Source organism: Curtobacterium sp. VKM Ac-2884 (assembly GCF_015350945.1).
Taxonomy (GTDB): Bacteria; Actinomycetota; Actinomycetes; order Actinomycetales; family Microbacteriaceae; genus Curtobacterium.
In genome coordinates this window covers 792,493-847,079 of sequence record NZ_JADKSA010000001.1, presented here as the reverse complement: position 1 = coordinate 847,079, position 54,587 = coordinate 792,493, and the positions used below count along the sequence as shown (strand labels likewise).

59 protein-coding genes and 2 pseudogenes (2 of these 61 only partly in view) are annotated in these 54,587 nt (G+C 69.3%); 27 read left to right on the top strand and 34 right to left on the bottom strand.

Annotated features, from left to right (window positions below):
• On the bottom strand, positions 1-491 hold the start of the coding sequence (locus tag ITJ60_RS04205) for an LLM class flavin-dependent oxidoreductase (RefSeq protein WP_194647028.1). 526 nt of this gene lie to the left of the window's left edge; the window shows 491 of its 1,017 coding nt (coding positions 1-491); it begins with the start codon at positions 489-491; its stop codon lies beyond the left edge, outside the window.
• A gap of 87 nt (positions 492-578) precedes the next feature.
• Here ITJ60_RS04205 and ITJ60_RS04200 point away from each other — a divergent pair, with 87 nt between their 5' ends.
• Both ITJ60_RS04200 and ITJ60_RS04195 read left to right on the top strand, forming a co-directional pair.
• Positions 579-3,197, top strand: coding sequence for a DEAD/DEAH box helicase (locus ITJ60_RS04200; protein WP_194647027.1), 2,619 nt, complete (start codon positions 579-581; stop codon positions 3,195-3,197).
• Positions 3,197-3,697 carry a GNAT family N-acetyltransferase gene (locus ITJ60_RS04195; protein WP_194647026.1) on the top strand — a complete coding sequence of 167 codons (501 nt, stop codon included), beginning with the start codon at positions 3,197-3,199 and terminating at the stop codon, positions 3,695-3,697. Before ITJ60_RS04200 ends, ITJ60_RS04195 begins: the two co-directional genes overlap by 1 nt.
• 31 nt (positions 3,698-3,728) lie before the next feature.
• Here ITJ60_RS04195 and ITJ60_RS04190 read toward each other — a convergent pair whose 3' ends face one another.
• The 3 genes from ITJ60_RS04190 to ITJ60_RS04180 all read right to left on the bottom strand — a co-directional run bounded on the left by ITJ60_RS04190 (position 3,729) and on the right by ITJ60_RS04180 (position 6,398).
• Positions 3,729-4,766 (bottom strand): NAD-dependent epimerase/dehydratase family protein, encoded by a 1,038-nt coding sequence (locus tag ITJ60_RS04190; protein ID WP_194647025.1) that lies wholly within the window; start codon positions 4,764-4,766, stop codon positions 3,729-3,731.
• A gap of 209 nt (positions 4,767-4,975) precedes the next feature.
• A complete protein-coding gene (locus ITJ60_RS04185; protein WP_123294960.1) occupies positions 4,976-5,497 on the bottom strand; it encodes a ribonuclease H family protein in 522 nt (173 codons plus the stop codon).
• A gap of 70 nt (positions 5,498-5,567) precedes the next feature.
• Positions 5,568-6,398: a LysM peptidoglycan-binding domain-containing protein gene (locus ITJ60_RS04180; RefSeq protein ID WP_194647024.1), complete on the bottom strand. Its 831-nt coding sequence runs from the start codon at positions 6,396-6,398 to the stop codon at positions 5,568-5,570.
• Positions 6,399-6,503: 105 nt separating this feature from the next.
• Here ITJ60_RS04180 and ITJ60_RS04175 point away from each other — a divergent pair, with 105 nt between their 5' ends.
• Positions 6,504-6,755 (top strand): hypothetical protein, encoded by a 252-nt coding sequence (locus tag ITJ60_RS04175; RefSeq protein WP_123294958.1) that lies wholly within the window; start codon positions 6,504-6,506, stop codon positions 6,753-6,755.
• Here the strand turns inward: ITJ60_RS04175 and ITJ60_RS04170 are convergent.
• The 3 genes from ITJ60_RS04170 to ITJ60_RS04160 form a co-directional block, all read right to left on the bottom strand.
• On the bottom strand, positions 6,752-7,324 hold the full coding sequence (locus ITJ60_RS04170; RefSeq protein WP_194647023.1) for a hypothetical protein: 573 nt from the start codon (positions 7,322-7,324) through the stop codon (positions 6,752-6,754). The genes ITJ60_RS04175 and ITJ60_RS04170 overlap by 4 nt on opposite strands.
• 68 nt (positions 7,325-7,392) lie before the next feature.
• On the bottom strand, positions 7,393-8,211 hold the full coding sequence (locus ITJ60_RS04165; RefSeq protein ID WP_194647022.1) for an aldo/keto reductase: 819 nt from the start codon (positions 8,209-8,211) through the stop codon (positions 7,393-7,395).
• A gap of 209 nt (positions 8,212-8,420) precedes the next feature.
• Positions 8,421-9,626, bottom strand: a complete 1,206-nt coding sequence (locus ITJ60_RS04160) for an MFS transporter (protein ID WP_123673613.1) — start codon at positions 9,624-9,626, stop codon at positions 8,421-8,423.
• Between the two features lie 333 nt (positions 9,627-9,959).
• On the opposite strand from ITJ60_RS04160, the gene nrdH reads away from it, so the two are divergent.
• From nrdH to ITJ60_RS04135, 5 genes are all read left to right on the top strand, one after another.
• Positions 9,960-10,193 (top strand): glutaredoxin-like protein NrdH, encoded by a 234-nt coding sequence (nrdH, locus tag ITJ60_RS04155; RefSeq protein WP_017886897.1) that lies wholly within the window; start codon positions 9,960-9,962, stop codon positions 10,191-10,193.
• Between the two features lie 110 nt (positions 10,194-10,303).
• The gene (nrdI, locus tag ITJ60_RS04150) at positions 10,304-10,720 is read left to right on the top strand and encodes a class Ib ribonucleoside-diphosphate reductase assembly flavoprotein NrdI (RefSeq protein ID WP_194647021.1); all 417 of its coding nucleotides are present in this window, start codon (positions 10,304-10,306) and stop codon (positions 10,718-10,720) included.
• A gap of 17 nt (positions 10,721-10,737) precedes the next feature.
• Positions 10,738-12,843, top strand: coding sequence for a class 1b ribonucleoside-diphosphate reductase subunit alpha (nrdE, locus tag ITJ60_RS04145; protein WP_194647020.1), 2,106 nt, complete (start codon positions 10,738-10,740; stop codon positions 12,841-12,843).
• A 94-nt stretch (positions 12,844-12,937) separates the two neighbouring features.
• Positions 12,938-13,939 carry a class 1b ribonucleoside-diphosphate reductase subunit beta gene (gene nrdF / locus ITJ60_RS04140; RefSeq protein ID WP_111086559.1) on the top strand — a complete coding sequence of 334 codons (1,002 nt, stop codon included), beginning with the start codon at positions 12,938-12,940 and terminating at the stop codon, positions 13,937-13,939.
• Between the two features lie 263 nt (positions 13,940-14,202).
• Positions 14,203-15,039, top strand: coding sequence for an AbiV family abortive infection protein (locus tag ITJ60_RS04135; protein ID WP_228509703.1), 837 nt, complete (start codon positions 14,203-14,205; stop codon positions 15,037-15,039).
• Positions 15,040-15,382: 343 nt separating this feature from the next.
• On the opposite strand, the gene ITJ60_RS04130 is transcribed toward ITJ60_RS04135, so the two are convergent.
• Positions 15,383-16,651: a hypothetical protein gene (locus tag ITJ60_RS04130; RefSeq protein WP_194647018.1), complete on the bottom strand. Its 1,269-nt coding sequence runs from the start codon at positions 16,649-16,651 to the stop codon at positions 15,383-15,385.
• Positions 16,652-16,746: 95 nt separating this feature from the next.
• Between ITJ60_RS04130 and ITJ60_RS04125 the strand changes: the two genes are divergently transcribed.
• Positions 16,747-16,935 carry a hypothetical protein gene (locus ITJ60_RS04125; RefSeq protein ID WP_194647017.1) on the top strand — a complete coding sequence of 63 codons (189 nt, stop codon included), beginning with the start codon at positions 16,747-16,749 and terminating at the stop codon, positions 16,933-16,935.
• Positions 16,936-17,993: 1,058 nt separating this feature from the next.
• Here ITJ60_RS04125 and ITJ60_RS04120 read toward each other — a convergent pair.
• The 3 genes from ITJ60_RS04120 to ITJ60_RS04110 form a co-directional block, all read right to left on the bottom strand.
• Entirely contained in the window at positions 17,994-18,368 is a 375-nt protein-coding gene (locus tag ITJ60_RS04120; protein ID WP_123939369.1) for an HIT family protein, read from the bottom strand.
• A gap of 152 nt (positions 18,369-18,520) precedes the next feature.
• The gene (locus ITJ60_RS04115) at positions 18,521-18,946 is read right to left on the bottom strand and encodes a hypothetical protein (protein WP_194647016.1); all 426 of its coding nucleotides are present in this window, start codon (positions 18,944-18,946) and stop codon (positions 18,521-18,523) included.
• Between the two features lie 130 nt (positions 18,947-19,076).
• Complete coding sequence (locus ITJ60_RS04110; protein WP_194647015.1) at positions 19,077-19,430, bottom strand: SdpI family protein; 354 nt, start codon at positions 19,428-19,430, stop codon at positions 19,077-19,079.
• A gap of 105 nt (positions 19,431-19,535) precedes the next feature.
• On the opposite strand from ITJ60_RS04110, the gene ITJ60_RS04105 reads away from it, so the two are divergent.
• Both ITJ60_RS04105 and ITJ60_RS04100 read left to right on the top strand, forming a co-directional pair.
• Positions 19,536-19,775, top strand: a complete 240-nt coding sequence (locus ITJ60_RS04105; RefSeq protein ID WP_194647014.1) for a PLDc N-terminal domain-containing protein — start codon at positions 19,536-19,538, stop codon at positions 19,773-19,775.
• Between the two features lie 23 nt (positions 19,776-19,798).
• Positions 19,799-20,731 (top strand): serine hydrolase domain-containing protein, encoded by a 933-nt coding sequence (locus ITJ60_RS04100; RefSeq protein ID WP_323749092.1) that lies wholly within the window; start codon positions 19,799-19,801, stop codon positions 20,729-20,731.
• A gap of 629 nt (positions 20,732-21,360) precedes the next feature.
• Here the strand turns inward: ITJ60_RS04100 and ITJ60_RS04090 are convergent.
• On the bottom strand, positions 21,361-22,410 hold the full coding sequence (locus ITJ60_RS04090) for a methionine synthase (RefSeq protein WP_194647011.1): 1,050 nt from the start codon (positions 22,408-22,410) through the stop codon (positions 21,361-21,363).
• A gap of 32 nt (positions 22,411-22,442) precedes the next feature.
• Positions 22,443-23,402, bottom strand: a complete 960-nt coding sequence (locus ITJ60_RS04085) for a putative oxygenase MesX (RefSeq protein WP_194647010.1) — start codon at positions 23,400-23,402, stop codon at positions 22,443-22,445.
• A gap of 119 nt (positions 23,403-23,521) precedes the next feature.
• Between ITJ60_RS04085 and ITJ60_RS04080 the strand changes: the two genes are divergently transcribed.
• Entirely contained in the window at positions 23,522-24,463 is a 942-nt protein-coding gene (locus ITJ60_RS04080) for a LysR family transcriptional regulator (RefSeq protein WP_194647009.1), read from the top strand.
• Between the two features lie 93 nt (positions 24,464-24,556).
• Here the strand turns inward: ITJ60_RS04080 and ITJ60_RS04075 are convergent, their stop codons facing one another.
• Positions 24,557-26,050: a family 20 glycosylhydrolase gene (locus ITJ60_RS04075; protein WP_194647008.1), complete on the bottom strand. Its 1,494-nt coding sequence runs from the start codon at positions 26,048-26,050 to the stop codon at positions 24,557-24,559.
• An 89-nt stretch (positions 26,051-26,139) separates the two neighbouring features.
• Between ITJ60_RS04075 and ITJ60_RS19245 the strand changes: the two genes are divergently transcribed.
• The gene (locus tag ITJ60_RS19245; protein WP_194647007.1) at positions 26,140-27,321 is read left to right on the top strand and encodes a GDSL-type esterase/lipase family protein; all 1,182 of its coding nucleotides are present in this window, start codon (positions 26,140-26,142) and stop codon (positions 27,319-27,321) included.
• Positions 27,322-27,342: 21 nt separating this feature from the next.
• On the opposite strand, the gene ITJ60_RS04065 is transcribed toward ITJ60_RS19245, so the two are convergent.
• The 4 genes from ITJ60_RS04065 to ITJ60_RS04050 are packed head-to-tail and all read right to left on the bottom strand — an operon-like array spanning position 27,343 to position 32,055.
• Positions 27,343-28,809, bottom strand: coding sequence for an SDR family NAD(P)-dependent oxidoreductase (locus ITJ60_RS04065; protein ID WP_194647006.1), 1,467 nt, complete (start codon positions 28,807-28,809; stop codon positions 27,343-27,345).
• An 18-nt stretch (positions 28,810-28,827) separates the two neighbouring features.
• Positions 28,828-29,901, bottom strand: coding sequence for a threonine aldolase family protein (locus tag ITJ60_RS04060; RefSeq protein WP_123341210.1), 1,074 nt, complete (start codon positions 29,899-29,901; stop codon positions 28,828-28,830).
• Positions 29,902-29,905: 4 nt separating this feature from the next.
• Entirely contained in the window at positions 29,906-30,577 is a 672-nt protein-coding gene (locus tag ITJ60_RS04055) for an SDR family oxidoreductase (protein WP_323749091.1), read from the bottom strand.
• The gene (locus tag ITJ60_RS04050) at positions 30,574-32,055 is read right to left on the bottom strand and encodes a DUF6421 family protein (RefSeq protein WP_194647005.1); all 1,482 of its coding nucleotides are present in this window, start codon (positions 32,053-32,055) and stop codon (positions 30,574-30,576) included. The genes ITJ60_RS04055 and ITJ60_RS04050 overlap by 4 nt, the downstream gene beginning before the upstream one ends.
• A 223-nt stretch (positions 32,056-32,278) precedes the next feature.
• On the opposite strand from ITJ60_RS04050, the gene ITJ60_RS04045 reads away from it, so the two are divergent.
• Complete coding sequence (locus tag ITJ60_RS04045) at positions 32,279-32,854, top strand: TetR family transcriptional regulator (protein WP_194647004.1); 576 nt, start codon at positions 32,279-32,281, stop codon at positions 32,852-32,854.
• A gap of 32 nt (positions 32,855-32,886) precedes the next feature.
• Positions 32,887-33,108 (top strand): hypothetical protein, encoded by a 222-nt coding sequence (locus ITJ60_RS04040; protein ID WP_194647003.1) that lies wholly within the window; start codon positions 32,887-32,889, stop codon positions 33,106-33,108.
• A gap of 46 nt (positions 33,109-33,154) precedes the next feature.
• Here the strand turns inward: ITJ60_RS04040 and ITJ60_RS04035 are convergent, their stop codons facing one another.
• Positions 33,155-33,799, bottom strand: coding sequence for a GntR family transcriptional regulator (locus ITJ60_RS04035; protein WP_194647002.1), 645 nt, complete (start codon positions 33,797-33,799; stop codon positions 33,155-33,157).
• 120 nt (positions 33,800-33,919) lie between these two features.
• On the opposite strand from ITJ60_RS04035, the gene ITJ60_RS04030 reads away from it, so the two are divergent.
• The 4 genes from ITJ60_RS04030 to ITJ60_RS04015 all read left to right on the top strand — a co-directional run bounded on the left by ITJ60_RS04030 (position 33,920) and on the right by ITJ60_RS04015 (position 37,645).
• Positions 33,920-34,627, top strand: a complete 708-nt coding sequence (locus ITJ60_RS04030; protein ID WP_123291728.1) for a DUF969 domain-containing protein — start codon at positions 33,920-33,922, stop codon at positions 34,625-34,627.
• On the top strand, positions 34,624-35,694 hold the full coding sequence (locus tag ITJ60_RS04025) for a DUF979 domain-containing protein (protein WP_123341202.1): 1,071 nt from the start codon (positions 34,624-34,626) through the stop codon (positions 35,692-35,694). Before ITJ60_RS04030 ends, ITJ60_RS04025 begins: the two co-directional genes overlap by 4 nt.
• On the top strand, positions 35,681-36,736 hold the full coding sequence (locus ITJ60_RS04020) for a DUF2891 family protein (protein WP_228509702.1): 1,056 nt from the start codon (positions 35,681-35,683) through the stop codon (positions 36,734-36,736). The genes ITJ60_RS04025 and ITJ60_RS04020 overlap by 14 nt, the downstream gene beginning before the upstream one ends.
• 150 nt (positions 36,737-36,886) lie before the next feature.
• Complete coding sequence (locus ITJ60_RS04015) at positions 36,887-37,645, top strand: glycoside hydrolase family 16 protein (protein ID WP_194647001.1); 759 nt, start codon at positions 36,887-36,889, stop codon at positions 37,643-37,645.
• A gap of 11 nt (positions 37,646-37,656) precedes the next feature.
• Here ITJ60_RS04015 and ITJ60_RS04010 read toward each other — a convergent pair whose 3' ends face one another.
• The 4 genes from ITJ60_RS04010 to ITJ60_RS03995 form a co-directional block, all read right to left on the bottom strand.
• Positions 37,657-37,959 (bottom strand): putative quinol monooxygenase, encoded by a 303-nt coding sequence (locus tag ITJ60_RS04010; protein ID WP_111086660.1) that lies wholly within the window; start codon positions 37,957-37,959, stop codon positions 37,657-37,659.
• Between the two features lie 65 nt (positions 37,960-38,024).
• Positions 38,025-38,924, bottom strand: coding sequence for a biotin-dependent carboxyltransferase family protein (locus tag ITJ60_RS04005; RefSeq protein ID WP_194647000.1), 900 nt, complete (start codon positions 38,922-38,924; stop codon positions 38,025-38,027).
• Entirely contained in the window at positions 38,921-39,553 is a 633-nt protein-coding gene (locus tag ITJ60_RS04000) for a 5-oxoprolinase subunit B family protein (protein WP_194646999.1), read from the bottom strand. Before ITJ60_RS04000 ends, ITJ60_RS04005 begins: the two co-directional genes overlap by 4 nt.
• Positions 39,550-40,311: a LamB/YcsF family protein gene (locus ITJ60_RS03995; RefSeq protein WP_194646998.1), complete on the bottom strand. Its 762-nt coding sequence runs from the start codon at positions 40,309-40,311 to the stop codon at positions 39,550-39,552. The genes ITJ60_RS04000 and ITJ60_RS03995 overlap by 4 nt, the downstream gene beginning before the upstream one ends.
• A 172-nt stretch (positions 40,312-40,483) precedes the next feature.
• Here ITJ60_RS03995 and ITJ60_RS03990 point away from each other — a divergent pair, with 172 nt between their 5' ends.
• The gene (locus ITJ60_RS03990) at positions 40,484-40,666 is read left to right on the top strand and encodes a hypothetical protein (RefSeq protein ID WP_123673659.1); all 183 of its coding nucleotides are present in this window, start codon (positions 40,484-40,486) and stop codon (positions 40,664-40,666) included.
• A gap of 132 nt (positions 40,667-40,798) precedes the next feature.
• Here the strand turns inward: ITJ60_RS03990 and ITJ60_RS03985 are convergent, their stop codons facing one another.
• Positions 40,799-41,383 (bottom strand): TetR/AcrR family transcriptional regulator, encoded by a 585-nt coding sequence (locus tag ITJ60_RS03985; RefSeq protein ID WP_194646997.1) that lies wholly within the window; start codon positions 41,381-41,383, stop codon positions 40,799-40,801.
• Between the two features lie 132 nt (positions 41,384-41,515).
• On the opposite strand from ITJ60_RS03985, the gene ITJ60_RS03980 reads away from it, so the two are divergent.
• The 3 genes from ITJ60_RS03980 to ITJ60_RS03970 all read left to right on the top strand — a co-directional run bounded on the left by ITJ60_RS03980 (position 41,516) and on the right by ITJ60_RS03970 (position 44,954).
• Positions 41,516-42,880 (top strand): MFS transporter, encoded by a 1,365-nt coding sequence (locus ITJ60_RS03980; protein ID WP_194646996.1) that lies wholly within the window; start codon positions 41,516-41,518, stop codon positions 42,878-42,880.
• 92 nt (positions 42,881-42,972) lie between these two features.
• On the top strand, positions 42,973-43,806 hold the full coding sequence (locus ITJ60_RS03975; protein WP_194646995.1) for a sugar phosphate isomerase/epimerase family protein: 834 nt from the start codon (positions 42,973-42,975) through the stop codon (positions 43,804-43,806).
• Positions 43,803-44,954, top strand: coding sequence for a Gfo/Idh/MocA family protein (locus ITJ60_RS03970; RefSeq protein WP_123939342.1), 1,152 nt, complete (start codon positions 43,803-43,805; stop codon positions 44,952-44,954). The genes ITJ60_RS03975 and ITJ60_RS03970 overlap by 4 nt, the downstream gene beginning before the upstream one ends.
• 101 nt (positions 44,955-45,055) lie before the next feature.
• Here the strand turns inward: ITJ60_RS03970 and ITJ60_RS19445 are convergent.
• The 4 genes and pseudogenes from ITJ60_RS19445 to ITJ60_RS03955 all read right to left on the bottom strand — a co-directional run.
• Positions 45,056-45,178: pseudogene (locus ITJ60_RS19445) on the bottom strand (DivIVA domain-containing protein); the annotation flags it as partial.
• A gap of 39 nt (positions 45,179-45,217) precedes the next feature.
• Positions 45,218-45,310 (bottom strand): annotated as a pseudogene (locus ITJ60_RS19440) (DivIVA domain-containing protein); the annotation flags it as partial.
• A gap of 93 nt (positions 45,311-45,403) precedes the next feature.
• On the bottom strand, positions 45,404-45,748 hold the full coding sequence (locus ITJ60_RS03960) for a hypothetical protein (RefSeq protein ID WP_194646993.1): 345 nt from the start codon (positions 45,746-45,748) through the stop codon (positions 45,404-45,406).
• Positions 45,749-45,894: 146 nt separating this feature from the next.
• Positions 45,895-46,716, bottom strand: coding sequence for an alpha/beta hydrolase (locus ITJ60_RS03955; protein ID WP_194646992.1), 822 nt, complete (start codon positions 46,714-46,716; stop codon positions 45,895-45,897).
• A gap of 64 nt (positions 46,717-46,780) precedes the next feature.
• On the opposite strand from ITJ60_RS03955, the gene ITJ60_RS03950 reads away from it, so the two are divergent.
• Complete coding sequence (locus tag ITJ60_RS03950) at positions 46,781-47,371, top strand: LppP/LprE family lipoprotein (protein WP_194646991.1); 591 nt, start codon at positions 46,781-46,783, stop codon at positions 47,369-47,371.
• Here ITJ60_RS03950 and ITJ60_RS03945 read toward each other — a convergent pair.
• The gene (locus tag ITJ60_RS03945) at positions 47,362-48,027 is read right to left on the bottom strand and encodes a hypothetical protein (protein ID WP_194646990.1); all 666 of its coding nucleotides are present in this window, start codon (positions 48,025-48,027) and stop codon (positions 47,362-47,364) included. The two genes, ITJ60_RS03950 and ITJ60_RS03945, sit on opposite strands and share 10 nt — an antisense overlap.
• A gap of 57 nt (positions 48,028-48,084) precedes the next feature.
• Between ITJ60_RS03945 and ITJ60_RS03940 the strand changes: the two genes are divergently transcribed.
• The 3 genes from ITJ60_RS03940 to ITJ60_RS03930 all read left to right on the top strand — a co-directional run bounded on the left by ITJ60_RS03940 (position 48,085) and on the right by ITJ60_RS03930 (position 50,051).
• Complete coding sequence (locus tag ITJ60_RS03940; protein WP_194646989.1) at positions 48,085-49,116, top strand: YeiH family protein; 1,032 nt, start codon at positions 48,085-48,087, stop codon at positions 49,114-49,116.
• Positions 49,117-49,209: 93 nt separating this feature from the next.
• Complete coding sequence (locus ITJ60_RS03935) at positions 49,210-49,821, top strand: hypothetical protein (RefSeq protein WP_194646988.1); 612 nt, start codon at positions 49,210-49,212, stop codon at positions 49,819-49,821.
• Positions 49,821-50,051 carry a helix-turn-helix domain-containing protein gene (locus tag ITJ60_RS03930; RefSeq protein ID WP_123341187.1) on the top strand — a complete coding sequence of 77 codons (231 nt, stop codon included), beginning with the start codon at positions 49,821-49,823 and terminating at the stop codon, positions 50,049-50,051. The genes ITJ60_RS03935 and ITJ60_RS03930 overlap by 1 nt, the downstream gene beginning before the upstream one ends.
• A gap of 15 nt (positions 50,052-50,066) precedes the next feature.
• On the opposite strand, the gene ITJ60_RS03925 is transcribed toward ITJ60_RS03930, so the two are convergent.
• The 5 genes in view from ITJ60_RS03925 to ITJ60_RS03905 are tightly spaced (at most 46 nt apart) and all read right to left on the bottom strand, a layout consistent with a single transcriptional unit that may run on beyond the window.
• Positions 50,067-50,885 (bottom strand): GntR family transcriptional regulator, encoded by an 819-nt coding sequence (locus ITJ60_RS03925; protein ID WP_194646987.1) that lies wholly within the window; start codon positions 50,883-50,885, stop codon positions 50,067-50,069.
• Positions 50,882-51,538, bottom strand: coding sequence for a TetR/AcrR family transcriptional regulator (locus tag ITJ60_RS03920; RefSeq protein WP_194646986.1), 657 nt, complete (start codon positions 51,536-51,538; stop codon positions 50,882-50,884). Before ITJ60_RS03920 ends, ITJ60_RS03925 begins: the two co-directional genes overlap by 4 nt.
• Positions 51,535-52,158, bottom strand: a complete 624-nt coding sequence (locus ITJ60_RS03915) for an isochorismatase family protein (protein ID WP_194646985.1) — start codon at positions 52,156-52,158, stop codon at positions 51,535-51,537. The genes ITJ60_RS03920 and ITJ60_RS03915 overlap by 4 nt, the downstream gene beginning before the upstream one ends.
• 46 nt (positions 52,159-52,204) lie before the next feature.
• Entirely contained in the window at positions 52,205-53,662 is a 1,458-nt protein-coding gene (locus ITJ60_RS03910) for an MFS transporter (protein WP_194646984.1), read from the bottom strand.
• A gap of 43 nt (positions 53,663-53,705) precedes the next feature.
• Positions 53,706-54,587 carry the 3' portion of an amidase gene (locus ITJ60_RS03905; RefSeq protein WP_194646983.1) on the bottom strand. Its footprint extends 786 nt past the window's final position, so the window shows 882 of its 1,668 coding nt (coding positions 787-1,668); its start codon lies beyond the right edge, outside the window — the gene reads right to left on this strand; its stop codon occupies positions 53,706-53,708.

The window sequence follows — 54,587 nt, the reverse complement described above, 5'->3', positions numbered from 1 at the left end:
GTCAGGTCCGCACCGGCCGGGATGCTCTCGTAGCCGGAGCCGGCGCTGCCGAGTGCGTCGCCGTCGAGCACCTCGAGCAGTCGGGCAGCCCGGGCCTCGGCCTCGTCGCGGAACGAGCGGTCGACGGCGCCGAACACCGGGTCGAGGATCGGCCCGTACCCGGCGATGCCCGTGCTGATGCCGAGCTGCACACGCCCGCCGCTCAGCAGGTCGACCGTGCTGGCGTCCTCGGCGAGGCGCACCGGGTCCTCGTAGCGCATGCCGAGCACCGCGGTGCCGAACGCGATGGTGCTGGTTCGCTGGGCCGCGGCGGCGAAGAACGTCATCGGGCTCGTCAGGAAGGGCTCGAAGTGGCGGCCACGGACCCAGCCCGTGCCGTAGCCGAGGGTCTCGGCCGTCTCGAACAGCCGGAGACCGTCCTGCAGGGCGCTCGCCGCACCCGCAGTGCCGCCGTGGTTCGGGACGAAGGTGAGGAAGCCGAGTTCGCGCATGACGCGAGTCTATGCGCGCGTATGGAGCCGGGCCTCCCGGTCGTCCGTACCGACCACCTCGTCACCGCAGCCTGGGAGGATGGGGCCATGACCGACGTCACCACCGTGCCCCCGCTCGTCGCCGCGATCCCGGCGGCGGTGGACGGCGTCGTCGACGCCGACGAGGTCTACGAGGCCTTCGCGGCCTGGGCCGAGGAAGGCGGCCGGCCGCTGTACCCGGCACAGGACGAAGCGGTCATCGAGCTCGTCTCCGGCGCGAACGTCGTGCTGAGCACCCCGACCGGCACCGGCAAGTCGCTCGTCGCGGCCGGCGCGCACTTCGCCGCGCTCGCCGAGGGCAAGCGGAGCTACTACACGGCACCGATCAAGGCGCTCGTCTCCGAGAAGTTCTTCCAGCTGGTCGAGCTGTTCGGCGCGCAGAACGTCGGCATGGTCACCGGCGACTCCAGCGTGAACGGCGATGCCCCCATCGTCTGCTGCACGGCCGAGATCCTGGCGAACCTGGCCCTGCGCGAGGGACCTGACGCCGACGTCGACGTCGTCGTCATGGACGAGTTCCACTTCTACGGCGACCCCGACCGCGGCTGGGCCTGGCAGGTGCCGCTGCTCGTGCTCGAACGTGCGCAGTTCCTGCTGATGTCGGCCACCCTCGGCGACGTCACGACCATCGCCGACGACCTGTCCCGACGCACCGGCCGACCCACCGCCCGCGTGACCGGGGTCAGCCGACCGGTGCCGCTCGAGTACGAGTACGTGATGACGCCCGTGCAGGAGACCGTCGAACGGCTGCTGGAGGAGGGCAAGGCGCCGATCTACATCGTGCACTTCGCCCAGGCGGCTGCGCTCGAACGGGCGCAGTCGCTGATGTCGGCGAAGGTCGCTGATCGGGCGCGTCGTGACCAGATCGCGGAAGCGATCGCGGGCTTCCGGTTCAGCGCCGGCTTCGGACAGACCCTGTCCCGCCTGATCCGCGCCGGCATCGGCGTGCACCACGCCGGCATGCTGCCCAAGTACCGACGGCTCGTCGAGCAGCTCGCACAGCGTGGACTGCTGCCCGTCATCTGCGGCACCGACACCCTGGGCGTCGGCATCAACGTGCCGATCCGGTCCGTGCTGTTCACCGGACTGACGAAGTTCGACGGCACGAAGATGCGGCAGCTGTCCGCACGCGAGTTCCACCAGATCGCCGGTCGTGCCGGACGCGCCGGGTACGACACCGAGGGTGACGTCGTCGCCGAGGCCCCCGAGCACGACATCGAGAACGCCCGTGCGGTCGCCAAGGCCGGGGACGACCAGAAGAAGAAGAGCAAGATCAAGCGGAAGAAGGCACCGGAGGGGTTCGTGTCCTGGGGGCAGGCCTCGTTCGACCGGCTCATCGGTGCCGAACCGGAACCGATGGTGTCACGCATGCGCATCACGCACGCGATGGTGCTGTCGGTGGTGGCCCGCGGCGGTTCGGCGTTCGACGAGGTGCGCTCGCTGGTGTTCGACAACCACGAACCGCGCGCCCGCCAGCTCGCGATGGCCCGGCGTGCGCTCGTCATCGCCCGGACGCTCATCAACGCGCAGGTCATCGAGCGGGTGCCGGGGCCTCCGGTCTCCTACCGGCTCACGGTGGACCTGCAGTCGAACTTCGCCCTCAACCAGCCCCTGTCGCCGTTCGCGCTCGCCGCGTTCGAGCTGCTCGACCCGTCGTCGCCGACGTACGCCCTGGACATGGTCTCGATCGTCGAGGCGACACTGGACGACCCGCGAGCGATCCTGTCGCAGCAGCAGTTCAAGGAGCGCGGCGAAGAGGTCGCCCGCATGAAGCGCGAGGGCATCGAGTACGAGGAGCGGATGGAGCTGCTCGAGGAGGTCACCTGGCCTCGCCCGCTGTCCGAGCTGTTGGAGGCGGCGTACGAGGCGTACGCGGCGGAACAGCCCTGGGTCCTCGACTTCCAGCTCTCGCCCAAGGCCGTCGTCCGCGACATGTACGAACGCGCGATGACCTTCGGCGATTTCGTGCGGTTCTACCAGCTCACCCGGTCCGAGGGGCTCGTGCTCCGGTACCTGTCCGACGCCTACCGGACCATGCGGCAGACCATCACCGAGGAACAGCGGAACCAGGAGCTCGACGACCTGATCGAGTGGCTCGGCGAGGTCGTGCGGCAGACCGACTCCTCGCTCGTCGACGAGTGGGAGGCGCTGCTCAACGGTGACGTGCTGCTCGCCCTGGCCGAAGAACAGGAGATCGCGCCGCCACAGCCGGCACGGCTCACCGGCAACGTGCGGGCCTTCACCGTGCTCGTGCGGAACGCGCTGTTCCAGCGGGTGCTGCTCGCCGCACGCGACGACGTCGACGGACTCGGGGCGCTCGACGCGGCAGCCGGGTTCGACGGTGACGCGTGGGACGCGGTGCTCGAGGAGTACTACGAGGAGCACGACACCATCGGCACCGATGCCGAGGCGCGGTCGATGTCCTACCTGGTGCTCGACCAGGCGGGGGCGACGGGGGCGACGGGTGCTGGGGCGACGGGTGCGGGAGCGGCGGGCGTGGCGCGCGTGTGGCGCGCTCGGCAGATCTTCGCTGACCCGTCGGGCGACAAGGACTTCGGGTTCTCGGCGACGATCGACCTCGACGCCTCGGACGAAGCCGGCGAGGCCGTGGTCCGGGTCACCGAGATCGGTCGGTTCGACGGGTGGGCCGACGTGGACGTGGACTGATGGCGGCCTTCGTGGTGCGAGCGCTCGGTGCGGACGACGTCGACGCGCTGCAGGTGCTGCTCGAGACCGTGCCGGACTACGCCGAGCGGATCACCGGCTACCCGCCGGGGCCGTCCGACGGGCTGAGCGCACTGGTGTCGGTGCCGGACGGCTTCGACCCGGCGGGCAAGCACGGGATCGGGCTGTGGGACGGCGACTCGCTCGTGGCGTTCGCGGACGTGCTGCTCGGGTACCCGGCACCGACCACGGCGTACATCGGACTGCTCGTCGTCCGCGGCGATCGGCAGGGTTCCGGCCTCGGACGGGTCCTGCACGAGGCCGTCGTGTCCCTGGCAGCCGACGCCCGCGCCGACCGATTGCGACTGGGGATCGTGGCGACGAACGCGGTCGGTGCCGAGCCGTTCTGGCGGGCGCTCGGGTACGCGCCGACGGGGGAGCGGAAGCCGTACCGGTACGACGGGCTCGAGAGCACGGTGGCGTTGTGGGAGCGGGCGGTCTGATCTTCGTTGGTCAGGGGTGGACCAGGGTTGGTCAGGGGTGGACCAGGTCCTTCGCCACCAGGCTCCGGGCCGCCGCCACGATCGCCTCGTGCGGATCACGAGGTGTCCAGCCGAGCACGGTGCGGGCGCGCTCGTTCGAGGTGCGCTTGGCGTAGCCGAGGTCGGGCACCATCGCGCGGAACTGCGGCTGCGTCTCGGCCGCGGTCCGCACGACGTCGTCGGGCAGCGTCTGCGTCGGGACCGCCTCGGCGTCATCACCGAGGTGCTCGCGCAGGGTGGCGGCGATCTCGGCCAGCTCGAGCGCCGGGCCGTTCGACAACAGGAACCGCTTGCCCGCTGCATCCGGGGCGGTCGTCGCGGTGACGTGTGCGGCAGCGACGTCACGCACGTCGACGATGGGGATGAACAGCCGCGGGGTCGCGGGCATCGCTCCGGAGAGCATGGACTGCAGGATGTGGTTCGCACCGGACACCGCGTGCCCCATCGCCGGACCCATCACCGCGACCGGCATCGTCGTGACGAGCTCCGGCGCACCGGGCTCGGACGCGACGAAGTCCCACGCGGCGCGTTCGGCGAGGGTCTTGCTCGTGCCGTAGGCGTCGACCCCGGGGCCGTCGAGCACCGTCCAGTCGGCCTCGGTGAACACGTGGTCGGAGTGCGGGTGGCCCCAGCTGACCGCGTGGAAGGCCGAGGTCAGCACCACGCGATCGACTCCGGCCGCGTGTGCGGCGCGCAGCACTCGCAGCGTCCCCTCCACCGCCGGACGGATCACGGTGTCCTCGTCCTCGACGTGGCCCGGCAGCACCGGCGAGGCGACGTGGTGCACGACGTCGATGTCCGCGACCGCCTGGGCCCATCCGTCATCGGACGTCAGGTCGGCGGCGACGAACTCCAGCCGGTCGTCGGCGGTGAGGCCGGCCTCGGCGAGGACCGCACGGACCTCGGGTGCACGGTCGAGGGACCGGATCGTGGTGCGGACGCGGTGCCCGGCGTCGAGCAACTGCAGGATCAGGTGGCCGGCGATGAAACCGGAGCCGCCGGTGACCAGGACGTGTTCGGTGTTCTCCATGCGCCCAGCATCGTCTCGAGGTCGGATGCGGACCAGAGCCTCGGTGTTCCTGGGTCTCCCAGACCCAGGCTGACCGAACTCGTCGGACGCGCTGGCCCGAGACTCGTGCGCGCCGCCGCGAGACTCGTGGTGAGCGACGGTTCTCGGGCGAGCGGCCGCGAGATCAGTCGCTCAGGCCGAGACTCGGCCACCGGCCAGGCGTCGCCGGGTCAGAAGAGCGTGGCCGGCGGGGTCGCCTCGGGCAGTGCGGACGGCTCGGTGACCTCGACGCCGGGCCAGCCCGGACCGTGCGGCACGTCGGTGTGGTTCTGGTAGGCGGTGGCCGCACCACGGGCACGGACGTCGGCGGCCTCGTTCATCTCGTGGCCGACGTGCCCGCGGACCCACTCGAACGTGACCTTGCGACCCTGCAGCTCGGCGTCGAGCTCCTTGATGATCTCGACGTTCATGACCGGCTTGCCGTCGGCCTTGCGCCAGTTCTTCCGCTTCCACCCGGCGAGCCACTCGGTGCAGGCCTTGATGGCGTACTGGCTGTCGCACAGGATGTGCAGCGGCTCGCCGGAGTCCTTCGTCGCGCGGAGCAACTGCAGGACGGCCGTGAGCTCGCCGATGTTGTTCGTCGCCCGGGGCCAGCCACCGGCGGCCCAGCGGTCGTCGTCGACGTACCAGGCCCAGCCGGCGGGGCCGGGGTTGCCGAGGGCTGAGCCGTCTGCTGCGGCGACGATCGTCACGAGGGGACCTCCTGGTCGGGGCTGGTGCCCGTCGAGCGTAACGGACGGTCGAGTGCCGTCCGCGCCGAGGTCAGCGGCGCGCAGGGTCGAGGTTCAGCGTGCTGCCCTCGAGCAGCCAGTCGTCGGCGCGGGTCTCCGTGTACGGGTTGAGCCACTGCACCTCGGCCGGCGTGATGCCGAACCGCTGCGCGACCGTGGTCAGCTCGTCGCCGTGCGCCACCAGGTAGTCAGCCGGTCGTCCGTCGGCGTCCGTGACGATGCCGTACGCCCCCGGTCGGTCCTTGCCGACGGTGATGCGCAGGTCCGGGTAGGGGTTCGGGATCTTCCAGTCCAGGGCGCCGGCGGCCAGCACCGATCCGACCCACGGACGCTTCGACGGGTCTTCGTCCGGCACCGAGGCAGGGACGAGGACGACACTCTGCAAGTAGTCCGGTCGTGCACCGGCGTCGTGCATGACCACCGTCTTCGGCGGCCCGGAGGCGGCGGTCCACTCGGTCGTGTCCCGCGCCGACGCGTCACCGCCGTCGAGCGGGCTGGCGGTCCGGTGCCGGAACTGCAGGCTCATCTGCTGCGGGGTGGTCGTGCGGTAGCCGGACAGCTGCGCGGTGAACGTACCCGTGTCGTTCGCCACGATGCGCACGTGGATGCTCGTGTCACCGCTCGGGGACGTGACGTCGGTCTCCGCCGCGACCGTGCCCGTGGGCAGGGCCTGCTCGACCTCATCCGTGTCCCCGTCGACCTGCTCGGTCGTGAGCGTCGGATCGGGGATCGGCTCCGCAGTGCGCTCGGTGGCCTGTCGGGTCGGCTTCGGCAGGGTGTCGTCCCCGCCGAACGCCGTGCAGCCCGTCAGCAGCAGCCCCACCATCGCCGTACCGATGACCGCGCTCGCCGCGGTCCGCATCCGTGTCATCGTTCCCCCACGGCAGGGAGCGTACCGCCGGGGTCCGGCCCGATCGACCGCCGTGACCGAACTGGTACTCGGGGCACACGGACTACCGTCCGGGTCATGAGCGACAGCATCCCGGAGACGCCGGATCCCGACTCGACCGACACTGCGTACAGCCCGTCGAGCGAGCGGGAGACCGAGGCGTCGCAGACCGACCAGCGCAGCGACGCCGAACTCGAGGCGGACGGCATCGACACGTCCAAGATCACCGCCGCACCGGGAACGGGCGGCGCGGACGACGCCGGCGACGTGGAGCCTGCGCCGGGCGACCTGCACCTGCCGTGGCAGTCGGAGGAGGACCGCCGGGGCTAGCGCGCCACGCGGTCGAGTTCGCGGACGAGTTCCTCGCCGTCGCGGACGTCCCAGAAGGCGAACACCTGCGGTCCGAACAGCCCGTCGAGTCCGGTGTTCGCGTAGATCTTGGCGGTCGCTCCGCCGGCGAAGAACGCCGCCACTCCGCTCGGATCGCCGGTGTTCCACTCCACTGAACAGTGCCGTCGGCCCCCGGTCCAGGTGACGGTGCGATCGGTGCGTCCGACCGGGACCTCGCGGGTGGTGTTCGGGCCGATGATCAGTGCGCGGCGGTCGGTGACGGCGTACACGGTCGTGCGCTTGCGGTGTGCCTTCACGAAGAAGCGGCCGACCACCAGGTGTACGCCGACGATCGAGAACACGATCGGGATGATCGCTCCCACGCCGAGGGAGCCGGTCCGCACGACGTCGAGGACCGCGAACGCGACGAAGCCGGTCCACAGCAGGGAGAACGGGATGAGGAAGCCGTCCCGCCCCGTGAAGAGCTTCGCCGGGTCGCTCGTGCCGGCCCAGTAGAGGTGCTCATCGGGTCCGAGGTGCGCACGGGCGGTCTGCTGAGGATCGTTCACCCCGAAGAACCTACGCCGTCACGAGGGTGCCACGTCACGACGGCGCTACCGTCACAAGGGCACCACCGTCACGACACCGCGTCGGGGTGCGAGCCCGTCCGCTGCCCGGACTCGAGCGTGGCGATCGCCGCGAGCTCGTCGTCGCTGAGCACGAAGCCGTCGACGTCGAGGTTCGACCGGATCCGCGACGGCGTCACCGACTTCGGCAGCACCACGACCCCTTGCTGCACGTTCCACCGGACGAGGACCTGCGCGACGCTCACCCCGTGTGCGTCAGCGATGCCGGTGAGGATCGGTTCGTCGATCAGCCGACCGCGACCGAGCGGCGACCAGGCTCCGGTGACGATGTCGTGCTGCTGGTGGAACTCCATGAGCTCGCGCTGCGGGAGCCACGGGTGCCGCTCGACCTGGTTGAGCGCCGGGACCTCGCCCGTCCCGTCGATGAGTCGCTGCAGGTGCGGCACCTGGAAGTTCGAGACCCCGATGCTCCGTGCCCGGCCGGAGTCGCGCAGTTCGACGAGCGCGCGCCAGGTGTCGACGTAGCGGTCGTTCGCCGCGGCCGGCCAGTGGATCAGGTACAGGTCGACCGCGTCGAGCCCCAGCCGCTCGAGGCTGCCGTCGAAGGCACGCAAGGTCGCGTCGCGACCCTGGTGGTCGTTCCACACCTTGGTCGTCACGAAGACGTCGTCACGGTCGAGCCCGGAGGCCCGGACCGCCTTGCCGACGCCGGTCTCGTTGCCGTACATCTCGGCCGTGTCGACGTGCCGGTAGCCGGCGTCGAGCGCGAGACCGACCGCCGTCTCGGCCTCGGAGTCGTCGACCTTGTAGACGCCGAACCCGATCGCGGGGATCGCGGAGCCGTCACGCAGGGGAAGTGAACTGACCATGCACCCATCCTGCCGGTGCGTGGCGGGCGCGCGCCGGGCCTCCCGGCCATCTGTGGAGAACCGTGTACCGGCCGCGACGGCAAATGCAATCGGGCGTACCTGGTCAGAACTTCCGACCAGGTACGCCCGATTCGGCCAGGTACGCCCGATTCGGCCAGGTACGCCCGATTCGGCCAGGTACGCCGAAAGCCCGCGCCGCGCGCCCGCGCTCAGGTCGGCAGGACCACCGGCTCGGTGTCGGGGATGGGGCTGGCGTCACGGCCGCGCAGGTCGGGCAGCCAGCGCTTGGCCCCGAGCGCGACGACGACGCCCACCCCGGCCATGACCGCACCGACCGTGAAGCCGCCCACCGGGCCACTGCTGTCGATCAGGAAGCCGGCGACCGCGGACCCGCCGGCGGCACCGATGAGCTGACCGGTGCCCATCCAGCCGTAGGCCTCGGCGGTGTCGGAGAACTTGACGGTGGCGGAGACCGAGCCGAACATCACCGCGAGTGCCGGCGCGATGCCGATGCCCGCGATCACGAGGGCGATGCAGAGCCACCAGAAGTTCGTGCCGCCCAGGGCGAGCGCGAGACCGACGAAGACGATCGCCATGCGCGTCCACAGGGTGTTGGGGGAGATCGGACGGTGGCCGAAGGCCAGGCCGCCGAACAGGGACCCGACCGCGAAGACGGCCAGGACGATGCCGGCGTTCGGGCTGCCCTCGCCGAAGACGCTGGTGACGCTGGCCTCGACCGCCGCGCACGCCCCGATCAGCAGCAGACCGGTCAGGGTGGCGACGACGACCGACGGGCGCTTCAGCACCACGCCGAACGCGCGCTTCGAGCGGGGGATGCGGACGCGACCGAGCTCGGGTGAGGCGATGAACCAGATGCCGCCGACCACCAGGAAGACCATGGCGACGACGATCGCCTCGACTGTGCCGACCTGGGTCGCGACGAAGGTGGTGATGACCGGTCCGGCGACCCAGATCAGTTCTTGGGCGCTGGCATCGAGTGAGAACAGGGGGGTGAGCTGCGACGAGGTCACCATCTTGGGGTAGATGGTGCGCACCGCCGGCTGCACGGGCGGGACCGCGAGGCCGCCGAGGAACCCGACCACCACGTAGCCCCAGAGCGGCATGAGCACGAACCCGATGACCCCCATGCTCACGAGCGCGACGATGCTCGTCAGGATGAGGACGGGGCGCATGCCCCAGCTGCCCATCCAGCGGCTCGTGAGCGGGCCCGCCAGCGCCTGCCCGACACTCGTCGTCGCGAGCACCAGGCCGGCGGCGCCGTAGGAGTGGAAGACGTGCTCGACGTGCAGCAGGTAGGCCAGCGAGAGCATCCCGAACGGGAAGCGCGCGGTGAGCTGTGCAGCGATGACACGACCCACGCCGGGGGTCTTCAGGAGGGGGCCGTACGTGCTCACGAGACGAGTGTACGGACCGGACGGATCGGGGTGTCACCCGTCCGGGGGAGGTGTGGAGGAGGTCCTCGTCGACACCGTTCTCAGACACGCCGACGGGAGGTGTCGAGAACTTCCGTCCACAGCTTGTGGAGAGTGTCGGTGGTGGGTGCGAGAGTGGCGGAAAACCGGGCCTCCGGGAATCCACAGTCTGTGGATCGGGTTGTGGAAACTACAGGCGTGTAACACTTTCTCTTGTGGTCGACGGGTCCGCCGGGCACAACATGTAGTAGCGTCGTCCTCAGCACCGCACACGAACTTCGGACCTGGAATCAGGCCCAGAAACCAGGGGAGAACATGGCCGTCACCGTCTACACCAAGCCGTCCTGCGTCCAGTGCACAGCGACGTACCGGGCCCTCGACAACAAGGGCATCGAGTACGAAGTGCACGACGTCTCCACCGACGAGGCAGCCCTCGAGCACGTCAAGAGCCTGGGCTACATGCAGGCCCCCGTCGTCGTCACGGACGACGACCACTGGTCGGGCTTCCGCCCCGACAAGATCGCGACGCTCAGCGCCGAACTGGCGTAGTCGTCTCCCGTCCTGTGGGCGGTCACCCCGGACCCGCTCAGGAGGCCCGGATCACCGCCCACAGGACACCCCCGGTCCGTCTGTCCGCACCTTCCACCGAGGAGCGCGCCATGAGCCGATTGGTCTACTTCTCGAGCGTTTCCGGGTACACCGCGCGCTTCGTCGAGAAGCTCGGCCGTGACGCGGACCGGATCCCGCTCTACCCGAGCGAACCCTTCCTCCACGTGGACGAGCCCTACGTCCTGTTCCTGCCCACCTACGGTGGCGGCAACGGCGATGGTGCGGTCCCCAAGCAGGTCATCAAGTTCCTCAACGACGCGCACAACCGCTCCCTCATCCGCGGTGTGGTCGTCGGCGGCAACACGAACTTCGGCGAGGCCTACGGCCTGGCGGGGGACGTCATCGCGCGCAAGTGCAACGTCCCCGTTCTCTACAGATTCGAACTCTTCGGGACCCCTGACGACGTGTCGGCGGTCAACACAGGATTGGATGCATTTTGGACGCAGCAGTTGCAGACGTCGATCTGACGTCGCCGCAGACGGGAATGGACTACCACTCCCTCAACGCGATGCTCAACCTCTACGACGCGGACGGCAACATCCAGTTCGACAAGGACCGGGAAGCCGCGAAGCAGTTCTTCCTGCAGCACGTCAACCAGAACACCGTCTTCTTCCACAACCTGAAGGAGCGGCTCGACTACCTGGTCGAGAACGAGTACTACGAGCGCGAGACGATCGACATGTACTCGCTGGACTTCATCCAGCGACTCAACGACCTGGCGTACTCGAAGAAGTTCCGGTTCCAGACGTTCCTCGGCGCGTTCAAGTACTACACGAGCTACACGCTCAAGACGTTCGACGGCAAGCGCTACCTCGAGCGCTTCGAGGACCGCGTCGTCATGACCGCCCTCGGCCTGGCACAGGGCAACGAGCAGCTCGCGATCGACCTCGTCGAGGAGATCGTCGCCGGCCGCTTCCAGCCCGCCACCCCGACGTTCCTCAACACGGCGAAGGCCCAGCGCGGCGAACTCGTCTCCTGCTTCCTGCTCCGCATCGAAGACAACATGGAGTCGATCTCGCGCGGGATCAACTCGTCGCTGCAGCTCTCGAAGCGCGGCGGCGGCGTGGCCCTGCTGCTCTCCAACATCCGCGAGGCCGGCGCCCCGATCAAGCAGATCGAGAACCAGTCCTCGGGCATCATCCCCGTGATGAAGCTGCTGGAAGACTCCTTCTCCTACGCGAACCAGCTCGGTGCGCGTCAGGGCGCCGGCGCGGTCTACCTCAGCGCCCACCACCCGGACATCATGAAGTTCCTCGACACCAAGCGCGAGAACGCCGACGAGAAGATCCGCATCAAGACGCTGTCCCTCGGCGTCGTCGTGCCGGACATCACGTTCGAGCTCGCGAAGAACAACGAGGACATGTACCTGTTCTCGCCGTACGACGTCGAGAAGGTCTACGGCGTCCCCTTCGGCGACGTCCCGATCTCCGAGAACTACCGCGCGATGGTCGACGACTCGCGCATCAAGAAGACGAAGATCAAGGCGCGTGACTTCTTCACGACCATCGCCGAGATCCAGTTCGAGTCCGGCTACCCGTACATCGTGTTCGAGGACACGGTGAACAAGGCCAACCCGATCAAGGGTCGGATCAACATGTCCAACCTGTGCTCGGAGATCCTGCAGGTCAACACCCCGACGACCTTCAACGAGGACCTGTCCTACAAGGAGATCGGCAAGGACATCTCCTGCAACCTCGGCTCGCTGAACATCGCGCTGACGATGGACTCGCCGGACTTCGGCAAGACCATCGAGACGGCCATCCGCGGCCTGACCTCGGTCTCGCAGATGTCGCACATCGCCTCGGTGCGTTCCGTCGAGGACGGCAACGACAAGTCGCACGCCATCGGCCTCGGCCAGATGAACCTGCACGGCTACCTCGCTCGTGAGCGCGTCTACTACGGCTCCGAAGAGGGCATCGACTTCACGAACATCTACTTCTACACGGTGCTGTTCCACGCCCTTCGTGCGTCGAACAAGATCGCGATCGAGACCGGCGAGACCTTCGACGGGTTCCGCGACTCGAAGTACGCGTCGGGTGAGTTCTTCGACAAGTACACCGACCAGGCGTGGACCCCCGCGACCGCTCGTGTCGCCTCGCTGTTCGACAACGCGAACATCACGATCCCGACGCAGGAGGACTGGAAGGCGCTGAAGGCGTCCGTCCAGGAGCACGGCATCTACAACCAGAACCTGCAGGCCGTCCCGCCGACCGGTTCGATCTCGTACATCAACCACTCGACGTCGTCGATCCACCCGATCGCGTCGAAGATCGAGATCCGCAAGGAAGGCAAGCTCGGCCGCGTCTACTACCCGGCGCCGTTCATGACGAACGACAACCTGGACTACTACCAGGACGCGTACGAGATCGGTGCCGAGAAGATCATCGACACGTACGCCGCGGCGACGCAGCACGTGGACCAGGGCCTGTCCCTGACGCTGTTCTTCAAGGACACCGCCACCACGCGTGACATCAACAAGGCCCAGATCTACGCATGGCGCAAGGGCATCAAGACGATCTACTACATCCGTCTGCGCCAGCTCGCCCTCGAGGGCACCGAGGTCGAGGGCTGCGTCAGCTGCATGCTGTAGAGCTGCCGCTCTCTTCCTGGAGGCGCGGGGCGGGCCCCGCCCTGCGCCTCCAGTCCGTCATCAGATCACCATCTCGAATCCGGAAGACAATCCCATGACCCTCACCGACCCGGTCCACGCCACGGGCAAGTCCATCCCGCTGATCAGTTCGGTCAGTGCCATCAACTGGAACCGCATCCAGGACGACAAGGACGTCGAGGTCTGGAACCGGCTGGTCAACAACTTCTGGCTCCCCGAGAAGGTGCCGCTGTCGAACGACGTGCAGTCGTGGAACACGCTGACGCCGGCAGAGCAGCAGCTCACCATGCGGGTCTTCACCGGCCTGACGCTGCTCGACACCATCCAGGGCACCGTCGGCGCGATCAGCCTCATCCCCGACGCGATCACCCCGCACGAAGAAGCCGTCTACACGAACATCGCGTTCATGGAGTCGGTCCACGCGAAGAGCTACTCGTCGATCTTCTCGACGCTGGCCTCGACGCCCGAGATCGACGACGCCTTCCGCTGGTCCACCGAGAACGTGAACCTGCAGAAGAAGGCCCAGATCGTCCTCGACTACTACACCGGTGACGACCCCCTGAAGCGCAAGGTCGCCTCGACGCTGCTCGAGTCGTTCCTGTTCTACTCCGGCTTCTACCTGCCGATGTACTGGTCCTCGCGCGCCAAGCTCACCAACACCGCTGACCTGATCCGCCTGATCATCCGCGACGAAGCCGTCCACGGTTACTACATCGGGTACAAGTTCCAGAAGGGCCTCGAAGGCGCTTCCGAAGAGCGCAAGCAGGAGATCAAGGACTACACGTTCAACCTGCTGTTCGAGCTCTACGAGAACGAGGTGCAGTACACGCAGGACCTCTACGACCAGGTCGGGCTCACCGAGGACGTCAAGAAGTTCCTGCACTACAACGCCAACAAGGCGCTGATGAACCTGGGCTACGAGCCGATGTTCCCCAAGGAGACGACGGACGTGAACCCGGCGATCCTGTCGGCGCTCTCGCCCAACGCGGACGAGAACCACGACTTCTTCTCGGGGTCGGGGTCGTCGTACGTCATCGGCAAGGCGGAGAAGACCGAGGATGAGGACTGGGACTTCTAGGTTCCGCTCGACCGGGGAACGCCCCGCTGGCTTCGGCTGGCGGGGCGTTCTTGTGTCCGTATGTCGCCCCCGTCAACGAAGTGGAGCGCGGACGGGCTATGTGAGACAGAACTCATCTACCTGCTGAAGCGTGGAGCGGTTTGTCCGGTGGCCGACCGGCTATCGGACGTTTGCATCGGCGCCTACGCCCGTCGTGCTGGCCGGTCCGCTCGCGGACCGGCGATCTAGTGCGCGGCGTCGCATCCGCACTGCAAACTTGGGTCATGGCAGTGCGGAGGCTTCCGGACCTTACTCCGGCACAGGTGGTACGGCTACAAGATGCTTTGCTCGAGAACGCGAACACGCTGCTGACGACGGCCCTCGCTGTGCTGGAGCTTGATCATGCATCTCTCGCACGATCGCTCGCGATTCTGGGCCTGGAGGAATCGGGGAAGGCAATCGCCATCCATAAGCGCCGCGTCGAGATGGGACTCAGTGCCGACGGCGAGACGTTCAGGTGCGAGCGGCTGGACGAGCTTTGGGCTAGCCACGAGAAAAAGCTTGCGGCGGTCCACGACTTCCTTGTCGAGGAGCCCTATTGGTTCGACTCCGAAGCTCCCGACCCAGACATGAACGCCTCCCTGCTCGGCACCATCAACTCGTGGGCACGTCGTCATGACCACTCAAAGCAACGCGGCTTCTACGTCGACCTCGGGAGGACCGGCGAGGTGATGGCTCCACCTGACGTCGCAGATGAGGCTGCCCTGCGCGAGGTCATCGCTCGTGTTCATCAAGTTGGCTGGCAGCTTCGCTTGGGCGAGCACATCGAGGGCAAGCGACAGGACGAAAGGGAGGCCGGCCTGCCCCCGATGACCGACGAGGAACTAGGTTGGTTCGATTCTTTGGAGCTTCCCGATGCCGGTGCTCGTAAGTTTCAAGATGAGCTGATTCGAGGGATGAAAGAGGGGACACCGGGCGAGGTACTGCCTAACGCGGGCTACAGGTTCAACCCTCCAGGAGCCGACCGGAGTCCATTCCGCAACGTCGGCAAGCCCGGCTACGAAGCCGAGGACCGCGAACTCATGCGCCTTGCTCGGGAGATCGACCAGCAGGACGGCTAATAAGGCGAGCGCCTTGCGAGCGTCGCAATGAATCGACGCGTCTAGTCAGGGGCGCGACTCCCGGATCGGGCAGCCGAGGCAAGCGCATCAGTTCCCATGGCGGCCGTGATCGATCCGGCGCCGTTGCCCGAGGAACAGCGCAGCATGCACCCTTCGGACACCGTAGGTGCCGCGGGATCGAGCATGCCCGTTCCGGACCTGATCGATCAGGTGCGCACTTTCAAGGTCCCGATGCGACATCCGATGGGTCACTACGTCCTTCTTAGCCGCTTCGAAGTGCGCGGCACTCTGGTCGGGGATCTGATGCACTGTGACCAGGACGACAATCGTGCGCATCGATCGTTCATGCGCGGTCTGGATCGTCGCGTGAGGCGTCCAGGACGAGCCGCATCGAGGCGATTCGATGCGATTCGTAGCGCGTGTGATGTTCGATCGCGGAATACCAAGTGTGGCCGATCTCGACGAGGTCCAGGAAGGCGGCGGCAGCGTTAAGCGCACCGTCGGAGGGACCTTGCAGGAGGACCGGGACAATCCAGTCAACAGAGATTGCGCTGGTCAGGTCGTATGCGGTCCCTCCCAACGCGTACACCCCGACGAGTTCCGCGCCCGACATCGTCGACGGACCCCCAAAAAGGGTCCGCAGCTGGTCAGATTTCAGCTCACCGGCCCGAAGACCTGCTTGGAGCGCGATGTACACTTCCGACGTCAGTGGATCGAGCGGATAGGCCTTGTTCTCTGCGGCTGTTCGAATGCCCTTGAGCAATGCGTTTCGCTCGGCGTCGTCCGCGACGAGTCGCTTGGCGTCGTCCGGAGCGAGGGCGACGAGCTGTGACCACGAGTACTCCGCCGATGCACCTGCTCGCTGAAGTTCCAGCAGAGTCGCTGCGTCGGATTGACGAGCTGCTCGCATCAGTTCTGCGACGGGCACTCCTGGTCGCTCGTCGCGGAAGCGCCGCCAAATCGCACTGACGTTCTCCAAGTTCCGTCTGTGCATCCGTGCGAACTCACGCCACGTATAGGGCTTCTCCACTGCGTCGTCCCGGGCAATGACATCGAACGAGACGGGCGCTTCGGAACTCAGGGGATCGACGGCACCCATCGCCGCTAGCACTTTTGACAACCCGAGGTACATCGTTATCGCGTGGTCCACCTCTGCGAAGCGGCGGAGGTGTACCTGCGTCAGTTCGCGACTGTCGAGAGGGAAGCCGCGCGACGTGACGTAGTCCGCCTGCGCACCTTGACGTTGATCCGAGTGGATGATGCCATTCCGGAGGTACTTGATCGCCAGGTAGTCCTGGAAGACGGAGGTGTCCACCGATGACACGCTCCGACGTTGGACGAACTCCATGAGCGCAGCGACCTTGGTGGAATTGTCGACCTGGCCCCCTAGGTAGGTGCTCAGATCCTCGTCCTCGGTCCGCCGGAACTCCTCCATGATGCCGTTCTCTACGTTCCCGACGAGCATCACCGCGTACAGGCGGGCAAGTGTCGCGTCTAGGAATCTCGGCATGAAGTTCTCGAGCGGGTGCCGCAGCAGGATGCGTCGGAGCGACGCCAGGAACAGCATGTCGTCGGAGTACGAATCTGTGAACTCCGGTATACGATCACTCATGTGAGCCATCCTCGCAGGTTTGCGAACCGTTTGATGCCGAGCGGACGCAGGGCCTTCAAAGAGGACCCTTCCGATGCCGGATCGACGAAGGGCGCATGCTTCCCGGCCTCGCCGCCCGAGCTCAGCTTCAAGTCGACCGGCTACGCACCGTCGTGTTCTTCCTCCTGTTGCTCACCGACGATCTGATCCGAGCGTGTTTGATCCTGCTGCTATTAGTACCTGGGCTCGCGACCGCATGGGATTACGAAGTGCTGGTCGATGGGGAAGTGGACCCGTCGCTGTAGTCGATTCCCTACCGGTCGCGGTCGCGGTCGCGGCGGGCTTAGCCTGCAAAGGTGGCAGCGGGGGTAACAGGGCCGGAGCAGCGCTTGCGCGTGCGAGCGGGGCTCGTGATGGCGGCGGTGCCCGCGTGGCTGCCTCCGGCCGCCGTTGGCATCGTTCGTCTGAACTGGCAAATGGTTCCTGCACGTGTGCCGGTGCATTGGTCGGGAGCGGGACCTGACCAGTGGGCCTCTGTCGGGTTGGCGTTCTGGTCGTGCATCGTGCCTGGGATCGTCGGAGCCGTGGTGTGCAGCCTGTTGGTGGTGCCGCTGTCGTCGGATGTTTCGCATCTGGGCGCGGCACTTACGATGGGCGCGCTTTCCGCGGCGACTGGGGCCGTCGCGTTCTTGTGGCTCGCCATGGCGCTGACCGCTGCGGGGATCGGGGCTCCATTCTTGGTAGTCCTCGCCCAAGTCGGATGGGGCTTGCTCGTGTTCGGAATCGCGCTGCTCACGAACGCGCCACCTGTCCGGTAGCCGATCCCTCAACGGGCGTGAGCGAGTCAGCTCATGGTTATGAGCGACACGCAGCGACGAGCCGGACGAAGTACTCGCATCGCGCTGGTTGCTGCACTCGTCGCGGGCATCGCCTGCTTAGTCGTCGGGTTCGCCGAAATCCTGTCGCCGACCGGTTCGAGTTGGCTTGCCGTTCTGATGTTCGTCCTGGCAGCTTCGGCTGGATGGCGCGTGACGATCTACTTGCGGCTGCCCAGGCGGTCTCAGTAGGGGATCGTCTAACGGACGTCGGTGTCCTCTGGCGCATCTCTGCGACGGCGGATAGCTCGGAGAACCGCTCTCCAGCTGGCGAGGTACACCACGAGGCCGATTGCTATTGCGATCGTTTGCGGGGCGCCGACGAGCACGAGTACCAGCGCTGCGAGGAGCGCTGCCAGAAGAGCGCCGACGAGAAGTAGGGTCTGGAAGTTGCGCAGCCGCCGCTCGGCTCTGGTCGCTCGCATGTTTCGAATCTAACGAAAGCGTCCGTCAGCCGATCCGCCTCAGGACGCCCCACGAGCGTTCATTCAGTAGTACCCGCGGCCCAGGACAGCGTGACGAACTCCGCCCGCCGGCGACATCACATCCCCGTCGAAGCGAGGCATGACGTGCATGTGAGCGTGGAAGATGGTCTGGCCCGCCGCCACACCGTCGTTGAATCCGACGTTGTAGCCAGTAGGACTGTGACTCTCATCGAGTTGGTGCTTCACAACGGCCACCAGCTCGGTCATGGCGACAACCTCCTCGGCAGTCGCGTCGAACCAGCTCGCCATCGCGCGCTTCGGGATGACGAGAGAATGCCCCGGCGACACCGGGTGCGCGTCACGGATCGCGAAGACCAGAGCGTTCTCGGCGATCCAATCGTCACGCGGGACCTGCTCGAACACCGACGTCTTTGGCATGCCCCTACTCAACCGTGTTCGCACGTCTCATTCAACGATCGTCTGTTGAGACGCCAGAGCACGCTTGGCTCAAGACTTCTTTTGGCACGGGGCGAGGTCCGCTTGCAGGGAGCACGGAATCTCAGCGAATGCCGCCCCCTCCGGGGGCACCGTTAGGCCGGCGGCGTCGTCCCTGCGCCCTCGGTGTCGTCCGCGCCTGCCGGCCCTGTTCCTGCCTGATCGAGGTTTTCGTGCGGGTCGCCCATGTCCCCGGTCGCTGCGCCAGCGGCAGACAGCCCGAAGTGTTTGCGGACGGCGTTCTCCTCGGCGAGGGACAAGGTGTGTCCGGGCCCGAGGGACGGCGCGCCCTTGATCGCGTCCTTCGTGTACCCGACGTGCAGATCCGTGCCGTCGAAGGTGGCGTCCTCGACCGGGACGAGCGCCTGGTGCCTCCCGAGCATTCCCGTAGCGACGCTGACGTAGGCAGCGCTTCCGTCCTCGTCGGAGGGGAACACTTGCGTCACCTTGCCTACCATCGCGCCGTCGCGATCCCGGACCGTCGCGCTCTCGACCTGATGGATGAGGCTCTTGGAGATCATGGCCGTAGTCAACGCCGTGCGCCTGACGCTTCGCGGCAACGCGTGTTTGGACAGGAGGCGCGGTGCCAGCTGGAACCGCGCCTCTCGTCCGGCGCGTGGCCCGCATACGCCGGGAGAGACGACTTCGCGATCAGTCCTCGAGTGAGGCTCGGCGGATGGCACGGTGCGCCACTCGAATCGACAGAAGTGCGCCGCTGACGAGCGCTCCTGCGGCCACGAGGACCGAGATCGGATGGCGGAGCGGCGCAAGACCGATGCTGACCATGCACCAAGCCACGGTGATCGTCCCGCTGATGACGGTGGGACGCAGTGCCGCATGATGCCCGATGCGCCAGGCCGCATCGCTGGACATGGTGATCCGAGTCCGGACGCCGGCGAGATCGTTCCGAGCCAGCGACCCGTTCGCGGCTCTCCAGGTCAGCCAGGTCAGGAGTACGGCGCTACCGACCTCGAGAGCCAGCGCGAACACCATTGCCTCATCCATGACTTCGACGCTACTGTGCTGATGTATGAACGGCAATGTTTCGCGTGTTGTGTTGTCGCCGAGGAGAGGAACGGACAGAATGTCGAATCCGACGGAGGACTGGGCGTGAGCCCTCTCGTCCCGACAGCGTTGGATGGCGCCGCGATGAGCGTCTGCATCTTCGGGCTGTTGCTCGCCCTTGCAGCTCTCGCGTCGCTGATCAGAGCCGCGTCACCGACGGGATGGCATTTGCTCGCCTGGGCTCTCGTCGTCCTCTTCGTCCCCTTCGTCGGTCCGGTGTCGTGGTTCGCCGTTCGACTCCGCGGGCGGCGACAGAGGTTCCGGTACCTCGATGACGATGCCTGATTCTCACCGGATGGTGAGTGGTGATGTCCCGAGCCGCCAGCGCCGAGTCCGGTCGCGGCGGAACGGCGCCGCAGGCCCCCTGGCGACCCTTCTGCGGAGGAAAGGAACCGATGCGGACCCCGCGTGAGTCCCGAGGGCTTTGGCGTGCGAGTCTTCGCTCAGGTGATGGCTGGCGAGCCGTCCGAGCAGCCCGTGGGCCGTACGCAACCGCTTCGATGCTCGAGTGGGGGAGCATCACGAAGGGACTCGTCGGCACGACGGCCTGGCTCACACTCGAGGTCCAGCGGCCGGTCGCGCACTACCTCCCCGCGATCCCCGATTCCGAGATGACGGTTGCTGACCTCGTCCACCACACCTCGGGCTTGCCGCGGCTACCAGCCGTGATGCCCGACCGCCTGTTCGGTGACCCATACCGAAAGGCTGCAGGGGTTTCTCTGGACCTTGCAGCTGCGGTACCGGCCACGCCCCGAGGCCAGTTCGTGTACTCGAACCTGGGATACGCCCTCCTCGGTGCGGTACTCGACGAGGTGCACGGCGACTGGTTCACCGCTGTGCGCCAGCACGTCCTCGAGCCGGCGGGGATCAGCTCTGCCACGCTCGAGCCTCTTCCAACAGACCGGGTGGTGGCGAAGCTCTTCGGTCGCACGATTCAGCCGTGGGCGCTCGGGGAGTCGTCGTTCGCGGCGGCGGGCGGCGTCTGGTCCACGTTCGACGATCTCTGTCGCTACGCGGATTGGGCGCTCGAACCGGGCGCTGGAGCCTCCCGCACGGTGAGCTGGCAGCGGGAAGGGGCATCGATCTGGATCAACGGAGAGGTGCGAGCGGCAGGAGCGGTCATCGCCAACGCGGCAGGGATCACCGCGGTGGTGCACACGCTCGCGAAGGCCCCACGCGCGGCCGACGCGATCGCCACGGCGCTCATCGAGCGGCAAGTGCGGGAGACATGCAACGGCTGATGAACGTACCGACGGCCAGCGCCCGCGGCCGACGCGGGCGAGAGGGGATCCTCGCTGCCGTCGCTGCTGCGTTCCCTGTCGTCGTCGAGGTTGCGGTCACCAGCGTCTGGTGGGATCGGTTACCCGAACGGATCGCGACGTCGTTCGGTCCGGACGGAAGTCCGAGCGGGTACGGAACACCGTTGAGAACCGCGATCCTGCTCGCGGCGATACAGGCGCTGTTCCTCGTGGCGGCTGTCGGGTCCGCCTTCGCTCGAGACCGGCGCAGAGGTCGCATCTCGTGTGCGGTCACCGCAGGGTTCGTCGCGGCTCTCGCGATGAGCTGGCTGATCATCGTGGGGTTGGCGTCTTCGACGTTGAGTCCTACTGCTTGGTGGCTTCTCGCGGCAGCGCCCTCGTGGGCCGTTGTTCCGTGGTGGCTGCTTCCCCCGCCGAGGGGCAGAAAGCGGATCGCTGAGGCCGTGACCGGGGTCGAGGGGCAGTAGAGGGCGCGGGTGTTGCCAACGCAACCTGTCAGCCGGACGGAAGCCGCGCCTCCCGGCCGGATCGAGAGCCGCGCACGCGGCGGACGCAACACGAACGGCGGCCCTCCTCCTTCTGGAAGAGAGCCGCCGTGCGGCTGACAGCGCCTAGCGTCCTGAAGGGACGGCCGCGCCGACGAGCTCTGCCCGCACCAAGTCCGCACCAGCGGACAGCGCACTGAGCTTCGCGAGCGCGGCGTTCCGCGCCAACGGCGCCATCCCGCAGTTCGAACTCGGGATGAGCTTGTCCGCATCGACGAACTCGAGCGCCCGCCGCAGCACTTCTGCGACCTCCTCCGGGGTCTCCACGACCTCGGTCGCGACGTCGATCGCCCCGAGCATGACCTTCTTCCCGCGGATGAGTTCGACGAGCTCGAGCGGCACGTGTGAGTGGATGCACTCCAGCGAGACGATGTCGATGGATGACTGCTGCAGGAGCGGGAACGACTGCTCGTACTGGCGCCACTCGGCCCCGAGCGTCTCCTTCCACTTGTTGTTCGCCTCGATGCCGTAGCCGTAACAGATGTGCACGGCGGTCTCGGCGCGCAGACCCTCGGTCGCGCGTTCCAGCGCGGCCACGCCCCAGTCCTGCACCTCGTCGTGGAAGACGGTGAAGGCGGGCTCGTCGAACTGGATGATGTCGACACCGGCGGCTTCGAGCTCGCGCGCTTCCTGGTTCAGGATAGTGGCGAACTCCCACGCCAGCTTCTCGCGGCTCTTGTAGTGCTGGTCGGAGAGCGTGTCGATCATCGTCATCGGGCCGGGGAGCGCCCACTTGATCGGACGGTCGGTCTGGGCGCGCAGGAAGCGAGCGTCGTCCACGAACACGGGCGCCCGGCGGCTCACGGCACCGACCACGGTCGGGACGGCCGCGTCGTACCGGTCACGGATCCGGACGGTCTCCTTGCGCTCGAGGTCGACACCGTCCAGGTGCTCGATGAACGTCGTGACGAAGTGCTGGCGGGTCTGCTCGCCGTCGCTGACGATGTCGATGCCGCGCCGTTCCTGCTCGTGGACGGCGGAGCGGAGTGCATCCTGCTTGCCCTCGGTGAGTGCTGCGCCCTGCAGGTTCCAGGGGGACCAGAGCTTTTCGGGCTCGGCGAGCCAGGACGGCTTCGGCAGGCTGCCGACGATCGAGGTAGGGAGGAGGGACGTCATGCGGGTGCGGGTCCTGTCAGGAGGGAACGAGGTCAGAGGGAAACGGCGGCGTCGGCAGCGAAGCGCGAGAGGAGCGCGTGGTGCGGCGTCACGAGGTGCTCCTCGGTCCACCGGCCCTGGGTGATCCCGAGGCGGCTGCGCTCCTCACGGTCGTAGGTGACCGGGGTGGGCGTGAAGTCGGTGTGGTCGAGGGTGGGGCGGTAGGTGCTGCCGGCCGGGGTGTTCGCGGCGTAGATCTCCGGGCGGTAGATCTTCTGGAACGTCTCCATGGTGGCGATCGTGCCGATGAGCTGGAGGTCCGTGTAGTCCCCGGTCAGGTCGCCGCGCGTGTAGAACGCGAGCGGGGCCGACGCTCCGGCGGGCTGGAAGTACCGGACCCGCATGCCCATCCGACCGAAGTAGTCGTCGGTGAGCGATGAGTGCTCGTGCTCGTACTCGGCGCCGAGGACGGGGTGGTCGTACCCGGTCTGGCGGTAGGTCTGGCTCGTCGAGACGCTGATGCAGACGACCGGCTCGGCACCGAACCCGTCGCGGAACGCGGACGACTCCAGGAAGCGCTGGAAGAGGGCCCCGTGCAGCGCCCCGAAGTCAGACGGCAAGCCCGGCGATGACGGCAGCAGCACCGAGAAGTCGTAGTCGCGCAGGTACGACGAGAAGTTGTTGCCGAGGATGCCGTGGTGGTGCTCGCCGGTGTGCTGGTCGACGATCGTGACGTCGAGCATCTCGAGCAGCGGGAACTCGGCGTCCGATCCACCGTCGGAGAACTGCAGTGCGGCCGAGACGATGTCGAGCTGCAAGCGGTAGCGATCACCGGCAGCCAAGAGCTCGTTCGCGCGCCCGTCGATCATCGCCAGCGCAGCACGGACGTTCTCCTGCCGGCGCTCGCCGCGCGCCAGGTTGGCGAAGTTCGTGGTCAGCCGGGAGCTGTCGGCGGGGGAGTAGTCCTCGTCGAAGCGGGTCCTGGTGATGCTGAAGGTGAGGTCGTTCGCCATGGTCGGCAATCTGTTCGTCGAGCACCCGGAGGTGCTGGGGAAGGGGTTCCTCGATGATGGCGGCAATCTGGAGCCATCAGGTAATACCGAGACGCTATGCACCGGTATAGCCTGCGCCTATGGCCCGAGTCTCGAACGACATCACCCTCCAGCAACTCCGGTACTTCATCGAGGTCGCGACCGAGGGTTCGATCAGCGCGGCGGCGGATCTGCTCTACGTGTCGCAGCCGACCATGTCCGCGGCGATGAAGGACCTCGAGACGCGCATCGGACGCCCGCTGTTCACCCGGTCGGCTCGGGGGGTCGTGCTCACGGTCGACGGCGTCGAGTTCCTGGGGTACGCCCGGCAGGTCGTCGAGCAGGTGTCCCTGCTCGAGCAGCGGTACGTCGGTGGGCAGCCGTCGCGTCGCCTGTTGGGGGTGTCCGCACAGCACTACTCGTTCGCCGTGGAGGCCTTCGTCCGCATGGTCGAGGGCGCGGCCGCGGACGAGTACGAGTTCTCGCTGCGCGAGACACGCACCTGGGACATCATCGAGGACGTCCGCACCCTGCGGAGCGAGGTGGGCATCCTCTACCGCAACGACTTCAACAAGCAGGTGCTCGGCAAGCTGCTGCGGGACGCCGGGGTCGTCTTCACACCGCTGTTCGTCGCCGAGCCGCACATCTTCGTCGCCCGGCGGAACCCGATCGCGTCACGGGAGCGTGCGACCCTCGAGGACCTCGCCGACCTGCCGCGGCTCACCTTCGACCAGGGCGCGAACAACTCCTTCTACCTGGCGGAGGAGATCCTGTCGACGATGTCGAGCAAGCGGGAGATCCGGGTCTCGGACCGGGCGACCATCTTCAACCTCATGATCGGCCTCGGCGGGTACACGATCTCCACGGGGCTCATCAGCGACGACCTCGACCCCGAGATCGTCGCCATCCCCCTCGACGTCGACGAACGCATCGAGATCGGCTGGATCGCGCACGCCTCGGTTCCCCTCACCGTGCAGGCGCAGACGTACCTGGACGAGTTGCGCGCGGTGGTCACCAGTTACGGCGTGGAGCCGCTGGGGTAGGTCCGGCGGTGGATCCGGTGGATCCGGTGGATCCGGCGGGTCCGGTTGGTCCGGCTGTTCCGGCGGTCGGCCTGGAGGCCCGTCACGCGTCCGTCAGGAGGCTGCGGTCTCGATCATCGCCTTCACGTGCGGCGCGCTCCACCGCAGGAGGGCGTCAGCAGGTGGACCCTCCAGGTCCTCGCCCCAGATCGCAACGGCCGCGCCCGACATCGGAGCAGCGAGACGTGCTCCGGAGTCGCCGTCCCACGTCCGGAGCGACCAGTGCTCGCGGAGATCGGCGACGGTGTACTCGCTGTCGGCCGGGTCGAGGTCGGTCGGTACCTCGTACAGGTAGTACGAGTTGTAGTTGAGCAGATCGATCCCGGCCTGCTGCAGGTCGACCGCACTGGCCCGTCGCGCTCGGCGTTCGCGACGCTCCGCTGCGTCTTCGGTGTCGCCGTCGAAGCTCCAGTACGTGACGTGGATGCGCGGGTCCAGTCGTCCGACCGCGGCCCGGTCGATCCCGTCGTTCCAGGCCCACACTTCACGGTTGCCGAGCGCGGCCGCCATCGCGTTCAGCCACGCGACGCGTTGGGCGGCGGTGACGTCGCCGCCCCATTCGTCTCCACCGATGTGCACGGTGCGGCTGGACGGGAACGTCCGCTGCACCTCGGCGTAGAGCTTCGTCGCCAGCGCGAGACTGCCGGGCGCCGACGGGTCGAGCTCGCTCTCGCCCGAACGGATGCGGTCGACCCACTTCGTGCCGTGTTGCGCCTCGAGCAGGGCGAAGGCCGCAGCCATGTGGCCGGGAGTGTCGACCTCGGGCACGATCGCCACGCCCCGCTTCGCCGCGTACTCGGCGATCGTGCGTGCCTGTGCGGCGCTGAGGAACGGACGGCCGGTCACGCGGCTCGTGTAGACGCCGTGGTCGAGGTCCGCGTTCGCGAGGGTCTGGCCGAGGACCGTGCTCTCGATCCCGACGTTCTGGTCATCGGTGAGGTGCAGGTGCAGGAAGCGGCCGCCGTTGCCGGCGAGCAGGTCGATGTACCGCTTGATCAGTGCCACGGGGTAGTAGGCGCGAGCGACGTCGAGCATCACGCCGGTCTGGGGACGTGGGCGGGGCGTCGGCTTGGTGGTGACGGTCGAAGCGGACGTCCGGCAGTGCTGCCCGGAGTACGCACCCACGCAGGCGAGGACCGAGTACCTCCCGGCCGCGGCTCGGGAAGGCGTCGTGCGGACTGCGCTGACCGTCGTGCTCGAACCCGGGGCGAGCGCCTGCACCGCGACCCGGCCGAGCGAGTACTTCGTCGTGCCGGTCGACAGGGAGAGCCAGGCGGACGAAGCCGGCTTCCGCACCGAAGTGGTGTTCGTGACCTTCAGGGTGGTCCGGACGGCGCTGCCGGTCGAGGTGACGGTGGACGCCGCGGTGACCCTGGTGACCGTCACCGGCGACGCTGCGGTGTCCGCTGATCCGGCGACCGCCTCGATGCCGATCAGGGCTGCTGCCGACACGGCGATCGCCACGCCGACCGCGATGGTCCGTCTGACGGAGTGCCGCGCGGTCGCTGGACCGGCAGTCGGGTCCGGAGTTCCGGTGGAGGATGGCACGGAGACGACGGTAGTTCACCAGGATGCGCGGTTAGCATTCGCCGACCCGGCGCCCGGTCGCGGACCACATCTCACCCAAGGGAGACAACGTGAACGGCCACGAGCGCACCACCGATCCCGGCCGGCGTCGAGGATCGCACCGGCTCGTCGCCGGCCTGGTCGTCGCACTCGTGTCGATCGTCGCAACGGGGTGCTCCGCCGCGAAGACCCCGGAGGTCGCCGAGCCGCTCGCGACCTGGAACGCCGCCGTGGCCGACCGGACCGAAGCGCCCGCGAACTGGGTCGCCCTGGGAGACTCGATCACCGAGGGGCAGGGCGCCTCGTCACGCTCCACCCGGTGGATGGACCTCACGCTCGACCAGCTGCGCACGGAGCACCCGACGGACGGGGTGGCCACCGGAGGGGCCGGGTACCTGCCGGCGCAGTTCGCCGTGTACGAACCGGACTCGACCTGGGGTGACTGGGCGACGGCGCGCACGGGGGAGAGCCAGTTCGACGTCACCGCCCCCGACCTCGGCTACCGATCGGTCGCCATGCAGGCGGGCGCTTCGCGGAGCTACGGCTTCACGGGCACCGGGATCGACATCTGGTGGGCGCGCTGGCCCGGCTCCGGCGACTTCACGTACAGCGTCGACGGAGCCGCACCGACGACCGTCGCCACGACCGGGACTGCCAGTACCGGGACGATCACGAAGGTGGACGGACTGTCGAGCGGGGAGCACACGGTGACCATCACCGCCGTCGCGCGGTTCTCACTGCTGGGGTTCACGATCTACGACGGCGACCGGGACAGGGGGATCCACCGCTACGACTCCGCGCACTCGGGCGCGACGATCGCGACGTTCACCGATGACCAGGAGGGCTTCTTGACGGCGATGCGCCGTGCTGCTCCGGACCTCATCACCATCACGCTGGGTGGCAACGACGCGGCGAAGCTCACACCCGACGAGCTCGGCGCCCAGTACGTGGCGTTCCTCGAGACGCTCGCAGCGCTGCCCACGAAGCCCTCGCTGCTCGTGATCGGCGAGTTCACCCCGGCCTCGAGCATGACGGACGGCATGGCGGAGCCGTGGTCGAGGTACCTCGCAGAGATCAAGCGTGCCGCGGCGAAGGGCGGCGCCGCGTACGTCAGCATGGCTGACACCTTCCCCGAGGCCGACACTTCCGGGACGGGGATCTACTCGACGGACGGCATCCACCCCAACGACGAGGGGCAGCGTCGGATCACGAAGCTCGTACTCGCCACCCTGGCTGCGCACGAGGGCGACTGAGCGGCGGACAGACCGCGGGGCTCACCAGGAGCTCGGCTTGTAGTCCTTCAAGAACACACCGAACACGTCCTCGCCCGCCTCGCCCCGCACGATCGGGTCGTACACGCGGGCAGCCCCGTCGACGAGGTCGAGCGGCGCGTGGAAGCCCTCCTCCGCCAGCCGGACCTTCGTCGGGTGCGGTCGCTCGTCGGTGATCCACCCGGTGTCGACGCTCGTCATCAGGATGCGGTCGGTCTCGAACATCTCCTGCGCACTCGTGCGGGTGAGCATGTTCACGGCGGCCTTCGCCATGTTCGTGTGCGGGTGCCCCGGCCCCTTGTAGGCGCGGCCGAACACCCCTTCCATCGCGCTGACGTTCACCACGTAGGTTCGGTGTGCCTCGCTCGCCGCCATCGCGGGGCGGAGCTTCGAGATCAGGATGAACGGCGCGGTGGTGTTCGCGAGCTGGACCTCGAGCATCTCGAGCGGGTCGACCTCGTCGACGGCCTGCGTCCACGAGTTCACGTCGTGCAGGTCGGGCACGAGACCACCGGCGTCGATCGCGGTGCCCATGGCCAGACGCTCGAGCGAGCTCGACCCCGGAGCCATGGCCTGCTCGGTCAGTTCGTCGGCCCGGGCTGCGGCGGCCGCGAGGATCGGGTGCGCCGTCACCGAGCGGGCGAGCGCCTGCGGGTGCTGGTCGTTCGTGTGCCCGAAGGTCACGAGCTCGGGCAGCGGGCCGTCCGGCAGCGGCGCGAGTTCGGCGTCGACGAGGGGCTGGTACGCGCCGGGCGACCGGCGGACCGTCTGCGTCGCGTTGTTGATCAGGATGTCGAGCGGGCCAGCCGCGGCGACGTCCTCAGCGAGACCGATGACCTGGGCCGGGTCACGCAGGTCGATGCCGACGACCTTGAGGCGCGAGATCCAGTCGGCCGAGTCCGGCAGGCTCGTGAACCGGCGCACGGCGTCGCGGGGGAACCGCGTCGTGATGGTCGTGTGGGCGCCGTCGCGCAGCAGGCGGAGCGCGATGTACATGCCGATCTTCGCGCGGCCGCCGGTCAGCAGCGCCCGCTTGCCGCTCAGGTCGGTCCGGGCATCACGCTTCGCGTGGCTCATCGCCGCGCACGAGGGGCACAGCTGGTGGTAGAACGCGTCGACGACCGTGTACTGCTGCTTGCACATGTAGCAGGGGCGGGACTTCAGCAGGGTGCCGGCGGTGGACGCCGTCGTCGAGGTGCTGATCGGCACCCCGCGGGTCTCGTCGTCGATCCGGTCGGCCGCTCCGGTCGCGGTGGCGGCGATCACGCGGCGGTCGGCCTCGGCGATGACCGCGCGCTTCTCGAGTCGGTGCGCCCGCTTCACGGCCTTGAACATCTTCGCCGTGGCCTGACGCACCCGCACGAAGTCGGGGTGCGTCTCGTCGATGTCGCTCATCTGCTCGAGCACCCGGAGCGTGGCGTCGAGGTCCTCGGGGAGGATGCCGCTGGGTTCGGGGTGCTCGGAGATCACACGGGATTCTACGTTGGATCAGGCTGCGTCGAGCTCCCGCGTCAACGCCGCCACGAAGTCGTCGATGTCCTGCTCCGACGTGTCGTACGCGCACATCCACCGCACCTCGTTGCGGCTGGCATCCCAGTCGTAGAACCGGAAGTGCTTCCGCAGCCGCTCGGCCACCCCTGCGGGCAGCGTCGCGAACACCCCGTTCGCCTGGGTCTCCTGGCTGAACCCGACGCCCTGGATGCTGCCGTCGGCGATCCGGGCCTCGAGTGCGCCGCGGAGCCGGGCGGCCATGGCGTTGGCGTGCCCGGCGGAGCGCAGGTACAGGTCGTCGGACAGCAGCGCGATGAGCTGCGCGGAGACGAACCGCATCTTCGACGACAGCTGCATGTTCATCTTGCGCAGGTAGTGCAGTCCCTCGGATGCTGCGGGGTTGAGCACGACGATCGCCTCGCCGTAGAGCATGCCGTTCTTCGTGCCGCCGAAGCTCAGCACGTCCACGCCGGCGTCGGTGGTGAAGTCGCGCAGGGGCAGGCCGAGGGTCGCGGCGGCGTTGGAGATGCGAGCGCCGTCCATGTGCAGCGTCATGCCGAGCGGGTGGACGTGGTCCGCGATCGCCCGGATCTCGTCGACCGTGTAGGCGGTACCGAGCTCGGTGGTCTGCGTGATCGACACCACGAGCGGCTGGGCACGGTGCTCGTCACCCCATCCCCAGGCCTCCTTGTCGATGAGCTCGGGGGTGAGCTTGCCATCGGGGGTCTCGACCGGCAGCAGCTTGATCCCGCCGATGCGCTCGGGAGCACCCGCTTCGTCGGTGTGGATGTGCGCGGTCGTGGTGCACACGACGGCGCCCCACCGCGGCAGCATCGACTGCAGCCCGACGACGTTGGCTCCGGTGCCGTTGAACACCGGGAACGCCTGCGCCTGCGAGCCGAAGTGGTCGCCGATCACCTCGTTGAGGCGGGCCGTGTAGACGTCCTCGCCGTAGGCGATCTGGTGGCCGTCGTTGGCCGCGGCGATCGCGTCGAGGATCTCGGGGTGGACACCGGCGTAGTTGTCCGAGGCGAAGCCCCGCAGGTCCAGGTCGTGGAGTCGAAGGGTCACTGGTTCATCCTAAGGAGAGCGAGAGCGGGAGACGGGCGCCGTTCACGTCGGCCGGCGGTGCGGTCCAGAGCCGCACGACCTCATCGCCGAGCCGCTCCTCGAGACCGGCCAGGGCGCCGACGACGAAGACGGTGGCTGCCGCCGAGTCCGGTGCGTCCTTCCGGAAGCCCTGGGCCACGGCACGGACCCATGCGTCGGAGGCGGCCTTGGCGGCTGCGTAGTTCGCGGCACCCGCGGTGGGGGAGTCGACGGCGGTGGACGAGACGAACGCGAGTCGTCCGGCCGGGGACGCCACAAGGTCGTCGTAGAAGACGCGCGTGGTGTTCCGCAGGGTGCGGAACGCCCGGTCGAAGAAGTCCCAGTCGTCGTCCGACTGGCCGGCGATGCCGCCGCCCCCGCGCCACCCACCGACCAGGTGGACCAGCCCGTCGACCGGTCCCGCCGGCTCGCGGACCGCAGCCGCGAGCGCGGTGACCGCCCCGAGGTCTGCGAGGTCGCACGTGTGGGTCGTGACGCCCGGGACGGAGGCGCGCAGGGCCTCCAGTGCGTCTGGTCTGGTGCCGACCGCGACGACGGCCGTTCCGGCGGAGGTGAGTGCGCGCGCGACGGCCGCGCCGCTGGTGCTGGTCGCGCCCGCGACCAGCACCGTGCGACCGGACAGGGATCCAGCGCTCACGCGGCGACGTCCGGAACGGACGGAGCAGCGGGCGGAGCAACCGACGACGAGCCGGTGATGCCGGCCGTCGAAGCGATGACCGCAGCCATCTTCTTGTTCAGTGCCTCGTAGAACATCGACAGCGGGAATTCGTCGTCGAGTACGGCGTCGGTGTAGCCCTTGGGCATTCCGGCGAGCGTTTCCTCCGGCAGTCCCCGCGCCCATCTCGATGCCGGGTGCGGCGTGAGCGTCCGGGTCAGCATCTCGTACGCGGCGAGCCAGTGCGCCGATTTCGGTCGGTCGATCGACCGCCGGTACAACTCGTTGATCTGATCGCTGAGCGCGATGATCACGTCAGGAACGGCATCCCAGTCGATGGTGAGCTGCGTGTCCGTCCAGTGCAGGACATCGTGCTGGTGCATCCACGCGAACAACAACTGCCCGCCGAGCCCGTCGTAGTTCCGGACACGGCTGCCGGTGATCGCGAACCGGAAGATGCGGTCGAAGACGACGGCGTACTGCACCAGGCGGGCGTGGTCGCGGATCGCGCGTTGCGCCTCGTCGAGATCTGCGTCCGGCACCGCGGAGAGCGCGCGTTCGAGCCGCACGGATTCCCGGAACGCCGTCAGGTCGCAGCGGAGTTCTTCCAGCGAGTAGAGGAAGAACGGCATCCGCTGCTTGATCATGAACGGGTCGAACGGCAGGTCGCCGCGCATGTGCGATCGGTCGTGGATGATGTCCCACATCACGAAGACCTGTTCCGTCAGCTCCTGGTCGTCGAGCATCGCTGCAGCGTCGTCCGGCAACTCCAGTTTGGTGATCTCCGCAGCGGCACGGACGACTCGGCGGTAGCGAGCGGCTTCGCGGTCCTGGAAGATCGCGCCCCACGTGAACGTCGGGATCTCGCGCATCGCGACCGTCTCGGGGAACAGCACCGCAGAATTCGTGTCGTACCCGGGCGTGAAGTCGACGAACCGCAACGCGACGAAGAGCGTGTTGCTGTAGTCGCCCGCTTCGAGTTCCGCGATGAACTCCGGCCAGATGACCTCGACCAGGACGGCTTCGACGAACCGCGAGGAACTGCCGTTCTGCGTCACCATCGGGAAGACGACCAGGTGGCCGAGTCCGTCGATGCGGTGCTGTTGCGGCTGGAATGCGTTCAGTGCGTCGAGGAAGTCGGGAACGCCGAAACCGTCGCGTTCCCAGCGTGCGAAGTCACGCTGCAGTGCAGCGAGGTACGCCGCATCGTGCGGAAAGAACGGGGTGAGTTCGGCAACGGCCGGGAGGATCGTGGCCAGGTGTTCCGAAGCGGTCGCGTGGTCCGACTGGTCGGGTATCGAGCCGTCGGCTGTCTGCAGCGCACGGAACGACACGACAGCGGCTTTCAGCCGCGTCCACGCGGGATGCTCGGCGACCTCGCGCACCGACGGGCGGTCCTCGACGACCTCGGGTTCTCCGACGATGGCGCCCTGCGTGAACTCCTGGACGAACTGTGACATGTCGAACCTCCCGTCATTGGGCTGGCCGCGGATCTGCGGCGTGGTGGTGCGCTTGTCATGAGCCTAGGGAGGATCGGGGGACGCATTCTTGCCCATCCGCGGGGGTTTCGTGCGCCGGGGGATTGTCCGCGCACGCGATGCCGCTCGGCGCGCAACGTTTCGTCGCTGCGGCGTGGATCTGGCGGTCGAGCGCGGTGCCGACTCGGTCGATACGGTTGTCTCCATGGCACGCTTCACGCCCCCAGCCGCCGACGCGATGCGCGCACGACTCCTGCTCGCAGCGCGCGACGAGTTCGCCGCGGCTGGGCTCGTCGGCGCCAAGATCGAACGGATCGCCGCGGCGGCGTCGAGCAACAAGGCGCAGGTCTTCCACTACTTCGGCAGCAAGGAGGGGCTGTTCGACGCCCTCCTCGCCCAGACCGTCGCCGAGACGTTCGACGAGGTCCCCGTCGACACCGACGACCTCGCCGAGTGGGCTGCCCGCCTGCACGACTCGTACGTCCGGCGTCCGTGGGCCGAACGGCTCGCGACGTGGCACCGCCTCGAGCGGGGGAGCGACGGTGCGCTCGAAGCGGTCATCGCGAGCAACGCCGAGGCCGTCGCCGCGGTGGAGCACGCCCAGCGCGCCGGGGTCCTGCCGCGCAGCTACCGGCCGGCGGTGCTGCTGGGCCTGGTGATGCACCTCGCCGCGTTCTGGAGCTCGAGTTCTCCCGAGTACGGCTCGTTGGTCGCGGCGGTCGCACCGGCGCGGCGTCGGCAGATCGTGATCGACGCGGTGAAGGCACTCGTCGGGGGCTGACGTGGCGCACGGCCGGGCGTAGGGTTCGGCCCATGAGCAGCGACAACCGGTTCCTCCGCGCGGCCTTCGGACGTCCGCTGGTCTGGGTCGGCGTCGTGTGGCTCGCGGTCGGGGTGCTCTGGAGCGTCCTGGCGATCATCGAGCCGAGCACGTTCCGCGCGATCATGGCCGTCCTGTGGCTCGTGCTCGGCGGCAGCATGCTCGCCGTCGCACTCCGCGACAGGAAGCGCGGCCTCGGCCGGTACCAGCGCTAGTCGAGGCGATCCGAGCGCGCAGGCAGGACCCGCACCGGGCCTCCCGTCAGCCTGCCGCGTCCGCGGCCACCCGCAGCGTCCGCTCCGCATCGTCGAGGTAGTCCGCCAACAGCGCCGACGCTCGTGCCTGGTCGCCGGCGCGCAACGCCGCGACGATCGCGTCGTTCCGGTCCACGAACTCGGCGTGGAACGACCCCGGGTCGTCGGTCGTCAGGAACGCCAGCCGCATCTCGGCGAGCAGCCCGTCCATCAGTCCGTGGATCCGCGCGCTCGGGACCGCGCGCACGAGCTCGGAGTGGAACCGGATGTCCGCGGTGCCCACGGCGCCCCAGTCGCCCGCGGTGGCAGCGTCCCGTGCAGCCGTGACGGCCGCAGCGGCTGCATCGAGGGCCGGTGACGTCGGCGAGCACGCGCGGACCGCGGCTTCCTCGAGCACCCGTCGGGCGGCGTACAGGTCGGCGACGTCCTCGGCGGAGAGGCGTCGTACGAAGACCCCGCGGTTGAACACGTGCTCGACGAGCCGGTCGCGCGCGAGCAGCCGGAAGGCCTCGCGCAGGGTGTTCCGCGACACTCCGAGCTGGTCGCTCAACCGCTCCTCGGACAGCTGCGTGCCGGGGGAGAACTCGCCCGCCGCGATCATGGTGCGCAGCCGGTCGGCCGTCGAGTCGGCACCGCTGACGGTTCGGGTCATGTCCCGATCCTGACACGGCCTCGGGCATCGCAGGTGCGAACCCCGCGCCGTGTGACCGTCGTGTTACAGAGCAGAACACCCCCTTGCGATTGTTGAACAATGCGGTCCAGACTGTCCCGCATGTTCGTCCTCATCGGCGTCGCCGTCGTCATCATCGGGTTCGCGTTGCGCATCAACGCGCTGCTCGTCGTGACCGTCGCGGGCATCGTCACCGCGGCCATCGGCGGGATCGGTCCCGTCGGCATCCTCACCGCCTTCGGCGACGGCTTCGCGTCGAGCCGGTCCGTCACGACCTTCGCGCTCGTCCTGCCGGTCATCGGCCTGATCGAGCGCTACGGGCTGCAGGACCAGGCCAAGCGCCTGATCGCGAAGCTCGACAAGCTCACGACGGGTCGTCTGCTGGCCGGGTACCTGGCCATCCGGCAGGTCACGGCCGCGGTCGGCCTCACCAGCATCGGCGGGCCGGCGCAGACCGTGCGGCCCCTCGTGCACCCGATGGCCGAAGGGGCGGCGATCAAGAAGTACGGCCGGATCGACGAGCGGATGCGCGAGAAGATCAAGGGCTACTCGGCGTCGTCGGACACCGTCGGGGTCTTCTTCGGCGAGGACGTCTTCGTCGCCGTCGGCTCGATCCTGCTCATCACGACCTTCGTCGACGCCACCTACGGTCTGTCGCTCGAACCCATCGACCTGGCGCTGTGGGCGATCCCGACCGGCATCGCCGCGCTCCTGGTCCACGGCACGCGGCTGCTGCTGTTCGACCGCACGCTCGACAAGATGGCCGCCGACGCACGCGTCGACGCCCCGACGCAGGGAGCCGCAGCGTGATCACCAGCGAATGGCTCTACTGGCTCATCGGCGCGTTCTTCATCGCGGTCGCCGTCCTCATCGTCACGGACACCTCGCACGCGAAGCGACTCGGCAACGCGGCGTTCTGGGGGATCCTCGGGGTCTCGTTCTTCTACGGCACCTTCGTCGCCGCGAAGACGGCGCCGTCGTGGGTGCTCGGCATCGCCGTCCTGGTGATGGTCGCGCTCGCCGGACTCGGGTTCACCGGGACCACCAGTCGCACGCGGGTCGCCAGCATCCCGGGTGCCGGCACGGGGGCGGAGACCGGCCCGGCCGAGCCCACCGCTGCCGCCACGAAGCCGTCCGCCAGCACGAGCGTCCTCGCCACGACCAGCCCCGACGAGCGCGCGGCGTTCGCCACCCGGTTCGGCAACAAGCTCTTCATCCCGGCGCTGGTCGTGCCCGTGGTCGCCGTCCTCGTGGCGACGCTCGGTCCGCTCGTCTCGATCGGCGGCGAACCGCTGCTCGCCGAGGGCAGCGCGACCCTGACCGGCCTGGGCATCGGGTCGGTGCTGGCTGTGGTCGTCGCGGTGTTCGTCCTGCGCCCGCCGAGGATCGCCACGCCCATCCGCGAGGGCGGCCGACTGCTGCAGGCCATCGGGTGGGCAGCGCTGCTGCCGCAGATGCTCTCCACCCTCGGCATCGTCTTCACCCAGGCCGGGGTCGGCGACGCCGTCGGCACGATCATCAAGTCGATCCTGCCCGGCGGTTCCCTGATCGCCGCGGTGGTCGTCTACTGCCTCGGCATGGCGCTCTTCACGATCATCATGGGCAACGCGTTCGCCGCCTTCCCGATCATGACGGCCGCCATCGGCTGGCCCGTCCTGGTGCAGGGCTTCGACGGCAACCCCGCCGCGATCTTCGCCATCGGCATGCTCGCCGGGTTCTGCGGGACGCTCGTCACGCCGATGGCTGCGAACTTCAACCTGGTGCCGGCTGCCCTGCTCGAGATGCGGGACAAGTACGGTCCGATCAAGGCGCAGATCCCGACCGCCGCCATCCTGCTCGTCGTCAACATGGGAGTCATGTACCTTGTCGCTTTCTGATGCTGCCCCGCTCGACCTGACCCGGGCCGCGTGGGCCGACCGCTTCGCGGCCGTCGCCGCCGAGAACACCACCCGCGAGTACCCGTACGCGGCGCACCACACGACGTCCGGCCCGGACGACCGGGCGCTGCCGGTCGAACTGCACCCCGCCTTCGCGACGTCCTACGACTGGCACTCGTCCGTGCACATGCACTGGCTCGCAGCGCGTCTGGTCGCGCACGGTCTGCCGGCCGACCTGGAGGCCCGGCTCACCACGATCCTGCAAGCCCACCTGAGCGCGGATCACCTGGCGACGGAAGCCGCCTACTTCCACACGACTCCGCACTACGAGCGCCCCTACGGGTGGGCCTGGCTCGCGAAGCTCGCCGCCGAGGTCTCCGCGTCCGAGGTGCCGGCCATCCGGCAGCTCGCCCCCGGGTTCGCGCCCGTCGTCGATGTGCTCGAGGACCTCGTCACCCGGTGGGTCGCCGGCGCTGCCCACCCGGTGCGGCACGGGGTGCACTCGAACTCCGCGTTCGGGTTGCTGCTCGTGCTCGAGGCCGCACGGTCGCTCGGCCGCGACGAGCTCGCCGCGACGGTGGAGCGGGCGGCGCGCGAGTGGTTCGGCGAGGACGCCGGGTGGCCGTTCGACTGGGAGCGCAGCGGGCACGACTTCCTGTCCGCCGGTCTGGCCGAAGCCGACCTGATGCGGGCCGTGCTGACCCCGGCCGAGTTCGCGACGTGGTCGGACGGCTTCTTCGCCCAGGTGCGGTCGGGCGACGCGATCCTGCAGTCGACGGTGGTCCGTGACGAGAACGACCCGCAGCAGGTGCACCTGTTCGGGCTCGACCTGTCGCGAGCGGGATCGGCCCGGCGCATCGCGGACGCCCTGCGCGCTGGTGCGCTGGACGACGACGGGCTCGCGAGCCTGCTCGACGAGGCGGCCGACCGGCTGTTGGCCTCGGGTCTGGCCGCCAGCGTCGGCGAGGAGTACTACTCCACGCACTGGCTCGCGAGCTTCGCCTGGGACGCCATGGAAGCACGCGAGCGCGCCGCGCGCTGACCCTCGAACGAGGGGCATGGTCGCCGGTCCGGCGTGCTGCTGTCAACCCCCTGCATCGGTTGCAGAATGCACCTACCCTCGGTGCGCAGCCGAGATCCGGCTGGGTGCCCGAGGGGAACGGGTGCCACCAGTCACAACAGGGAGTGACACATGCAGCACCGCAGGATCAGGCGGACCGCACTCATCGCCGCACTCATCGGAGCCGTCGTCGTGGCGGCACCGCTCGGAGCGGGAACCGTTGCCTACGCGGGGGTCACCGCCCCGGTCGGCAACGTCGGCAAGTTCAAGCAGACCTTCGTCGAGAACTTCAGCACCACGGCCTCGGCGAACGGCCAGTTCGCGAAGACCTACGCGAACTCGTGGCAGCCCTACCCGGACGGGACGGGCGGCACGTACTACTCGGGCTCGCAGGTCAGCGCCCGCAACGGCTACATGGACGTCACGCTCGACGGCAAGCACGGAGCCGCGGGGACCTTCGGGACCCCGAACGGCGCGTGGTCGCACGTGGGCGGCAAGTTCAGCGTCCGCGCGAAGGCCACGGGCGGTGTCGGGAACGGTGCAGCGTTCATGCTGTGGCCGTCGTCGAACGTCTGGTCGGACGGCGAGATCGACTACCCGGAGGCGAACTTCGAGGGGTCGCCGATGCTCCACCACCACTCGATGGTCGCCGGGCAGGAAGCGAACTCGACGAGCATGAGCACCGGGGTGACCTGGCGCAGCTGGCACGTCTACTCGGTCGAGTGGATCCCCGGCAAGTCGGTGCAGTACCTGCTCGACGGCAAGGTCATCAAGACGGTCACGTCGAACGTGCCGAAGACCGCGCACCGGTACATGTTCCAGGTCGGCAACTGGGGTGCCGCCGGGCACCTCGACATCGACTGGGTCAGCACCTACGAGTACACGGGCTGACCCACAGCAGGTCAGCTGATCGCGATCGTCCGGGCGAACGTCCGCGCGACGGGCGGTGCGGCGACGATCGGTCCGATCGCTGCGGCACCGTCCGGGGTCGCCCGCCATGCCTCGTAGGCGTCGTGGGCGGCCCCGCTCGTCCAGGACTCGACGACGACCATGCGCGTCGGGTCGGCGTCGTCGACCAGCACCTCGAGGGACTCGCAGCCGTCGAAGGCGCGGGTCTGGGCGAGCGTCTCGCGGATCGCCGCCTCGACGGTGTCGGCAGGGACGTCGCTCCGGAACTGGACCTCGAGCAGGACGGTGATCGACATGTGGTGCACCTTTCGTCAGCAGTGTCCGACTCAACCCGCAGCGGCGCCGACCTGTTCCGGATCGGTCAGCGAGCCGGTCGTCGGTGGACGAGCCGGAAGCGGATGGTGTCGCCCGGCCGGAGCTGCGCCGCCCGGTCGACCGACTCCGGCGTGAGGACCGCCACGACGGGGTAGCCGCCGGTCACCGGGTGGTCGGCGAGGAACAGCACCGGGAAGCCCTCCGGCGGGACCTGCAGTGAACCGCTCTCGACCCCTTCGCTCGGCAGCTCGTGCGTCACGGCGCGGACGAGCGGCTGCGGAGCCGTGGTGCGGACCCCCACGCGGTCGCTGTCCGACCCGACGGTGAAGTCCTGACGGGTCAGGGTGTCGCGCCAGTCCGGCGTGAACCAGTCGTCGCGGGGGCCGGCGGTGACGTCGAGGACGACCGGGTCGTCCGGCCAGTGCTCGTCCGGTTGCGGCACGGCGTCGACGATCGGCCACGAAGCGCGCGCGTCGCCGATCGGCAGGACGTCACCCGGCGACGAGGGCGGAGGCCCGAGGCGTGCGAGCGAATCCCACGAGCGACTGCCGAGCACGGGCTCGACCGCGAACCCGCCGAGGACCGCGATGTAGGAGCGCAGCCCGGCGGTGGCCGTACCGATCCGGAGCGTGTCACCCGGGGCGAGCATCAGGACCTCGTGCGAGGCCGCACCGCGGACCCGGCCGTCCGCCCGCTCGATCTCGACCGGGCAGGCGGCCCCGGCGGTGGCGACGGCCACGTACGCGTCGGTCCGCAGCGTGACGGAGCCGAGCAGGGCCTCCAGGACGGCCGCATCGGGACGGTTGCCGACCAGCCGGTTGGCCAGTGCTGCGGAACCACGGTCGGCGGCGCCCGCCGCGCCGAGGCCCATGTCACTGAAGCCGGGACGCCCCAGGTCCTGCGTGGCGACGCCGAAGCCGACCTGCAGGACGGTGAGCGCGCTCATGCCGCACCCGCGTCGACGAACCGGACCCGTGTGCCGGCGGGTGCCAGCGCCGGCGGTTCGCGGTCGAGCGACCACATCGGCACGTCGGTGCGGCCGATGAGCTGCCAGCCGCCGGGGGAGACGCGGGGGTACACGGCGCTGAACTCGCCCGCCAGTGCGACGGCACCGCTCGGCACGGCGGTGCGCGACGTGCTCCGGCGCGGCAGGTCGAGTGAGGGCTCGGTGCCGGTGAGGTAACTGAAGCCCGGGGCGAAGCCGCAGAACGCGCTCGTCCAGAGCTGGCCGGTGTGCCACGCGATCACGCGGTCGCGGCGCATGCCCGTCAGGGCGATGACCTGGTCGAGGTCCTCGCCGTCGTAGACCACCGGGATGACGAGTGGGTCCGCGGCGCTCGCCGCATCGGCGTCGGCGGACGGCACGACTCGTTCGAGTGCACCGCGGAGTCTCGCGGCGTCGGTCGTCGCCGGGTCGTAGCGGAGCAGCAGGGTCCGTGCGCCGGAAACGACCTCGGTCAGGCCGGGGACTGTGGCCGTGGTCAGCCCGGCGCGGAACGCGACGACCTGCGGCAGCGAGTCGAACGTGGCGAGCAAGGCGGTGCGCCCAGCTGGTCGGAGGTCGAGGACGGTCACGGTGCGAACGGTGCGATCGTGACGCCGTGCTCGGACAGCAGGGCTCGGATCGCGCGGGCCATCGCGACGGCACCGGGGGAGTCGCCGTGGACGCAGACGGAGTCGGCGCTGACCCGCAGCTCGGAGCCGTCGACGGCGGTCGCGACCCCGTCGGTGACCATGCGGAGGACGCGAGCCGCGACCTCGTCCGGATCGTGCAGCACCGAACCCGGCGTGCCGCGGGACACCAGGGAGCCGTCGGGTTCGTAGGCGCGGTCGGCGAAGGACTCCGCGACCGCGCGCAGCCCGTGACGTTCGGCAGCGAGCAGGAGTTCGGAACCCGGCAGTGCGAGCACCGCGAGCGAGCTGTCGACGTCGGCGATCGCCCGGACCACGGCCTCGGCCTGGACCAGGTCGGCGCACGCGGTGTTGTACAGGGCGCCGTGGGGCTTGACGTAGGTGACCGCGGTGCCGGCGACCCGCGCGGTGGCGGCCATCGCGCCGAGCTGGTGCACGACGTCGGCGTGGAGTTCGTCCGGGGTGACGTGCACCGGACGGCGCCCGAAGCCGGCGAGGTCGCGGTAAGCGACGTGCGCTCCGATGGCAACCCCGCGCTCGGCGGCAGCGCGGGCGGTGGCGAGCATGATCGTCGGGTCGCCGGCGTGGAATCCGCAGGCGATGTTGGCGCTCGACACGACGTCGAGCATCGCGGCGTCGTCGCCCATCGTCCAGGCGCCGAACCCCTCGCCGAGGTCGCTGTTCAGGTCGATCGTCGTCACGGGGACTCCCTGTCGTCGCGGGTTGTTGAACAATCTACCGAGCGGCGACTCCGCTGTCGACCGGTCGGGGCACGCGGCTGGTGGGTGGATTCCGAGCAGCGGCACGTAGCGTCCGAGGTCAGCACCTGCCGGGGGCGTCGCCCTCGGTTCGACCACTGCACTGGAGCAGACCATGACCGACAGCAGCAACACGCACGACGACGACGCCAAGGCCCCCGTGAACGACTCCGAGGGCATCGAGAAGCCGGGCGGGCTCGGCGACGACAACACCATCCCCAACGACCCGGACGGCCTGGCCGCTGGGCACGTCGGGGACGACTCGCACTTCAACCCGGAAGAGGACGGCGAGAAGTAAGGGTCGTTCGTCGACTCGGAACGACGTCCTCGTTGTCGTACGACGACGAGGACGTCGTTCCGAGTCGACCCGGTGTCGTTCCGAGTCGGTCCGGTGTCGTTCCACGTCGACCCGCGACCGCCCGAAAGTCCCCTACAACACCCGCTCCAGCAACCGCAGCGTCCCCGCGATGTCCACGTTCCGGTCCAGCAGCCACTGCACCTGCAGTCCGTCGAACGCCGCGATGATGAGCGACGCCACCTGCTCGAGGTCGGCGTCCGAGTGCCGCCCCGACGCCGCGAGCTCGTCCCGCAGCTGGGCGACCAGGTTCCCCCGTGCCTCGTCGAACCGGGCGGCGAAGAACTCCCGCGCCGTCTCGTTGCCGGACTCCACCGACGCCCCGAGCAGGGTCGTGTAGAGCGTCACGAGTGCCGGCTCGCTGACGTTCCGGTCGGCGACGAAGGCCAGTCGGGTGAAGACCCCGGCCGTGTCGCCGAGTGCCCGGTCCGAGGCGGCATCGCGTTCCCGCAGGACCTCGACCAGCAGCGCTTCGCGTGACGAGAAGTAGTGCTTCAGTGCCGCGTGCGAGACCCCGATCGCATCGCCGATGGCGCGCAGTGAGGTGCCGTCGATCCCGCGCGAGGCGACGACGTCGAGCGTCTGGTCGAGGATCTCCCGCCGACGCTGCACGCCCTTGGCGTAGGGGCCCCTGGTGCCGATTCCATCGTTGGAGGTCACGCCTGCCAATGTACCGGCGCAACAATCGGGACAAAAACTTCCGGTCGGAGGTTTCCGGTGCTACAGTCCCGATCACCTAGCAGCACTAGGTATTCGAGGGCCCCGAAGCCCCCTATGACTCGAGGAGGAGTCATGTCGACACCGACGTCGAAGGAAGAACCCACCCGCGGCATCGCCGGGACCGCATCACCAGCGGTCACCGCAGCCGCCGGTGCCACCGCCTCGGACGCCGCGGCGCCCCGAGCGTTCTCGGTCGAGGGGATCACGCAGTCCGTCAGCACGATGCGTGTGGGCCGCGGCTACCTCTGGGGCCTCAGCTTCGCCCAGTTCGGCCTGTTCGTCGCCCTGCTCACGCCGGTCTTCGTGAGCATGTCGATCAAGGCGACCGAGCTCAACCCCACGAGCCCCGAGACCGTGGTCGGCTCCGTCCTGCCGTTCGGTGCCCTCGGCGCGCTGTTCGCCAACCCGCTGTTCGGTGCGATCTCCGACCGCACCCGCAGCCGGTGGGGCCGCCGACGCCCCTGGATGCTCGGCGGCGTCATCGTCTTCGTCGGTTCGCTCGCCTGGCTCGCGTTCTCGCCGAACGTCCTGCAGCTCACGCTGGCCTGGGTCCTCGCGCAGGTCACGGCGAACGCCGTCCTCGCCACGCTGACCGCGAGCTTCGCCGACAACGTGCCGGAGTTCCAGCGCGGCAAGGCCTCGAGCGTCATCGCCCTCGCGCAGAACACCGCCATCCTCGCGGGCCTGTACCTCGCCGTGTACCTGGTCGGGAACCTGCCGGTCCTCTTCATCGCCCCGGGTGTCCTGGCGATCATCGCGATCCTCGTCTACTGCTTCGTGGCCCGCGACGACCTGCCGACGACGCCGGTCAAGCCGTTCAGCTGGATCAACCTGATCAGCTCGTTCTGGACCAACCCGATCAAGCACCCGGACTTCGGCCTGGCATGGTGGGGTCGCTTCCTCATCACCTTCGGCACGTTCATGTTCACGACGTACCGCCTGCTCTACATGCAGGACCGCATCGGTCTGCCGCAGGCCGAGGCCGTCGGGGTCGTCGCGTTCGGCGTCCTGCTGTACACGGTCGCCCTGCTCGTCAGCGCCGCCGTCTCCGGCTGGGTGTCGGACCGCGTCCAGCGCCGCAAGGTCTTCGTCTGGGGCTCCACCGCACTGACCGCGGTCGGCCTCGTGATCCTGGCCCACGTCGACACCGTCGGCGGCTTCTACTTCGCCGAGATCGTCCTCGGCTTCGCCTTCGGCATCTACGCCGCCATCGACACCGCCCTGATCGTCGACGTGCTGCCCGACCCGGAACGCCCCGGCAAGGACCTCGGCGTCATCAACATCGCGAACGCGCTGCCGCAGTCGCTCGCTCCGGCCGTCGGCCTGTTCCTGCTCGGCATCGGCGGCGGTCAGAACTACACGCTCATGCTCTGGGGTGCCGGCGTCGCCGTCATCCTCGGCGCCCTCGTGATCCTGCCGATCAAGTCGGTCCGCTGACCAACGCAACCAGCCGGGAGGCGCAACTCGCGTCCGCAACGCGAGTCGCGCCTCCAGGCAGTCACCTGTACCACCCCCGGAAAGGACCCGACATGGCTCCCGCCATCTCCCTGCAGCTCTACACGGTGAACGCCGCGCTGGAGCCCGACCTCGACGGCGGCGTCCGCCGCCTGGCCGAGATCGGCTTCGACACCGTCGAGGCGTTCGCGTTCGTGGACCGAGCACCGCAGCTCAAGTCCGCGTTCGACGCCCACGGCATCACCGCGAAGACCGGCCACGCGTTCCTGGTCGAGGAGACCATCCCGCTGCCCGACGGCACCGTGATGACCGCTCCGTCGCACGCCGACACCTTCGCCGCGGCGAAGGAACTCGGCCTCGAGATCGTCATCGACCCGTTCGTCGGACCCGACGCGTGGACGACCCGCGAGGGCGTCGAGCGCGTCGCCGCACGACTGAACGCCGCCGCCGTCGAGGCCGCCGAGCACGGTCTGCGCGTCGGCTACCACAACCACGACCACGAGCTCCGGCCGCAGATCGACGGACAGCCCGCGCTGCAGGTGCTCGCGTCGCTGCTCGACCCGGCCGTGGTGCTCGAGCTCGACCTGTACTGGGCGTCGGCCGCGGGCATCGACCTCGTCGCGTTCATCGAGGCGCTCGGCGACCGCATCGTCGCCGTGCACGTCAAGGACGGTCCGATGCGCGACGACATCTCCACCGCGACGATCCCCACCGACCAGACCCCGGCCGGCCAGGGCGACGTCCGGCTCGCCGAGGCGCTGCGTGCGGCGACGGCCCTCGAGTACGCCGTCATCGAGTTCGACGGGTTCGACGGGGACGTCTTCGACGGTGTGCAGCAGTCGTACGAGTGGCTCGCGGCGCAGCTCGCGCCGTCCGGTTCGTCGTCCGCATCGGAGGTGTCCGCATGACCCGCACCGGACGCGTCGGCATCGGCTTCATCGGCGCCGGCATGATCAGCGAGCAGTACCTGGCCAACCTCACGACGTTCCCCGACGTCGAGGTCGTCCGGATCGGCGACATCGACACGGAGCGCGCCGCGGCGTCGGCTTCGAAGTGGGGTGTCGCGGCCTCGGGCGACGGCGCATCCGTGCTCGCCGATCCCGACGTCGAGATCGTCATCAACCTGACGCTCCCCGCCACGCACGTCGCCGTCTCGATGGACGCCCTGCGTGCCGGCAAGCACGTGTGGAGCGAGAAGCCGATCGGCGTGGACCGTGCCTCGGCTGCGTCGCTCGTCGAACTCGCCGACTCCCTCGGGCTGAAGCTCGGCATCGCGCCCGACACCGTGCTCGGCCCGGGGTGGCAGACCGCCAAGCGTGCGATCGAGGCCGGTGCGATCGGCACCCCGCTCACCGCGGTCACGAGCATGCAGTGGCAGGGGCCGGACGTGTTCCACCCGAACGCGTCGTTCCTCTACGCCAAGGGCGCGGGCCCGCTGTTCGACATCGGCCCGTACTACTTCACGGCGCTGGTGCACCTGCTCGGACCGATCGACTCCGTCGTCGCGACGGGTTCTCAGTCGCGGTCGACGCGGCAGTTGGTCGTCGGACCGAACGCGGGCGACTCGTTCCCCGTCGAGGTGCCGACCCACGTCTCCGTCCTGACCTCGTTCGAGCAGGGTGGCAACGCACAGTCGCTGCTGTCGTTCGACACCCCGCTGTTCCGGCACGGCGTGTTCGAGGTCAACGGGACCGAGGGCACGATCGTCCTGCCCGACCCGAACACGTTCGGTGGCGGGCACCCGATCCGGATCGCGCGACCGTTGACCGCGGACGCGACGTTCCCCTTCTCGCAGGAGTGGGACGTGCTGCTCGACGAGGAGCCCACCGTCGGCCGTGGGCTCGGCGTGCTCGACATGGCGCGGGCCATCCGTGGCGGCGGCTCGCACATCGCGACCGGCGAGGTCGGCTACCACGTGCTCGACACCATGGTCGCGGTCGAGGAGTCGATCGCCGCCCGCTCGTTCATCGAGGTCGAGTCGACCGTCGCACCGATCGCGTCGCTGCCCGAGGACTTCGACCCGCTCGCGGCGACGCTGGAGGGCGCGCAGGTCTGAGGTCACGATCGACCCGGAACGACATCCCCGACGTCGTGCGACGACGGGGATGTCGTTCCGCGTCGGGGTCCGTGTCGGTGTCGGTGTCAGCGCACCGCGTGCTGGCGGAGGGCGACGACGACCTCGTCGAGGAAGTCGTCCACCTGGTCCTGGTCGTAGCCCTCGCGGAACTTCGTGGGCTGGAACCGGGCGGCGGACACCTGCTCCGGTGTGAGCGGATCCACCGGCTGCCCCTGCTCGTACCCGGCGAGGGTGGTCTGGATCCGGTCGAGGAAGGCGTCGACCTCACCCTGGTCGTAGCCCTCCCGCCACTTGGTCGGTCGGAACCGCTTGTCGGACACGTCCTTCGCGAGCATCTGCTCCCCCTTCTGCATGCCCGTCATGCTCTCACGGGCCTGCGAACGGGCAGGGGCAGGGGCAGGGGCCAGGACAGCGGCGGTACCGGCAGTTCAGCGCAGTGGGAGCCGGCGGCCGAACACGGCGTCGAGGAACCGCGCGAAGCGGGACTCCGTCGGCGGCGCGGTCTGGACCGAGCGCGTCGGCGACCGGAACGCCAGGTCGTGCAGCATGTTCCGCTTCGAGCCGTCCCAGTTCGCGAACAGGTAGGTGCCGCCGATGAACGACATGCTCCTGACCGGCGTGCGCTTCCAGGAGTCGGCAGCCACGTAGTAGCCGGTGTGGCCGGAGCTGATGTGCTGGATCACGGTGTCGACGTCGATGACGCTGGTGGTCGTCACGACGGCGGTGATGCCCGTGCGGTCACGGGCGACGTACTCGATGAGGTGTTCGGTCACGGTTGGACTCTTCGTCGCAGAGGCGGGACGCCACGACGGTGAACGTGGCGAAGGGTGTTCGGAACCGCCGTTGCTTCCGACAGCAGAATACGTCCGGTTCGTCGTGGCGTCACCGGAATGTCCGACGGTCGCACACGCTCGAACGCTCAGTCGGGTCGGCGGACCACCCACGAAGCGATCAGGTCGACGGCAGCCGCGAAGTCGATGCTGGCCGGTCGGTTGAGGAAGGCGTGCCGGCTGTCGGGCAGGACGTGACGTTCGAGATCGACCCCCGCGGCACCGAGTTGCCGTGCGAACCGGTCGCCGGATGCGCGCATCGTGTCCCGCTCGGCGTCGAGCACCAGGGTGCGCGGGAACGTGCTGAGGTCCTCCGGTGCCGGGAACGCTCCGGCGCCGAGCGGCCCGGCGTAGGTGCGGTTCGCGGCGTCGAGCAACAGTGGAGCGTGCGTGATCCGCCGGTGCCCGCGCACGAGACGCTGCACTGCCGGGTCGCGGGGGATCCGCGCGTGGAAGAACCCGTACGCGAGCACGGTGCCGGCCAGGGGCGGGCCAGCGGCGACCGCCGACGCCGCGAGGCATGCGCCGGCACTCGCGCCACCGAGCACCAGGCCGGCCGGGCACTCCTCCGCGAGCGAGCGGAGCACCGCTACGACCTCGTCCCGCGCGTGCGGTGCACGTCGGCGTGCTCGTGGACCCGTCCGCCCGATCCAGGGCATGCCGGGCAGCGGACCGAGCCGGTAGTCGACGGTGATCACCGGGATGCCGCGGGCGCTGAGTGCCCGGGCCACGGCGTCCGACTCGGGCAGGTCGAGGCTGCCCCGGAAGAACCCACCCCCGTGCAGCCAGACCAGCGTCGGAGCGGGTGCGGGGTCCTGCGGGCGGTAGCGCCGGATCGGGACCGGTCCGTGCAGACCCACGACGTGGTCGTCCACGACGTCCGCCGATGCCCCGATGCCCTCTCCCCGCATGCCAGCAGACTACGGGCCGGTAACGATGCGAGCGCCGACACTACCGTCGGTGCACCGTGGAGTGGTGCGCACCTCGAAGACTGCTCTGTTCCTGACCGGCGCGGCCGTGGTCGCCCTGCTGACCGGCTGCTCCGGTGGCGGGGACGGTGGCGACGCGACCCCGACCGTCACCGAGACCGTGACCGCGGCGCCGACGGACACGGCAGCCACCCCGTCGCCGACGAGCACGCCGACACCGACCTGTGGCCCTGCGACCGGCTCCGCGGCAGCAGCCGCCGGGATCGCTGCGCTGCCGTCGCCCGCCGGCCTCGAGGGCACGAAGTGGGACGCCGCGAACGCCGACTACACCGGCTACGACGCCTGCGCCTCCCTGTCCTGGTCCGTCGTCTCGCCCGAGTTCGCCACGGCCGGCTCGCCGTACGCGATCTTGCTCTTCCACCAGGGCCGGTACCTCGGCACCGCGACGTCCGAGCAGTACGCGTTCGAGCCGGTTGTCGAGCGGCTGGCCGACGCCTCGATCAAGGTCACCTACACGTACGCGAAGGCGAACGAGGCGAACGCAGACGCATCCGGTCGCACCACCGCGACGTACATCTGGAACGACGGCACCGAGCGCGTCGACATGACCGGCGAGGTCCCGCCCGCTCAGGGCTGATCGGCGGCAGCGCCCCGCGGGTCGAGCTCGCGTCGCAGTGCGCGGAGTACCCGCACGATCGTCGCGAGCTCGTCCGGACCGCCCTCGAACCCGCGTCCGAGCGCTGGTCGTGGCTCCACCACGACGTCCTCGCCGACCGTCGTGCTGATCCAGACGCCGAAGTCGACCCGTTGTCCGCGTGCGTCCTTCGTGGCGACGGAGAACTTCCGGATGTGGGTCCAGGGCAGGTCGAACACCGGCTCCGCCCGCGACGGCGCCCACGCGTGCAGACCGGACGCGTCGACGGTCCAGATCTCGGGTCGGGGGCCCGGCAGGTCGTCGGTCGCCCGCAACCTCGACGCGGAGACCGGCAGGTGGAACCGGGGCGCGCGGTGTTCCCGGATCCGTGCGAGGGTGCGGCGATCGGTCCGACCGGCGCTCCAGGTCACCACCGCCAGCAGCAGGCCGAACCCGGTGACGAGCAGCGGCCACAGGACGAAGTCGGCCTGTGTGCGGGCGCTGTCGAGACCGCGCAGGAAGTCCGGCGACGCGAACTCGGCGACGAGCACGCCGAGCCCCGCTGCCGTCATCACCGCGGCCACGAGCAGGACCGGCCACCGCTTCCGCATCTCCCCGTCGCGCAGCCGCTGCACCCACCGCTCGCCCGAGTACTCCACCGCACCATCCTGCCCGGCTGGACCGCACGACGGCCGCGAGCACGAGATGCTGTTCCCATGCAGTTCGCCCGCACCGCCGCACCCGGTGTCGCCGTCGCCGTCGCGATCGGCCTCGTCGCGACCCTGATCGGATCGGTCGTCCCGGTCGTGGGCGGCCCCGTCCCCGCCGTCCTGATCGGCGCGGTGCTCGGTTGGCTCGTCCGTCGGCGCACCGGTGGCACCCTCGCCGTGCTCGCTCCCGGCGTGAAGTTCTCGTCGAGCCGTGTCCTGCAGTTCGCGGTGGTGCTGCTCGGCGCGCAGCTGTCGATCGGTGAGGTCCTGCGCATCGGCGGCGAGACCCTGCCGGTCATGGTCACGACGCTGGTCGTGTGCCTCGCTGCCGCCTGGGGGATCGGCCGTCTGCTGCGGGTGTCGAGCGCCCTCCGCACCCTGATCGGCGTGGGGACCGGCATCTGCGGTGCGTCCGCGATCGCAGCCGTCACGCCCGTCATCGGTGCGGTCAGCGCGGACGTCGCCTACGCGATGTCGACGATCTTCCTCTGCAACATCGCCGCGGTGTTCGCCTTCCCCCTGCTCGGTCACGCCCTCGGCCTCAGCCAGCACGCCTTCGGCGTCTTCGCGGGCACTGCGGTGAACGACACGTCGTCCGTCGTCGCCACCGCGACGGTCTACGGTCGCCAGGCGACGGACACGGCGGTCGTCGTGAAGCTGGTGCGCACCCTGATGATCATCCCGATCGTCATCGGGCTGGCCGGACTGGAGGCCCGGCGCGCCTCCCGCGAGCAGCTCACGCCCGACACGGGGTCGCGCAGCGGGTTCCGCGTGTTCCGGTTGGTCCCGTGGTTCCTGATCGGGTTCCTCGTGGTGGTGCTGCTCCGGACCGTCGGAGTGCTGCCGGCTGACGCTTCCCCGGGCTTCTCGACCGCGGCGTCGTTCCTCATCACGGTGGCGCTCGCGGCGATCGGCTGCTCGACGGACTTCGCGGCGCTGCGACGTGCCGGGTTCCGTCCGATGCTGCTCGGCATCGCGCTCTGGGTGTTGGTGGCGGGCACGAGCCTCGGGGCGCAGGCGGTGTTCGGCCTGCTGTAGGTCCGAGCCGGGCGGGGTCTTGCACCGGTCCGACCCATCGTTTATCGTTGTATCGAAATTCGATGGTATCGATGATCGACAGGGGAAGACGCCATGACCGCACCCGTGTACGAACCGCCCCGCGGGCGGAACTCCTACCTCGCCTACGTCGCCTGCTGCGTGATCGGCATCGCGCTCGTCGTCTGGCGGTACGTCGACCTGCTCGTCCGCTCGGTCAGCTCCGGGACGGTGTCGGTGCCCGTCCGGATGACCGCGACGAGCGACGTCCCACAGCCGCCCGGCGGGGCGACCGTCACCGCCGACCACCTCGTGCTCCGGGCCCCGATCGCGGACGTGCCGGCGGGGGCGATCGGGTACATCCGGGTCGGTGACGCGCTCGAGGTCCTGCTCGTCAGCGCCCTCATCGCCCTGGTGGCGGCGGTCGCGTGGAAGATCTCGCGCGGCGGGCTGTTCGACCGGTCGACGACCCGCATCCTCGACTGGCTCGCCGCCGCGGTGGTGGTGGCGGGGTTCGTGCCCCAGTTCGTCCGCCGGATGGGGTGGAACTGGGTGGTGTCGGGGCTCGGCTGGGACGGGCGCCTGCCGACGCCCGACGTCGACCACCAGTTCGTGCCCGTGTACCTCGGTCTGCTCGTCGTCATCTGCTTCCGGTTCGCCCTGACCGCCTCGCAGCGGATGGTGCGCGACCAGTCCGGGCTGGTCTGATGCCCCCGGAACAGGAGGACGGCCACGCGGTCGTCTGCCACCTCGACGAGCTGCTCGCCGCTCGGGGCATGACGCTGACCGAGCTCGCGGACCGGGTCGGGGTGACCGTGGTGAACCTGTCGGTGCTGAAGAACAACCGGGCGCGCGCGATCCGGTTCTCCACCCTCACCCGGCTCTGCCAGGAGCTCGGGTGCCAGCCGGGCGACGTCTTCTCGGTGCGGACCGACTGAGCCCGGGCGCACGGGTCAGATGATCCGCGAGTCGATCACCGCCCGGTCGCCGCGGTACCGCGAGAAGCCGTACTCGACGGGCGTCCCGTCCGCCAGGCACATCAGCCGCTCGATGTGGAAGATCGCCTGCCCGGGGTCGATGTCCAGCAGGTCGGCCGTCCACTGGTCGGCGTTCACGGTGCTCAGCAGCAGCCGCCGAGCCTCCGGCCGCGCACCGGCCTTCCGGACCAGCACGTCCGGCACGTACTCGGTGAGCGGCTCGGCGACCAGGTCGGGGAAGCGCTCGTGCGGCACCCAACTCGTCCGGACCCGGCTCGGTTCGCCGTCGAACGAGATGAGGCTCTCGACGAAGAACGCGCTGCTGCCGGTCATCTGCAGGTTGCGCCGGACGGTCTCCGGCGCGGTCACCTGCTGCACGCACAGGTGCACGATGCTGAGCCGGGGTGAGTCGAACACGCTGCCGCCGGCCGTCTCGCCGTAGATCGTGACCTCGTCGGACGTGCGGGCCAGGCTCACCGAGGCGACGGGCCGGACACCGAACGTGCCGGATCGCGGTGCACGGGTGAGCAGCCGCTGTTCCTTGAGCAACGTCAGCGCAGCCCGCAGGACGTTCCGCGTCGTGCCGTACAGGTCGAGCAGCTCCCACTCGTAGGGCAGCGGGCCGGTGAAGCGGCCCGCGACGATGTCGGCACGGATCAGGTCGGACACCTGGCGCGCCGCGTCGGATCGTCGGTTGAACCCGATCCAGTGCCCCGGCGCCGACGGGGTCGTCCCGACGCCCATGTCGGTCCAGGCCGCGGTCGGGGCGAACTCCTCCGGTACGATCCCGGTCACGAGGCCACCCCCACCGTCGACACGTCGCCGGTCCAGCCGGCCCACCGCAGGAACTCCCGGGCCAGACGCACCGGGTAGTCGGGCGCCTGGATGTCGAGCGAGACGAACACGCGTCGGTAGAACGTCGGCCCGCCGAGCAGGTCGACGGCGATGCCGAGGTCGACGTCCGGGCGCAGGTCGCCGGCGTCCATCGCCCGCTGCAGCATCGCGTTCACCCGCAGCCGCCGGTCCAGGTGCCACTCGGTGACGGCCTCCGCGACGCGCGGCTCGTGCGACGCGGTCTCCACGATGAGCGGGAGTGCGCGGCCGACCGGCGTCGCGACGAGGGCGTGCACCCACCCCCGGGTGAGCCCGAGGATGCCCTCGGCGATCGGGGCGTCCTGGATCGTGGGGATGTGCTCCTCCATCAACCGGATGACGGTCTCGGTGAGCAGGACCTCCTTGCTCGACCACCGCCGGTAGATCGTCGCCGCGCCGACCCCGGCCGCATCGGCGACGGCCCGGATCGTGAACGCGCGCGGGTCGCCCTCGGCCAGGATCTCGACGCACGCCGTGTAGACGGACTCGCCGACGGCGGCACTCCGAGGCCGACCGCGGACCGTCGCCGCGGTGCTCGTCGCGGTGCTCGTCACGGTGCTCGCCGCGGGGCTCATGCCACGTTCCAGTGCTCGAGGACCCGGTCCATGCTCCAGACCTCGCCGATCTTGGCGGCGATGTCGAACAGGTTCGCCTCGTGCACGCTCGGCAGCCGGTCGCCCACCGCCTCGCGCACGACGATCGGCACGAACCCGTGCTGCATGGCGTCCGTGGCGGTCGCGCGGATGCACCCGCTCGTCGACAGCCCCGCGATGAAGAGGGTGTCCACACCGCGGGCGACGAGGTCGGCGGCCAGCGAGGTGCCGAAGAACGCACTCGGGTACTGCTTGGGCACCAGGGTGTCCCCGCCCTGGGGCTCGAGCCCGTCGACGAACGCCCCCGTGGACGCCCCCGGCAGGTACGCGGCGAGCGCCGGCACCTTGCGGAAGAACACCTCGGCGTTCGAGCCGTCGGCGGACAGCGCCATGGTGGTGATCGCCACGTGCACCCCGGCGGCGCGGGCAGCGGTCGTGAGCTCCCGCATCCGCTCGACGGGTTCCTCGACCCCGGCGTAGAGCCCGCAGTCGGGGTCGACGTAGGCGCGGACCGGGTCGACGACGACGAGCGCAGCGCGTCGTCCTGGCTGCAGCGCGCCGGTGAACCCGGCCGCCGCGTAGTCCTGGTGGTCGTCGGTCATGGGGTCCTGCTTCCGTGGTGGGTGGTCGTTGCCAGGGTGGGGACGGTCACGTGGACGCCCCCGGCTCGGGGACCGGACCCGACCTGTCGGGCCGGAGTGGCGCCTCCCGGTCGGGTGGTCCGAACGGACCGAACGCGACGATGAGCGCACCGAGGGCCGCGCAGCCGGCGAAGGTGAGCGCGGCGGCGCGGACGCCGTCGACGAACACCTGGACGTCGCCGGCCGGCAGGCCGAGCAGGCTGCCGTCGTAGGCGGCTGCCGCCTGGGAGGCGGACAGGCCGCCCGTCGCGATCGCGAGCCCGAGGGCCGTCGAGAACAGGAAGCCGGCGTTCTGCAGGGCGGAGCGGATGGCGTTGGCGATGCCGCGTCGGTGTTCCGGGACCCGGGTCATCAGTGCGGACGTGCTCGGCGTCATGAACACGCCCGTCCCCACCCCGACCGCGCCGAGGCCGGTGGCGGTGACGACGTAGGCGCTGCCGTCGGCGAGGGAGACCGCGAGCACCGCGGCGCCGAGGGCGATGAGGAGCATGCCGATGGTCGACAGGGTCCTGGCGGCCACACGACGGGCGAGGAACCCCGCGGTCACGGCGGCGACGGTCGTGCCGATCGGGGTGGGGAGCACCCAGAGGGCGGCCTCGACGGCACCCTTGCCGTCGACGGCCTGGAACGACAGGGACGCCAGCAGCACCAGCGCGTAGCTGGACAGGGCGCAGAGCCCGGCGGCGGAGAACAGGGTGATGGTGGCGCGGTCGCGGAAGATCGCCGGGTCGACCAGGGGGTGCGCGACCCGGCGCTGGGTCCACACGAACACGCCGCCGAGGACGACCGCGCCCGAGGCCATCGCCACGACGGGCACGGCCGACCAGCCGACCGAGCCGCCCATCGAGACGGCACCGACGAGCAGACCGACGGCCGCGACGGACAGGATCGATCCCGGTACGTCGAGGCGCTCGCCGGAACGGGGGCGGGTGCTGTGCGGGATCAGCCGGAGGGACCAGACGAGTCCGGCGAGCGAGATCGGCACACCGGCGAGGAAGATCCAGCGCCACCCGAAGGACTCGGCGACCAGCCCGCCCACGACCGGGCCGATGACCTGCCCGACCGCGGCGACGGTGGCGTTCAGGCCGAGGCCGAGCGACAGGATCGACTCCGGGAAGACGTCGGTGAGCAGTGCGGTCGTGTTCGTGACGATGGCCGCCGCACCCACGCCCTGCACGAGCCGGGCGCCGAGCAGGACGGCGGCGTCCGGGGCGAACCCGCACGCGAGCGAGGCGAGCAGGAAGACGAGGATGCCGGCGATGTACAGGCGGCGCCGACCGACGAGGTCGGCGATCCGTCCGAAGACCAGGATCAGGGTGGTCGTGGTGAGCATGTAGCTCAGGAGCACCCAGCTGGACTGCACCGCGCTGGCGTCGAGGTCGCGGCTGAGGTCGGGGAGTGCGACGAGCAGGGCGCTCGAGGAGATGAAGACGAGGACGACGCTCAGGCTCGATGCGCAGAGCACCTGCCAGGCGCGTCGTCGGGCGGCGCCCTCGTCGATGGTGCGGCTACTGATCGGTCGGCCCTCGCACGGCGGACGACGGCGGCACCAGGCGGTGGTGCGTCGTGACCCGCTGGAAGGCGGCGGCGGCGGACAGCACCAGGCGGTCGTCCCACGGCCGCGCGACGAGCTGCACGCCGACGGGCAGACCGTCGGGCGCGGTGCCCGCCGGCATCATCAGCGCCGGGAACCCCACGTAGTCGAACAGGCGGGTGTTCCGGGGGATGACGTCGTGCAGGTTGAACCGCTCGCCGTCGACGGACATGGTCAGGTCGTCGAGTCGCGGCGCGGTGGCCCCGATGCCGGGGGTGAGCACCACGTCCGCGCCGGCCTCGTCCATCCGGGCGACCATCGCGGCCTGCACCAGCGGGCGGCGGCGGAGCGCCCGGAGGTAGTCCGCCGCGGTCGGCAGGAACGACACGTCGAAGCGCGCTCGGGTCCCGGCGTCGAACAGGTCGGCCGTGGCGGCGTTGGCCTCCTGGTTCGCGGCGAGCTCGCCGTAGAAGACGGTCCAGCACTCCGCGTCGATCGACTCGAGGTCGTCGAACTCGATCGGCACGAGGGTCGCCCCGAGGGTGCGGAACCGTTCGGTCGCGGCGGCGTGGGCGTCGAGCACCGCGGTGTCGACGCGTTCGGTGAACCAGCCGCGCGGCACCCCGATGCGGAGGCCCTCGACCCGTTCCGGTGCCGCTTCGATGAGCGGGACGGCGGTGAACGTCGTCGGGTCCTCGCCGTCGGACCCGGCGATGACCGCCAGGACGAGCGCGAGGTCCTCGGCGGAGCGGGCCATCGGTCCGACGTGGTCGAGGGTCCACGACAGGCTCGCGACCCCGGTGCGCGGCACGAGGCCGTAGGTCGGCTTGATGCCGGTGGTGCCGCAGAGTGCGGA

Excerpts from the sequence above, each read along its gene's own strand:
- ITJ60_RS04200 (WP_194647027.1), top strand. The coding sequence starts at position 579 with ATGACCGACGTCACCACCGTGCCCCCGCTCGTCGCCGCGATCCCGGCG.
- ITJ60_RS04195 (WP_194647026.1), top strand. The coding sequence starts at position 3,197 with ATGGCGGCCTTCGTGGTGCGAGCGCTCGGTGCGGACGACGTCGACGCG.
- ITJ60_RS04190 (WP_194647025.1), bottom strand. The coding sequence starts at position 4,766 with ATGGAGAACACCGAACACGTCCTGGTCACCGGCGGCTCCGGTTTCATC.
- ITJ60_RS04180 (WP_194647024.1), bottom strand. The coding sequence starts at position 6,398 with ATGCGGACCGCGGCGAGCGCGGTCATCGGTACGGCGATGGTGGGGCTG.
- ITJ60_RS04175 (WP_123294958.1), top strand. The coding sequence starts at position 6,504 with ATGAGCGACAGCATCCCGGAGACGCCGGATCCCGACTCGACCGACACT.
- ITJ60_RS04165 (WP_194647022.1), bottom strand. The coding sequence starts at position 8,211 with ATGGTCAGTTCACTTCCCCTGCGTGACGGCTCCGCGATCCCCGCGATC.
- nrdH (WP_017886897.1), top strand. The coding sequence starts at position 9,960 with ATGGCCGTCACCGTCTACACCAAGCCGTCCTGCGTCCAGTGCACAGCG.
- nrdI (WP_194647021.1), top strand. The coding sequence starts at position 10,304 with ATGAGCCGATTGGTCTACTTCTCGAGCGTTTCCGGGTACACCGCGCGC.
- nrdE (WP_194647020.1), top strand. The coding sequence starts at position 10,738 with ATGGACTACCACTCCCTCAACGCGATGCTCAACCTCTACGACGCGGAC.
- nrdF (WP_111086559.1), top strand. The coding sequence starts at position 12,938 with ATGACCCTCACCGACCCGGTCCACGCCACGGGCAAGTCCATCCCGCTG.
- ITJ60_RS04135 (WP_228509703.1), top strand. The coding sequence starts at position 14,203 with ATGGCAGTGCGGAGGCTTCCGGACCTTACTCCGGCACAGGTGGTACGG.
- ITJ60_RS04130 (WP_194647018.1), bottom strand. The coding sequence starts at position 16,651 with ATGAGTGATCGTATACCGGAGTTCACAGATTCGTACTCCGACGACATG.
- ITJ60_RS04125 (WP_194647017.1), top strand. The coding sequence starts at position 16,747 with ATGCTTCCCGGCCTCGCCGCCCGAGCTCAGCTTCAAGTCGACCGGCTA.
- ITJ60_RS04120 (WP_123939369.1), bottom strand. The coding sequence starts at position 18,368 with ATGCCAAAGACGTCGGTGTTCGAGCAGGTCCCGCGTGACGATTGGATC.
- ITJ60_RS04115 (WP_194647016.1), bottom strand. The coding sequence starts at position 18,946 with ATGATCTCCAAGAGCCTCATCCATCAGGTCGAGAGCGCGACGGTCCGG.
- ITJ60_RS04110 (WP_194647015.1), bottom strand. The coding sequence starts at position 19,430 with ATGGATGAGGCAATGGTGTTCGCGCTGGCTCTCGAGGTCGGTAGCGCC.
- ITJ60_RS04100 (WP_323749092.1), top strand. The coding sequence starts at position 19,799 with ATGTCCCGAGCCGCCAGCGCCGAGTCCGGTCGCGGCGGAACGGCGCCG.
- ITJ60_RS04090 (WP_194647011.1), bottom strand. The coding sequence starts at position 22,410 with ATGACGTCCCTCCTCCCTACCTCGATCGTCGGCAGCCTGCCGAAGCCG.
- ITJ60_RS04085 (WP_194647010.1), bottom strand. The coding sequence starts at position 23,402 with ATGGCGAACGACCTCACCTTCAGCATCACCAGGACCCGCTTCGACGAG.
- ITJ60_RS04080 (WP_194647009.1), top strand. The coding sequence starts at position 23,522 with ATGGCCCGAGTCTCGAACGACATCACCCTCCAGCAACTCCGGTACTTC.
- ITJ60_RS04050 (WP_194647005.1), bottom strand. The coding sequence starts at position 32,055 with ATGTCACAGTTCGTCCAGGAGTTCACGCAGGGCGCCATCGTCGGAGAA.
- ITJ60_RS04045 (WP_194647004.1), top strand. The coding sequence starts at position 32,279 with ATGGCACGCTTCACGCCCCCAGCCGCCGACGCGATGCGCGCACGACTC.
- ITJ60_RS04040 (WP_194647003.1), top strand. The coding sequence starts at position 32,887 with ATGAGCAGCGACAACCGGTTCCTCCGCGCGGCCTTCGGACGTCCGCTG.
- ITJ60_RS04035 (WP_194647002.1), bottom strand. The coding sequence starts at position 33,799 with ATGACCCGAACCGTCAGCGGTGCCGACTCGACGGCCGACCGGCTGCGC.
- ITJ60_RS04030 (WP_123291728.1), top strand. The coding sequence starts at position 33,920 with ATGTTCGTCCTCATCGGCGTCGCCGTCGTCATCATCGGGTTCGCGTTG.
- ITJ60_RS04015 (WP_194647001.1), top strand. The coding sequence starts at position 36,887 with ATGCAGCACCGCAGGATCAGGCGGACCGCACTCATCGCCGCACTCATC.
- ITJ60_RS04010 (WP_111086660.1), bottom strand. The coding sequence starts at position 37,959 with ATGTCGATCACCGTCCTGCTCGAGGTCCAGTTCCGGAGCGACGTCCCT.
- ITJ60_RS04005 (WP_194647000.1), bottom strand. The coding sequence starts at position 38,924 with ATGAGCGCGCTCACCGTCCTGCAGGTCGGCTTCGGCGTCGCCACGCAG.
- ITJ60_RS03990 (WP_123673659.1), top strand. The coding sequence starts at position 40,484 with ATGACCGACAGCAGCAACACGCACGACGACGACGCCAAGGCCCCCGTG.
- ITJ60_RS03980 (WP_194646996.1), top strand. The coding sequence starts at position 41,516 with ATGTCGACACCGACGTCGAAGGAAGAACCCACCCGCGGCATCGCCGGG.
- ITJ60_RS03975 (WP_194646995.1), top strand. The coding sequence starts at position 42,973 with ATGGCTCCCGCCATCTCCCTGCAGCTCTACACGGTGAACGCCGCGCTG.
- ITJ60_RS03970 (WP_123939342.1), top strand. The coding sequence starts at position 43,803 with ATGACCCGCACCGGACGCGTCGGCATCGGCTTCATCGGCGCCGGCATG.
- ITJ60_RS03955 (WP_194646992.1), bottom strand. The coding sequence starts at position 46,716 with ATGCGGGGAGAGGGCATCGGGGCATCGGCGGACGTCGTGGACGACCAC.
- ITJ60_RS03940 (WP_194646989.1), top strand. The coding sequence starts at position 48,085 with ATGCAGTTCGCCCGCACCGCCGCACCCGGTGTCGCCGTCGCCGTCGCG.
- ITJ60_RS03935 (WP_194646988.1), top strand. The coding sequence starts at position 49,210 with ATGACCGCACCCGTGTACGAACCGCCCCGCGGGCGGAACTCCTACCTC.
- ITJ60_RS03930 (WP_123341187.1), top strand. The coding sequence starts at position 49,821 with ATGCCCCCGGAACAGGAGGACGGCCACGCGGTCGTCTGCCACCTCGAC.
- ITJ60_RS03920 (WP_194646986.1), bottom strand. The coding sequence starts at position 51,538 with ATGAGCCCCGCGGCGAGCACCGTGACGAGCACCGCGACGAGCACCGCG.
- ITJ60_RS03915 (WP_194646985.1), bottom strand. The coding sequence starts at position 52,158 with ATGACCGACGACCACCAGGACTACGCGGCGGCCGGGTTCACCGGCGCG.